The organism is Trinickia sp., assembly GCF_057351765.1.
Genome location: NZ_JBMRBK010000059.1, coordinates 1 through 57,019 on the forward strand (window position 1 = coordinate 1; position 57,019 = coordinate 57,019).

Consider the following 57,019-nt stretch of genomic DNA (forward strand, 5'->3'; position numbering starts at 1 on the left):
ATTCCGGTCGTATCGATCCGCGATCTCGGCATCTTGCGAGAGGTGAGACGAGCGGCCGACGGCACGCTCGAAGTCGTCATCACGCCGACCTATTCGGGGTGCCCGGCCATGTCGCAGATCGCCGAGGACATTGGCCGCGCGCTCGATGCCGAAGGCCTTGCGCCCTATCGCATCGAAACGGTTCTGGCGCCGGCATGGACGACCGACTGGATCACGGAGGCGGCGCGCGAAAAACTGCGCGAATACGGCATCGCGCCGCCCACCGGGTCCGCGGCGGTAGATCCGGCCCACGGATCCGGTGCCGAGAGCGTCATCCGCTTCGCGCCGCGCGCGAACGAAGCCCCGCCGTGCCCGCGCTGCGGCTCCGCCCAAACGCAACGGCTCGCGCAATTCAGCTCGACAGCATGCAAGGCGCTCTATCGTTGCCTCGATTGCCGCGAACCATTCGACTACTTCAAACCTTACTGAACATGGCGACTCCGCAATTTCATTCGCTGCGCATCCGCGAGGTGCGGCCCGAAACCGCCGATGCGGTCTCCGTTTCCTTCGAGGTGCCGCCCGAACTGCGCGATGCCTACCGGTTCACGCAAGGCCAGTTCGTTACGCTCAAAGCTCATGTCGATGGCGTCGAGATGCGGCGCTCCTATTCGATCTGCGTCGGCGTCACCGACTACGAGCGCGACGGCGAACTGCGCATCGGCGTCAAACGCGTGCGGGGCGGGCGGTTCTCGAATTTCGCATTCGAGACGCTGCAACCGGGCCATACGATCGATGTAATGACGCCCGATGGACGTTTCTTCACGCATTTGAACGCGGAGCACGGCAAGCAATACGTCGCGTTCGCGGGCGGCTCGGGCATCACGCCCGTGCTCGCGATCGTCAAGACGACGCTCGAGATGGAACCGCGCAGCAGGTTCACGCTCATCTATGGCAACCGCGATGTCGACTCGATCATGTTCGCGGAGTTGCTCGAGGATCTCAAGAACCGGTACATGAGCCGTTTCGCGCTTTACCACGTGCTGTCGGACGACATTCAGGAGGTCGAACTATTCAATGGCGTGCTCGACGAAGCAAAGTGCAAGGCATTTCTCGAAGAGCTGATACCTGCGTCCTCCATCGACGAAGCGTTCATTTGCGGGCCCGCTCCGATGATGGATGCGGCCGAGCGGGCGCTCGCGGCCGCCGGTGTCGAGCCAGCCCGCATCCATGTCGAACGGTTCGGTACGCCGCTGCCGCAGGCTGGGGCGCCCGCGGTCGAGATCACGGAGCAAACGCGCGCCGCCGACCTCGAAATCGTGCTCGACGGCAAACGTCGCAAGCTCCGCCTGCCTTACGAAGGGCCGAGCCTGCTCGACGTCGGCCTGCATGCGGGGCTCGCGCTGCCTTACGCCTGCAAAGGCGGGGTGTGCTGCACGTGCCGGGCGAAGGTGATCGAGGGCGAAGTGAAGATGGATAAGAACTACACGCTCGAAGAGCCTGAAATCCGCGACGGTTTCGTACTCACTTGCCAGTGTCACCCTGTCAGCGAGCGGGTTGTAGTGAGCTACGACGAACGCTGAGCCGGGCGTTGCGGCGTTTGACTTAAACTAGCGGCCCGAGCGGGCGACCCGCCGCGCGACGCAGCTCGACAAGCCGCGTCGCGCGGCGTTTCGCGTTTTACGCCGCAAGCTTGCTACCTTCATCGTCACGAGTTCATGGCCCGTACCCGAGCACCCGATCACGAAGCCCAGCGCGACCAGATCCTCGAACTGGCAGCCGCCAAATTCGCGCAAACGAGTTACCCCAGCACGTCGATGGCCGATCTTGCAGCCGCCAGCGGCACGTCGAAAGCCCGCCTCTATCACTATTACGAGAGCAAGGAAGCGATCCTGTTCGACCTCCTCGACCGGTACACGCTGCGGCTCATGCTCATCATCGCGGAGGTCGAAGGCTCGAGTCAGCGTCGCGGGCTGTCCGAGCGCCAGACCTTCGCCGAACTGATCCGGGCCTTTCTGGCCGAGTACGAAACCTCGCACAGTCGCCATATCGCATTGCTCAACGACGTGAAATATCTTGTCGACACCCAGCGCGAAGTGATCCTCGATCGGCAGCGCGACGTCGTCGCCGCCTTCGCGCGCCAGTTGTCGCGCGCCTACCCCGAACGGGTCACGAAGGAAAACCAGACGTCCGTCACGATGATGGTCTTCGGCATGATCAATTGGACCTTCACCTGGCTCAAACCCGGCGGCCGTTTGCGCTATGAGGACTTCGCCGCGCAAGTCGTGGACATGCTGGAACACGGTCTCGCGGCACCTGGCGATGCCGCCTGACTTCACTCGACGCTGCATCGCAGCATTTCAATGACCCGAGAGCGGCCCTCTCTCGGCGTTGTACCCGAAAAGCAACAAACTTAGCTTATTCTTTAAAATCAATACGTTGCACGCAGTCATCTTCGCCTGTTAGAGCCACCCCTCGGCAGAAATACGGGTTTTCCCCAGTGTCAAACATGCGTTTCAAGTAGAATTCGCACTGCGGCGCAGCAATGCGCCTGCCAGATATTGGGAGAAGCCTATGAATACGCCCCGCCTCCGCGCTGCCTCGCAGGACCGCAACGATTGGCGCTCGCAAGACAACGGTCATGAACTCGTTCTCGTCCGGGAACTGACGGCCGGCGACCGCGAGCGCCTGCTCGCTCACTTTCTGGCGCTGCAGTCCGACGATCGCCTCCTGCGCTTTGGTCAGGCCGCATCCGATCAGGTCGTTGAAAACTACGTCCGCACGATCGATTTCGAGCGGGACACCGTCTTTGGCGTGTTCGACAGCGCACTCGACGTGGTCGGCGTGGGCCACTTGGCCTACCTTCCCGCCGAGGGCGAAAAACGTACGGCCGAATTCGGCGTTTCCGTGCTCGAGCGCTCGCGCGGCAAAGGTATCGGCACACGGCTTTTCGAGCGCGCGACCATGCGTTGCCGCAACACGCACGTCACCACGCTGTATATGTACTGTCTGTCGCGCAACACGACGATGATGCATATCGCGAAGAAAGCGGGAATGCGCATCGAGTACGCTTACGGCAGCGCGGACGCCTATCTGACGCTGCCGCCGGCGGATCAGACCAGCATCCTCTCCGAAATGCTCCACGAACAAGCTGCCGCGTTCGACTTCGCGATCAAACGCCAGACGCAGCGCACGACCGAAATCATCGAAGCTCTGCTCCCTACGGACGCGCTCGCGTAACGGCGCCACCGAGCACTTCAGACGATCGGCAATGCCGTCGTTTCCTTGAAGCTTTCCAGCGCAAAGCTCGTTTTGACATCGACGACGGACGGGTGGTGCAGCAACTGCTCCTGCACGAAGCGCGAAAAATGCACCATGTCCTGCACCTGCACGCGTAACAGGTAGTCCATCTCGCCCGTCATCGCATGGCAGGCGACGACTTCGGGCCAAGCCTGGACCGCGGCGCGAAAGAGTTCCGCGTGCGTCGTCCCCGCCCGTCCTGTCGCGCCCCCGCGTTTTTCCAGACGCACATTCACGTAGGCGAGCAATCCGAGGCCGAGCTTTTGCGCATCGAGCAGCGCGACATAGCCGCGAATCACGCCGGCCTCCTCGAGGCGCCGGATCCGGCGCAAGCACGGGCTCGGCGAGAGATTCACGCGGTCCGCGATGTCCTGATTCGATGCCCGCCCATTTTCCTGAAGAATGGCGAGAATGCGCCGGTCGACCGCATCGAGTTCGATTTGGGCCATTTTCATCGTCCTGAAACGCCATCGTTGGCAGTAAGTTGCGCAATCGTAGTCAGCCGGAGCGCAACTCGCAACATTTTGTCGCCCGTCGAGCTATACACTTGCGTTTATCCGTAGGCGTTGCGGCGCGTGTCCAGGTGGGCGCGGACCGCCCATAGGAGACACGCATGCAGTTCCAAACATGGGAGAACCCCGTCGGCACCGACGGTTTCGAATTCATCGAATACACGGCCCCCGATCCCAAAGCGCTCGGCAAACTGTTCGAGCGCCTCGGCTTCACGGCCATCGCGCGGCACCGTCACAAAGACGTGACGCTTTACCGGCAAGGCGGCATCAACTTCATCGTCAACGCGGAGCCCGACTCGTTCGCTCAGCGTTTCGCGCGCCTGCATGGGCCGTCGATCTGCGCCATCGCTTTTCGGGTCAAGGATGCGGCCAAGGCGTACCGGCATGCGCTCGAACTGGGCGCCTGGGGTTTCGATAACAAGACGGGGCCGATGGAGTTGAACATCCCCGCCATCAAGGGCGTCGGCGATTCGTTGATCTATTTCGTCGACCGCTGGCGCGGCAAGCACGGTGCGGCCGCCGGCAGCGTCGGCGATATCGATATCTACGACGTCGACTTCGAGCCGATTTCCGGCGCGAATCCGAACCCGGTCGGCCACGGCCTCACCTATATCGACCATCTCACGCATAACGTGCATCGCGGCCGCATGCGCGAATGGGCCGCTTTTTACGAGCGGCTCTTCAACTTCCGCGAGGTCCGCTACTTCGACATCGAAGGCAAGGTGACAGGCGTCAAATCGAAAGCCATGACATCGCCGTGCGGCAAGATCCGTATTCCGATCAACGAGGAAGGTTCGGAAACGGCCGGGCAAATCCAGGAGTACCTCGACGCCTATCACGGCGAAGGCATTCAGCACATCGCGCTAGGCACGAACGATATCTATCGTACGGTCGACGGCCTGCGCGAGCGGGGCATCCAATTGCTCGATACGGTCGATACCTACTACGAGCTCGTCGAGAAGCGCGTGCCCGGACATGGCGAGCCGCTCGACGAACTGCGCCGCCGCAAGATACTGATCGACGGCGCGAAGGGCGATCTGCTGCTGCAGATCTTCACCGAGAACCAGATCGGCCCGATCTTCTTCGAGATCATTCAGCGCAAGGGCAATCAAGGGTTCGGCGAGGGCAATTTCAAGGCGTTGTTCGAATCGATCGAACTCGATCAGATCCGGCGGGGCGTCGTGGACGACAAGGGCTGATCCGGGGTCACTGGGCGCCCAACAACGAAAAAGGCGGAACGCCCGCAGTAGTGCAAGCGTTCCGCCCTTCCGTGCTCGTCTATTGGAGCGCGTCGAGCCGAGGCGATCTCAGCGACGCGCGGCGAATACTTCCTCGTCGGGGGACGCTTCCCCCGCGGCATATTGATCCGCACCCGCGCCGGCCATGCGTACGCTGTGCGACACGGCGGCTGCCAGGCTCCCCGGCGTTTCGGCGCTCGTGGGGCGAACCGGAAGGTTCATGGCGAAAAATGCGGCGGAAACCATCAGAAAGCTCTGAACGTTTCGTTTGTTCATCTGTACTCCTTTTTCTCTTTCGCGCCCGATGCAGCCAGGCGCGAGTCGTTTACGGCACTCGCGTATTTCAGCGAGAACGCAATTAGACCAGGGGCGCCGCCGCGGTTCCATCTTCCATACAGTGCGTTACGTCGGTTACAGACGGATACGGCGTCCCCGTTATGAGATGTCTTTAACCCGTGCTCCGGGGGTTACTGCTGCGTATCGGCGATTTTTGACGTCCTGCGGCGGGTTTCTCCCAGTGCTACCATCTGCAAAAAACCGTCAATATGGCGGCCCCGGCCGACGCGTCCACAAGATGCCGACGCCCACGAAGTTTTGGCGATCCCAAACAGGTTGGAGGAGTCCACATAATGAATGCCCCGCTAGACGCAGGCCAGCGAGCCTCGCTCGAAGCCGCGTTGTCTTCCGTCACGCTCGACGACAAATACACCCTAGAACACGGCCGCGCCTATATGAGCGGCATCCAGGCGCTCGTCAGGCTGCCGATGCTGCAGCAAGCGCGCGATCAGATGGCCGGGCTCAATACAGCGGGATTCATATCCGGCTACCGAGGCTCCCCGCTCGGCGGACTCGACCTCGCGCTTTGGAAAGCCAAGAAGCATCTCGCGAGCCACCGCGTCGTCTTTCAGCCCGGCGTCAACGAAGATCTGGCCGCCACAGCCGTATGGGGTACGCAGCAGGTCAATCTGTACCCGAGCGCCAAATACGATGGCGTCTTCTCCATGTGGTACGGCAAAGGCCCCGGCGTCGATCGCTCGGCCGATGTGCTCAAGCATGGCAATTCGGCGGGTTCTGCGCAACACGGCGGCGTGCTCGTGCTGGCAGGAGACGATCACGCCTGCAAATCCTCGACGCTCGCGCACCAATCCGAACATGTCTTCAAGGCATGCGGGTTGCCGGTGCTGTTTCCGTCGAACGTCCAGGAGTACCTCGATTTCGGCTTGCACGGCTGGGCGATGAGCCGTTACTCCGGCTTGTGGGTCGCGATGAAATGCGTGACCGATGTCGTCGAGTCGTCGGCCTCGGTCGATATCGATCCGCAGCGCACGCAGATCGTCTTGCCGGGCGACTTCGTGCTGCCCGAAGGCGGCCTGAACATTCGCTGGCCCGATCCGCCTCTCGTGCAGGAAGCCCGGCTGCTCGATTACAAGTGGTACGCGGCGCTGGCCTACGTGCGTGCGAACAAGCTCGATCGCATCGAAATCGATTCGCCGCAAGCGCGCTTCGGCATCATCACCGGCGGGAAAGCTTATCTCGACACGCGCCAGGCTCTCGTCGATCTCGGACTCGATGACGAAACCTGCTCGCGCATCGGCATTCGGCTCTACAAGGTGGGCTGCGTCTGGCCGCTCGAAGCGCAAGGCGCACATGCGTTCGCGCGAGGATTGCAGGAGATCCTCGTCGTCGAGGAGAAGCGGCAGATTCTCGAGTATGCAATCAAGGAAGAGCTTTACAACTGGCCCGACGGCCAGCGTCCGCGCGTGTTCGGCAAGTTCGACGAGAAAGACGGCGCGGGCGGCGAATGGTCGGTGCCGATGGGCAACTGGCTGCTGCCGGCGCATTACGAACTCTCGCCCGCATTGATTGCGAAGGCGATTGCCACGCGGTTGGAGAAATTCGATCTGCCCGCCGAGGTGCGCGCGCGTATCGGCGCGCGCCTGGCCGTCATCGACGCCAAGGAAAAAGCACTCGCCAAGCCGCGCGTGGCGATCGAGCGCAAGCCCTGGTTCTGCTCGGGCTGTCCGCACAACACGTCGACGAACGTGCCGGAAGGCTCGCGCGCGATGGCCGGCATCGGCTGCCATTACATGACGGTCTGGATGGACCGCAACACGAGCACGTTCAGCCAGATGGGCGGCGAAGGTGTGGCCTGGACCGGGCAAGCGCCGTTCACGAACGACAACCACGTGTTCGCGAATCTGGGCGATGGCACCTACTTTCATTCAGGACTGCTCGCCATTCGCGCCGCCATCGCGGCCAAAGTCAACATCACCTACAAGATTCTCTACAACGACGCCGTCGCAATGACGGGCGGGCAACCCGTCGACGGGGTGCTGACGGTGCCGCAGATCACGCACCAGCTCGCTGCCGAAGGCGCGGCCAAGATCGTCATCGTCACCGACGAGCCGCAAAAATACGACGGCACGACGCTGCTGGCGCCCGGTGTGACGATCCATCATCGCGATACGCTCGACGCTGTGCAACGCGAGCTGCGGGAGATCCCCGGCACGACGATCCTCATCTACGACCAGACCTGTGCGACCGAAAAGCGGCGCCGCCGCAAGAAAGGGCAGTTTCCCGATCCGGCGCGGCGCGTCGTCATCAACGAGGCGGTCTGCGAAGGGTGCGGCGATTGCTCGGTCCAATCGAACTGCCTGTCGGTCGAACCGCTCGAAACGGAGTTCGGCACGAAGCGGCAAATCAATCAGTCGAGCTGCAACAAGGACTTCTCGTGTCTGAAGGGCTTCTGCCCGAGCTTCGTGACCGTGGAAGGCGGGCAGCTACGCAAGCCCAAGCCGCTCGGCGCCGATGCGGGTGAACTGCCCGAGGTGCCCGAACCCGTACTGCCCGAAATCGGGCGTCCCTATGGCGTACTGGTCACGGGTGTAGGCGGAACCGGCGTGGTGACGATCGGCGCGCTCATCGGTATGGCCGCGCATCTCGAACAAAAGGGCGTCACGGTACTCGATGTGACCGGGCTCGCGCAAAAAGGCGGCGCGGTCATGAGCCATGTGCAGATCGCCAATGCGCCCGCGGATATTCATGCCACGCGGATCGCAATGGGCGAAGCCGAACTCGTCATCGGCTGCGATGCGATCGTGACGGCCAGCGACGAATGCACGTCGCGGATGCAGTATGGGCAAACGCGCGTCGTCGTGAACAGCTCGAAGACGCCGACGGCCGATTTCATCAAGAACCCGGACTGGACCTTCCCGGGATCGAGCACCGAGAACGACGTGCGTGCGGCGGCGGGCGACGCCGTCGATTTCGTCGATGCGAACCGTTTCGCCGTCGCGCTGCTTGGCGACGCGATCTACACGAACCCGTTCGTGCTCGGCTATGCGTGGCAGCGCGGCTGGCTGCCACTCTCGCACCGCTCGCTCGTGCGCGCGATCGAGCTCAACGGCGTGCAGGTGGAGAAAAACATCGCGGCGTTCGAGTGGGGCCGCCGTGCGGCCCACGACCCGGCCAGCGTGCAGCAAGGCGCCAACCCGACAGCCGCGCGCGAGACGGCGGGCGCCACCGTGATCTCGCTGCATACGAAAAAGGCCCTCGATGCCCTCATCGCCAAGCGCATCGAGCACCTCACCGCTTATCAAAACGCTGCGTATGCCGAACGTTACCGCTCGCTCGTCGATGTGGTGCGCGCGGCGGAGCGCAACATCGAAGGCGATACCGCCAACGAGCCGCTGACCGAAGCCGTAGCGCGCAACCTTCACAAGCTGATGGCGTACAAGGACGAGTACGAGGTCGCGCGGCTGCAGACGGACCCCGCGTTTATCGCCAAATTGCAGGCCCAGTTCGAAGGCGATTGGAAGCTGAATTTCCACTTGGCCCCGCCGCTTCTCGCGAAGAAGGATGCCAATGGCCGTCTGATCAAGAAGCAATACGGCCCGTGGATGTTGTCGGCGTTCAAGGTGGTGGCCAAGCTGAAGTTCCTGCGCGGCTCGACGCTCGATCCGTTCGGCAAGACCGAAGAGCGCCGCACGGAGCGCGCGCTGATCGGCGAGTACGAGGGGCTCGTGCGCGAGTTGATCGCCGGACTCAACGCCGATAACCGCGCACTCGCGATCGAGCTTGCGAATCTGCCTGACGGGATTCGTGGCTACGGTCACGTGAAGGAGAACAACCTGCGGGCGGTACGCGCGAAGTGGAACGATCTCGCGGCGCGCTGGCGTAAGGGGGAGGTGGCGCGGCACGCGGCCTAGCCAAGCACCGCAGCGATTAAAAAAGGCGGCTTCCCTTGCGGGTAGCCGCCTTTTTCATGCGCGCTCTCTCGAGCGCCGGCGTTACTGCACGCGCGCGTTGGCTGCCGCGACCGCCGTCATGTTGATGATCCGGCGCACCGTCGCCGCGGGCGTCAGGATATGGACAGGCTTGGCCGCACCGAGCAGGAACGGGCCGACCGTCACGCCTTCTCCGCCCACCATCTTCAGCAGGTTATAGGTGATGTTGGCCGCCTCGACGTTCGGCATGATGAGCAGGTTCGCCTCGCCGGTCAGCGTCGTACCCGGGAACGATTGTTTGCGGATTGCTTCGGACAGTGCCGCGTCGCCGTGCATTTCGCCGTCCACCTCGAGCTCCGGCGCGCGCGCCGCGATCAACTTGCGCGCCGCCGCCATGCGCTGCGACGATGCCGAGGGCGTGCTGCCGAAGTTCGAGTTCGACAGCAATGCGATCTTCGGCGCGATGCCGAAACGCTCGATCTCGCGGGCGGCAAGGACGGCCATGTCGGCCAGTTGCTCGGCGCTCGGTACCTCGTTGACGTAGGTATCGCAGATGAACAGATTGCGGCCCGGCAGCATCAGCAGGTTCATCGCGGCATAGTGCTCGGCTTGCGCCGCGCGGCCCAACACCTGATCGATGAACTTCAGATGGCTGTGATAGGTGTCGATGAGGCCGCAGATCATGCCGTCGGCGTAACCGAGGTGCACGAGAATCGCACCGATCAGCGTGTTGAACTTGCGCATCGCGGCCTTCGCGACGTCCGGCGTCACGCCTTCGCGCGCGCCGATCTCGTGGTAGGCCTGCCAGCACTGCTGATAGCGCGGATCGTCTTCCGGATTGACGATGTCGAAATCGACTCCGCCCTTGAGCTTCGAGCCCATCTTCTTCAGGCGCATTTCAATGACGGCGGGGCGCCCGATGATGATCGGCTTTGCAATGCCTTCCGTCAGCACGAACTGCGCGGCGCGCAGCACGCGCTCGTCCTCGCCTTCCGCGAACACGATGCGTGCGGCCTTTTGCTTGGCCGCCGCGAACACGGGACGCATGACCATCCCGGTTCGGTAGACCGTGGCGCCGAGCTGCTCCCGGTACGCATCCATGTCCTGGATCGGGCGCGTGGCGACCCCCGAATCCATCGCAGCCTGCGCAACCGCCGGCGCGATCTTGATGATCAGGCGCGGATCGAACGGCTTCGGAATCAAATACTCGGGCCCGAATTCGAGCGAATGACCCTCGTAGGCCTTGGCGACTTCATCGCCCTGGTCCGTCTCCTCGGCCAGCTCCGCGATGGCGCGTACACAGGCGAGCTTCATCTCCTCGGTGATCGTCGTCGCGCCGACATCGAGCGCGCCGCGGAAGATGAACGGAAAGCAGAGAACGTTGTTGACCTGGTTCGGATAGTCCGAGCGGCCCGTGGCGATGATGACGTCGGGGCGCGCGGCCTTCGCGTCCTCGGGGCGAATTTCGGGCTCGGGGTTCGCCAGCGCGAGGATCAGCGGCTTCGCGCCCATCTTCTTGACCATGTCGGGCTTGAGCACGCCGGCGCTCGAGCAGCCGAGGAAGACGTCGGCCGATTCGATCGCGTCGTCGAGCGTGCGTGCCTCGGTCTTGGCCGCATAGCGCTCCTTCGAGGGATCGAGGTTGCCGCGGCCCTGATAGATGACACCCTTCGAATCGACGACGAGGATGTTTTCCCGCGTGAGCCCCAGGTTGACGAGCAGGTCGAGACAGGCAATGGCCGCGGCGCCCGCGCCCGAGCAGACGAGCTTCACGCGCGACAGCTCCTTGCCGACGACCTTCAGACCGTTCAGGATGGCCGCGGACGCAATGATGGCGGTGCCGTGCTGGTCGTCATGAAAGACCGGAATCTTCATGCGCTCGCGCAGCTTCTTCTCGATATAGAAGCACTCGGGCGCCTTGATGTCTTCGAGGTTGATGCCGCCGAGCGTCGGCTCGAGCATCGCAATGGCCTCGACGAGCTTGTCCGGGTCCGACTCGGCGAGTTCGATGTCGAAGACATCGATGCCCGCGAATTTCTTGAAGAGACACCCCTTGCCTTCCATCACCGGCTTCGCCGCGAGCGGGCCGATGTTGCCGAGTCCGAGCACGGCCGTGCCGTTGGTCACGACACCGACGAGATTGCCGCGCGAGGTGTACTTTTGCGCGTCGAGCGGATCCGCGTGAATCGCTTCGCACGCGGCAGCGACACCGGGCGAGTAGGCGAGCGAGAGATCGAGCTGGTTCGACAGCGGCTTGGTCGGCGTCACCGAAATCTTGCCGGGCCGGGGATTCTGATGATACGAGAGGGCGCTTTGCTTCAGTTGTTCGTCCATGATTGACCTGCAAGACGTAATGAATATGGCCCGCGCGCGCCGAAGGGCTCCCGCCGGAAGACGAGGGCCCGCACGCCGTCGGCCGGCACGGTGAGGGCCCGCGGCGTCCTGGCTGCACGCCGCCCGCGCGCCGGCAGCGTTTGCGGGGGTGCTAGTGTACACCTCCCCGGCGGGCCGGCCGGCACCCGCCCCAACTCGGGTAAAATACGCCCCCTGTGCGCGCACGAGCGCGCCGCCGGCTCTTTCGGGCTGCTTCCCGGGCCATTGCGCCCGCCGCGGCCCCTCTCCCCAAGGACTCGCCCATGACAGGCTTCGATCGCCAAACGATCTCCGATACGACCGCCAAGATGCTGCTCGAAGTGCAGGCGGTGCACTTCAATGCCGAAAAACCGTTCATTTTCACGTCCGGCTGGGCCAGCCCGGTGTATATCGACTGCCGCAAGCTGATCTCGTATCCGCGGGTGCGCCGCGGCTTGATGGAGATGGCGGAAGCGACGATTTTGCGCGACGTCGGCTACGAGCAGATCGACGCTGTCGCGGGCGGCGAAACCGCCGGCATCCCGTTCGCGGCGTGGATCGCCGACCGCATGATGCTGCCGATGCAGTACGTGCGCAAAAAGCCCAAGGGGTTCGGGCGCAATGCGCAGATCGAAGGGCTGCTCGAGGAAGGATCGCGCGTGCTGCTCGTCGAAGATCTCACGACGGACAGCCGCAGCAAGATCAACTTCATCAACGCGCTGCGCACGGCCGGCGCACGCGTGAACCACTGCTTCGTCCTCTTTCACTACAACATCTTCAAGGAAAGCGTGTCGGTGCTCAAAGACATCGACGTGGACCTGCACGCGCTCGCCACGTGGTGGGACGTGTTGCGTGTGGCGAAGGCGTCGGGCTACTTCGAAGCGAAAACGCTCGATGAAGTCGAGAAGTTCCTGCACGCGCCGGCCGAATGGTCCGCCGCGCACGGTGGCGCAACGGCCGCACCGCAGTAAGCCGAAGCAAACCGCCGTTCGGTGCACTGAGCGCGGCGAACCCGGTTGACAAACGCCCGTCTTCGCGACGGGCGTTTGTTATTGCGCCGACGATAAATGGCTCAGCCCGGCCGACTGCGCGTACTGGAAGAGCTCCGAATCCCGCGCGAGGCCGAGCTTGCGCAGTGCCGCTGTCTTCTGTGTGCTGACTGTCTTGATGCTGCGGTTGAGCCGCTCAGCGATCTCTTTCATAGTCATGCCGCCCGCGAACAGACGCACGACCTCGAGTTCGCGCGGCGAGAGCGGGGCCTGCTCGCCACGCCCGCCCCCGGCGTTCATCGCCTCGAGCGCCGCGCGCACGGTCGGGCCCGCGTAAGGAAGGCCGCGCGCCACATGGCGAACCGCCAAGCCGATGTGAGACAGATCGTCAGCCTTGCTCACGATGGCGACGACACCGAGTTCGCCGAGCCGCCGAATCAGCGCGGCGTTCTCGAGCATCGTCAGGACGACGACCGGCAGCGCGGGAAAATGCCGCCGCAAATAGCCGATGAGCGGCAGCCCGTCGCCATGGCGGCCGCCCGGCATCGCCAGATCGGTGACGAGCGCGTCGCACGCGACTTGCGCCAACGTCTTGACGAGATCGGTGGACTGGCGCACCTCGGCCACGACGTCGATATCGGGGAAGCGCGCGAGCGCATGCCGCGCACCGAGCAAAATGACCGGATGGTCGTCGGCCATGACGACGCGGATGCGCGCCCCGGGTGCGGGCGCGCTCGTATGCGCCGACGGGGACGGTTCGATAAGCTCGTTCTCGTTCATGAATCCGGATGTCGTGGAGGGGATCGCCGGTGCCGGGCAGACTCCGCGCCAAAGCCGCCGCGCGGCGTGTTGCCCGCGCGACAGCCCGCTCCGGCAGAGAGCCCAAATGTTAGACTCGATTCCGGCCCGGAAGACCGGTTCGGGCCATTAATCACCGCTACGGACGCGCGGTCTCGCGACTCCCGGGGGAGAAACGGCTCATGCTCAAGCCATGCTCGGTCATTGCATCGGTGTGGTTTCGGTTTCGGTTTCGGTTTCGATTTCGGTTTCTGCTCCGCGCGCGGGGACAGGCCGCGGCGCTCGCCTGGGCGGCGCTCGGTCTCGCAGGGTGCGGCATCCCCGCCGCATGGGCCGAGAGCACTTTCACGGTGACGAGCAAGGATCTGCCGCCCGGCGAGCCGCTCGGCAACGCGTTCGTCTACGACAAGAACGGCTGCCACGGGTTGAACCGCTCGCCGCAGTTGCAGTGGAGCGGCGAGCCGCCGGGCACCCGGAGCTTCGCGGTCACGATGGTGGACATCGACGCACCGGGGCCGGGCTGGTGGCACTGGGCCGTTGCCGGTATTCCCGCGAGCGTTCACGCGCTGCCCACGCAGGCGAGCGGCTCGGACCGGCTCAAGCAAATGGGTGCGATCGAGGCGCGCAACGACTATGACGATGCTTCCGGCTACGGCGGCCCCTGCCCGCCCCCTGGCAAACCGCACCGCTATGTCGTCACCGTCTATGCGCTGAACACGGTCGATTTGCGGCTCGCCGCCGGCCGGCCCGCGCTGATGTTCGAGCATGAGATCGGTACGGCGACGCTCGCAAAGGCCCGCATCACGGTAACGTACGGCCGCTGAGCCCAGCATTCGCGCCGACCGCCTCGAAATTGCCCGGCTTTCGCGCCAAGGCCGTAAAATCACGGTTTGGGCGCGCGGCAGCGCCGTCTATGTCAATCCGGTGAAACCAGCGAGATCGAAATGAGCACCAAAGTTTTTGTCGATGGGCAGGAAGGCACGACTGGCCTGAAGATTTACGAGTACCTGTCGCGACGTGCCGATATCGAAATCCTGCGGATCGACGAGGCCAAGCGCAAGGACATCGACGAACGTCGCCGGCTCATCAACGCATCCGATGTCACATTCCTCTGCTTGCCCGATGTCGCCTCGCGCGAATCGGTCGGCCTCGTCGATAACGACAAGACGGTGGTCATCGACGCCAGTACGGCGTTTCGCACACATGCCGATTGGGCGTACGGGCTGCCCGAACTCACGCGTACGCAGCGAGAGCGGATTCGTCGCGCCAAGCGCGTTGCCGTGCCGGGTTGCCATGCTTCGGCGTTCGTGCTTGCAATGCGCCCGCTCGTCGAGGCAGGCGTCGTCACACCCGCGTTCACGGCGCATGCGTATTCGATCACCGGGTACAGCGGCGGCGGCAAGAAGATGATCGCCGAGTACGAGGCCAGCCCGCCCGTTGCGAAGCTCGCGAGCCCGCGTCCGTATGCCCTCGCGCTCGGTCACAAGCACCTGCCCGAAATGACCGTGCACGGCGGGCTCCAGGCGACGCCTGTTTTCACGCCGATCGTCGGCAATTTCTATAAGGGCCTCGCCGTCACGACGTCGTTCTCGGCGGCCGAACTCGGCAAACGCGTCACGCCGCGCGACGTGCAAGCGCTCTATGCCGAGTACTACGCCGGCGAAGCGTTCGTGCGCGTCGCGCCGTTCGACGCCGAGGACAACCTCGATGCCGGCTTTTTCGACGTACAAGCCTCCAACGAGACGAACCGAGTCGACCTCTTCGTGTTCGGCAACGAGGAACGCTTCGTGACCGTGGCGCGGCTCGACAATCTCGGCAAAGGCGCTTCAGGCGCGGCGATCCAATGTATGAATCTCTGTATCGGTGCAGCCGAAGATTCGGGTCTCGCCCGCTGATTTGCTAGCGCAATTGCTTTTCAGATTGCTTCCGGTAAAGCCGGCCTCCAATGGCCGGCTTTATTTTTTGCGCGCCACCGCAATTGGAAAGATTGGAAAGGTCAACGTCAGACTAGCCGGCAAGGCGTAACTTTCGTAACCAAAGTTTGCAAATCTCCACCAAGCCGAATTAAACCGAAGCCGCCGCGCCTCGGGAATCTCCGTATTTTCATCGTCATTGTTCCGAGCCTTGCGGCATCCGCGCGCCGCCTCGCTCCGGCCTGCGTCACGTCATGCGCCACTTCATGCGCCGTGCCAATGTTGCGCGATCGATCCAGCGCTTGAAACGCTTTTTCGTTTCAATTCGCCCGAACGAGGCCGCCCCGTATTAGTTGACGGCCGGCGCGGCCGTTTGAATTAGCTTTTTTAGACGCCTTTATCAATTGACAGAAAAAAAATGCACGGCGACATTACGCCGCATAACGAGATCAGGGAGACAAAGGCATGCAAACTGCCATTTCAAGGGGCTTGCTGTCGGTACTCGTCAGCATTCCCCTCGTTTCAGCTTGCTCGGGCGGCTCGAGCAGCTCCGCATCCGCCTCGGGCGCGTCCCAGTGCTCCGGTGCCAGTTGCGGCATTCAGGGCGCACCAACGTCGGCCGCGATCCAGCCGCTTTGCCCAACCGAAGCGAGCATCGCTCAGAACACCTATCTTGGCGGCGCCGGCAGCGGTGAGATCGTCAGCCTGAAGATCGATCCGACTTCGATGAGCTATACGCTCGAGTGGCTCGAATCCCCGATTCCGCTGACGGCAGGGCAAGTCACGCCGACACGCGCCGGCGCGACGATCACGGGTGCCGTCACCCATCGCACGGATTTGCCGAGCGCGGAGCAAAACCGCTGCGCGTTCGTCCTGCAACCGGGCAACGGGACCGCGAGCGACGGTTCCGCTTATGCGACGACCGGCAGTTTCAACGCGAGCAACCCACCGACGATCTTCGTGGGCTACGGCGTGGCAGGCGGCGGCATCCCGGGCGCGGAGGTGCAGTACCCGGGCATCTTGGGCCTCTTCTCGGTGCCCGACCGCAAGTTCGACTTCTATCCGTTCATCGGTTTTGCCGATGTCGATACGAACCTGGCCGACCTCAAAGGCACCTACAACGGGCTCGTCTATCACCTGCAGCCTTCGGACAACTACCGCGCCGTGGGCACGAATACCACGGAGACGTTCGACGCGAGCGGCAATTGCACGTCGAGCGCGGGCAGCTGCACGACGACGGGCGGCACCTGGGCGGCCGCCAGCGCGGGCAGCTACTTCACGAGCGGCAACCCGCCGCGCATCGTCGGCGGCGCGACGCTCGGCAGCGGCGCGCACGCCAACATGGTGCTCGCCAGGTTCAACGGCGCGCTCGTGCCCATCATTGTGCGAACGGGTTACGCGAACCCCGGCACGTTGACCGTCGACGACGAGTCCGGCATCGCGATGCTGGCTGCGGCCGGCAACATCGCATCGGGCACGCTCGACGGCGGCTTCGTCGGCGCCGATTCGAACTTCAAGTACACGGCCACGTTGATCCAGGGCACATCGGGCAAGTTCGTCGATCCCCCCACGAGCACGGCCGAAAGCACGTTCACGCTCGACTATCCGTCCTCGAATCAGGGGCTCCTCAGTGTGCAGGACAGCGCCGGCAACGCGGGCTTCGCGATCGCCACGGGCTTCTCGCCGAGCTCCACGGTGGGCGGCCTGTTCGCGATTCTGCTGCAGGGCACGGAAAACGGCGGCATCGCTGCGTCGTCGTCGATCGTGGGACAGACGACGAGCTCGACGCCCTATTTCGGCATCGGCGCGTTCGCGGGCGCGCACTGAGCGCAACGCGCGGCGCTTCGAGCGGTCATTCGAATCGGCCAACGTCTACGAGGAGGCAAGCAACCCGTATCAGTCAGCACGACGAACGAAGAGGCGCGCCGACAGGGAGCCGGCCGCCCGATAACGATAAACGAAGTACAAGGAGGAACGGTTATGAGCTGGAAAGCCCTTTTGGCGCTGGCGGCAGCGCTCGTCCTGGCCGGATGCGGTGGCGGCGGAGGCGGCGGTTCGCCCGCCCCGGTCGTCGACCGGCTTTGCCCCGCATCGCTCGACTACAACACCGTCTTCACGGGCGGCGGCGGCGATGGCGAACTCGTGCAAATGCGCATCGATACGACCAAGATGACCTGGCAGGTCAACTATGTCGAGTCGCCCGTTCCACAAACCACCGGCACCGCCACGCCGACGCGTGCGGGTACTCAACAGTCGGGCACGCTGACACAGGAAACGTTGCTGCCGACGGCCAAGCAGAACCAGTGCGCGTTCTATCTGAACGGCGCGAGCCTCGATCCCAATCGGCCCGCGCGCATCTTCGTGGGCGAAGGCGTACTCGGCGGCACGATCCCGGGCAAGGAGCTGCAATACAACGGGATGGCCGGCGTCGGCGCGATTGCCGATACGACGTTCCCCTACTACCCGTTCATCGGTTTTTCCTCGCTCGAGACCAATCTCGCCAATGTGGCAGGGACCTATAACCAGCTCGGCTTTCATGAGGTGCCTTCGCAGAACTTCCTGCAGGTGGCGGTCGACACGAAGATCACGCTCAACGCGAACGGCACCTGGACCGAATGCGACAACACCGGCGTCAATGCCGGCAAGTGCCAGCAGCCCGGTACGAACTGGGTACTGTCGTCCGACGGCAGCGGGGCATTCGAAACCGACAACTTCCAGGGGCAGGCCAAGCCCACGCTCGCCAGTTCCCCGCAAGGCAAAGGCTTCATGATCGTGGGCAAGCTGCGCGGCCAGCTCGTACCGATCCTCATTCGCACCGGCTACGCCAATCCGAATCTGCTCGTCGCGGACGACGAATCGGGCATTTCGATCCTCGCGCCGCAATCGAAGATTGCCGTGAATGCGGAGGACGGGCAGTACATCGGCGTCGACAGCCAGTTCGACTACCGCGCGACGGCACTGATCGGCACACAGGCCACGATGCTCGATCCGTATCACCCATCGCAGGCATCGCTCGCCACGGCATTGAACCTCGACTTCGCACAGAGCGTCCCCGGCGTCGTGACGTCGACCAAAGTGGGCGCGTCCTCGGCGAGCGGCAAGCTGATCTTCACGGGCGGCGTGTTCGGTTATCTCGACCAATCGAATGCATCGTCGCCCTACTTCACGATCAACGCATTCGTGCAGTTGCCGACGCAGTAGCGCACCGCGGTAAGGAATCTGGCACCCGCCGCGCCCGAAGCCGCCGACGAGCGGCCGGCGCGGCACATAACAAACGCTGCACAGGGAGAGTCAACGATGAAAAAGATCCACGCCGCGGCCTGGGCCGCTTCCGCGCTCTGCGTTTCGGGCGCCGCTTACGGCCAGCACGCCGGCGAGAACGTCGTCTCACTCGGCTGGTTCCACATCATGCCGCAGGACTCCAGCACGCCGCTCACGACCTCTGTGTCGCCCCAGCCGATCGATACTCCGCTGCGTCTTCCGAGTTCGTTCACGTCGTCGGGCAGCGGCTTGTCCACGAACAACGCCGATACGGCCGGTCTCGTCATCAGCCATTTCTTCACCGATCACATCGCGCTGACGACGGTGGCAGGCGTGCCGCCGACGTTCAAGATGTACGGCCACGGCAAGGTGGTGCCGCCCGGCCCGTCCGCTGCGCTGGGCACGGTCAATCTCGACGATCCCTCCAACGAGCCGATCGTCAAAAGCGTGCGCCAGTGGAGCCCGGCCGTCCTGCTTCAGTATTACTTCGCCTCCGCGACGGCACGCTTCAGACCGTTCGTCGGCGTCGGCGTCTCATACAACTGGTTCTCCGATATTCAGCTCAATCCGAACTTCGTGACGTCGACGCAGAACAATCTGGGCGCCGTATTGGCTGCCGGCGCGAACAAGCCCGGCGTGACGAAAGTCGAAGCCAAGGCTTCGTCTTCGTGGGCACCCGTCTTCAATGTGGGCGGCGCGTACAGCTTTTCGAAGCACTGGGGGGTGACCGCATCGCTGACTTACATCCCGCTGAAGACCAAATCGTCCGTCATCGTCAAGGCTGCGGACGGTTCGGTGCTCGGCGTAACGCAGGGCGACTTGAAGGCGAATCCGCTCATCACGTACGTGGCGCTGTCCTACAAGTTTTGATCGAGGGCGGGCGCTAGTCCGAGCCATTCTCAGAGCCGATGTTCATGGCCAATGTCAATCGGCGATTTCTGCACTACCGCCTGGCGGGATGGCCCGATTTCAGTGTTTCACGGCCGCTGCCCAGGCAGGGGTCAAGGGCCGGGGCCGGCAGCGAGACAGGCGTTTGCCCGCTACAGGCAAAAAAAAGCCCGCCAAGTTGGCGGGCTGAATCCATATCAGAGGAGACATGGAGGAGACAGTTCCAACTCTAGCAAACCGCTTGGTGCGTCGCAACACGATGCCGTAATCGAAATGGGTTTCGTTGCGCATATACAACATTCATACAAGTGTCATCGAAAGCAGAAAGTTCAACTGATCCGCGCCGACGGGTTTCACCCAGTGCACGTCGTATCCGGCCGCCATTGCCATCTCGCGGTATTGAGGCTGCCCCCATCCGGTCAACGCAATCAGCAAAAGCGGCCGCTTACCGGCGATTTCGCGCAAGCTGCGCGCGATTGCCAGATCTTCGCGCTGCGGCGTGCCGATATCGACGAACGCTGCGTCGGGCAACTGTTCGCGGGCGATCGAAAGCGCCTCGGCCGCGTCGCGCGCCGGCTGCGCTTCGTATCCCATGCTTTCGATCAAGTAAGCGAGGCCCGAGAGCGCATCGGCATCGCGATCCACGATCAGGACGCGCTTGCGCTCGGCCTCGGGCGGCACGTCGACAAGCTCACGCTGCGGCAGCTCGCGCGTGCCCGGCAGTTGGCCCGGGGCTGACCCGGTCGACCGAGAGTCCGATTTCATTGTCTCGTCATCCTTGGCTCCCCGGTAGGGGACCCGATAGCGACGTCTTCTGATTCGTCGGCGCAATTGCCGCGGGAGGGGGATGTACGACGCGCCCCACCCCGAGATCCGTATTCATCTTCAGCGCCCAGTTAAAAATAGAGCTTTTTTCGGCGCGCGGACAAAGTTTTTTTCCGCCATTCGTTAGACGCGCCACGTTGGCGTCGTTTCATACGCAACCGACGATGCCGATCGGCATCGCACCCTTGTTTCGTGCGGCTCACCGTCGAAGCACGTCGAAGCGTCGAACGTTCTCGCGCTCGCCCGTCTCGCCAGTCGGTCCTCTCCGGTGCGCCGCGCCGCTCTCGCCCGGCCCATACCGCCCTAAAGTTGCGCGCCATGCTTCCGTAGACGCAGCAGCACCTCATGTGCACCCGCTCCGTTCTTTGCGTCTTGTATGAAGGAAGTGTCGTGAATTCACGCTTTTTTGCGCGCGCCGCGCGCATGCTCGTGCTTCTGCCTTGTCTCTCGAATGCGCCCGCGCACGCAGCGTTGGGCGGCCAAGCCGAAACGGTCGATGGCGACACTACCGCCATGCATGCCATTGGACACGCAAGCCGCGTGCAAGGTCTCTATATTGTTCACACCATTACGCTACCTTCCGGCACGGTCGTGCGCGAATATGTCGCTTCGTCGGGCCGGGTGTTCGGCGTCGCATGGGAGGGACCCACGTTGCCCGACCTGAGGGCGACGCTCGGCGATGCGTTCGATCGCTACGTCAGCGCGAGCGCGGCAGGACGCAAAGCCGCGCTCGCCGTCGCGGCGAGCGATCTCGTCATCTATTCCGGCGGACATCTGCGGGCCTTCTCCGGACAGGCGTATCTGCCGCAGGCCTTGCCGTCCGGTGTCGACGCAAGCGTCGTTCGATAACGGGAGGCTCGCCATGCACCGAACTTTCCGGTCGATCACGCTCGCATTGGCTGCGCTCATCGCACTCGCCGTGACGGCGTGCGGGGGCGGGGGCGGCTCGAGCGGCGGTACAGCGTCGGCCGCCGCGTCCAACAACAATGTATCGACTACGCCGAACGGGAATACCAACGCGACGGCCCATGCCGCCAACGTTGCGCCGATCACCGTCGACAATGGCATCTCGGGCGTGCCCAACATGCCGTTCGTCAGCGTGACGGTCTGCGCGCCCGGCACGTCGAACTGCCAGACGATCGATCATGTGCTCGTCGACACCGGCTCATGGGGGCTGCGCCTGTTCGCCTCGCAACTGACGAGCGCGGCCGCACTGCCGCAGCAAACCGATGCAAGCGGCAATGCGCTCGCCGAATGCATGCAGTTCTTCGACGGCTACACGTGGGGCCCGGTGCGTCTCGCCGACGTCAAGATCTCCGGCGAAACGGCGAGCGCGCTGCCGGTGCAGCTCATCGATCCGAACTACGCCGCCGTGCCGGCGAGCTGCTCGAACACCGGTACGGCGCGTAATACACCGGGCGCACTGGCGGCAAACGGCATCCTCGGGATCGGCGTGTTCAAGCACGACTGCGGCGCCGCGTGCGCACAGCAAGCAATTGCCGGCACCTATTACGCCTGCTCGGGCACATCGTGCACGTCGATTGCCGTGGAGGAGCGCCTGCAGGTTGCCAATCCGGTCCCCTACTTTGCCACTGACAACAACGGCGTCATCGTCAGTCTTCCCGCGATCGCGCCGAGCGGCGCGACCAGCGTCGACGGTCAATTGATCTTCGGCATCGGCACCGCAGCGAACAATGGCCTGGGCTCCGCGACGGTGCTGACCGTCGACGCGATGCGCGGCGTGTTCGCCACGTCGGAGAACGGCACGACGTACGCGAGCAGCTTCATCGATAGCGGCTCGACGGGGCTCTTTTTCGCGACCAACCAGATGTCCGCGTGCGCGAGCCCGAACAGCGACTATTACTGCCCTGCCTCCACCACGCAGTTCTTAGCGATCAACCGCGGCGCGAACGGCGTGACGAGTGCGGTCACGTTCAGTGTCGGCAATGCGAGCAACATCGCCCAGAACCGTGCGGGCGCGGCCGCGCTGCCCTTGCTCGCGGGTCCCGCTTTCGTGGGCTCTACCGTGTTCGACTGGGGGTTGCCGTTCTTTTACGGCCGCAATGTCTATGCGGCCATCGAACAGCAAAGCACACCCGGCGGCGTCGGGCCGTACTTCGCTTACTGAGGCTGCGACGATTCGGCGCGCCCCCGCGAGCCGGAACGCGGGCGCCGTGCGGATTTCGTTTCGGGCTCTGCAGGCGACGCCGGGAGCGGCTTCGCGCCCCGGAGCTGCGGTGCCACTGCCATCACGTCGATCAATGCATCGCGCAGCAGCGAAACCGCCCGCATGAGCCGTCCCGGCAAACTGCCGTGCAACAGCCAGACGTTCAGGGTGCCTTCGAAGTCCTCGACATCGAGCGGCTGCAATTGCTCGCAATACGGACTGGCGGCCAGCACGCCCGGCGTCACGACGCCGAGCCCCACGCCGCGCGCAACGAGCGAGAGTTGCAAATCCGAGCCGAATGCTTCGACTGCGACCTCGAACGGCAGACCCAACGCGCGCAGCGCCCGGCTCAGCGTCGAGCGCATGCCGCAGCCGTCCTGATTCAGCACCCATGGATGATGCGACAACTCCTCGAGCGTGGCGCGCGGTCGGCTGCCGCGGCCCGGCCGCGAACGGGCCACCTCGAACGAGCGTGGCGCGACGATGAGCGTGGGCTGCACGGCCAGCAGCGTCGCATTCAACGTGTCGGGCATCGCAAATGCGCCCGGCATCATGACAACCGCCGCATCGACCTCCGCGCGCTGCACGCGCTCGACGAGCGCCGGCGACCAGGCCGCCGTCACCCGCAGCGTGAGCTTCGCAAATGCGCTGCGCAGCCGATCGATCGGCGCCTCGAGCGCCAGCTCCGAGAGAAAGGGCGGCACACCGATCCGCAGTTCGCCGGCCGGCTCGCTATCAGGCGCGGCGACCGCGAGCAGATCGTCGACCGAGCGCAGCACCGCACGCGCCAGCGAATAGACTTCGCGGCCAGCGCCGGTCGGCTTGAGGGGTTTGCTGAACCGGTCGAGCAGCGGCACCCCCAGCGTGGTCTCGAGGTTCTGAATCCGGCGCGTGAGCCCGGGCTGCGTCAGATGCAGTTGGGCGGCGGCACGGACCATCGATCCGTTATCGACCACCGCCACGAAAGCTTGCAGATCGCGTGTGTTCAAAACAACTCCGCATAATCAATATCGACATATTTCAATTGTCGCATAACACCGGGCATCCTACGATGGGCACTCGATCGTCATTTCGAGGATTAGCCAGCATGGATGGGCCCACCGATCTCACCGATCTTTACGACGCTTGCGCGCTGCGGCCCACGCCCGCCGCAAGCGAACCGCCGCAGGCGCTGAGCGCACCGCTGACTCTGCTGTTCGCTTTCGCGGTCGGCGTCATCGTCATGAACCTCTTCGCGGCTCAACCGTTGATCGCGCCGATCGCTCAGTCGCTCGGGCTGCCGCCCGGTCTCACCGGTGCGATCTCGATGCTGCCGCAACTCGGATACGCGCTCGGGCTCGTTCTACTCGTCCCGCTGACCGATCTTCTCGAGAACCGCCGCCTGATCGTGCGCACGCTCGCGGTCTGTGCGGCGCTGCTCGCCGTGGCGATGTTCGCGCATTCGGGGACTGTCTTTCTCCCCGCGATCTTTCTGGCGGGCGCAACGTCATGCGTCATTCAAATGCTGGTGCCGATGGCGGCTTCCATGGCGCACGAAACGCATCGCGGCCGAGCCGTCGGCAACGTCATGAGCGGACTCATGCTCGGCATACTGCTCTCGCGGCCGCTGGCCAGCGTGGGCGCGGCGATGATCGGTTGGCGCGCGTTCTACGGCGTCGCCGCCGCCGCTGACGCGGTGTTGGCGCTGGTCCTCACATCGCTGTTGCCAAAGCGCACCCCCACCGCCGTTGCGCACTACGGCGCGCTGCTGCGCTCGCTGCTGACGCTGCTTTTGACCGAACGGGTCTTGCGGCGGCGCTCGCTTTCGGCCGCGCTGGGAATGGGGGCGTTCAGCGCGTTCTGGACCGGTATCGGTCTCAGGCTCACGCATGCGCCGTTCGGACTGAACCTCTACGAGATCGGGGTGTTCGCCCTCGCTGGCGCTGCCGGCGTGGTGGCGACACCGCTTGCCGGTTACGCCGGGGACAGGCGCGCCGGGCGTCTGGCGCTACGCATCGGTCACTCGAGCATGCTCGCGGCGTGGATCGCGAGCGGCATTGCAGGTGCGGGATGGTTCGGGTTCGCGGCCGATGCGCACCGTGCCTTGGCGTTGGGCCTGTTGGTGGCGGGCGCGGCGACGCTCGATGCCGGCGTCGTGACGGATCAGACGTTGGGCCGCCGCGCGATCAATCTCATGAACGCGGCCGCGCGCGGCAGACTCAACGGGCTGTTCGTCGGCATCTTCTTCGTCGGAGGCGCGCTTGGCGCATCGCTCGCAGGTATGGCCTGGGCGTGGGCGGGCTGGAGCGGAGTCTGCATCGTGGGCCTTGCGTTTGCCGCCGCTGCGTTCACACTCGGTCTCTTGCCCCAGCGGGGCGAGACCGAATGAATGCGGCATCGAACCGCGCCGATGTCAGTGCCTGACGAGTGCCATCATGGCGCCGAAGCCGACGAAAACACCGCCCGTCAGCCGGTTGAACACCTTGGTGACGCGCTCGCTGCGCAGCGTCGCGCCAATGCGCAAACCGAAGGCCGCATAGACGAGGTACCAGCTGACCTCGATGACGGCGAACGTCGCGACGAGCACGCCGAACTGCGGCAGCGTGGGCTTGCTCGCGTCGATGAACTGCGGCAGCAGCGCCGCGGCAAAGAGGATCGCCTTCGGGTTGCTGCTCGCCACGAGAAAGCCGTTGCGATAGAGCGCGGGAAGCGAGCGCACCGGTGGTGCCGTCTGACGCGACTCGCGCGCGTCAGCGGCCGGTGCCTGAGGCGCGCTGCGCCATGCCTTCACGCCGAGATAGACGAGATAGCCCGCACCGATCAGGCGCAACGCATCGAACATCGCCGGCCACGCTTGCAGGAAAACACCGAGGCCCGCCGCCGAGACGGCGAGCATGAGCACGAGCGCCGACAGGCATCCGGCCATCGTGGCGCTGGCGCGGCGCAGGCCATGCTGGGCGCTCGAGGTCATGACGAGCAACATGTTCGGCCCGGGAATGGCTGACACCACGAACACCGTGGCCACGAAAAGCCACCAGGTATGAAGACTCATGACGGCAGAGCTCCTTGAAGGGGATGGCGGATGAACAAGCCGATACACCGAAACGCGATTATCTGCCGCATGAAGCGCGCACACCCGGCACGGTCGCACCGAATCCCACCGTGACGGTTGGCGCGGCTCACGTCGCGGCCGGGGAGGTGCGATACTGCTGCGATGTCGCCTGTTACCGCCACGTTCCGGTTTTACGAGGAACTGAACGATTTTCTCGCGCCTTCCCAGCGCCGGCGCGAATTCAGCTGCGCCTGCGCGCGCGCCGCCACGGCCAAGCACATGATCGAAGCATTGGGCGTCCCCCACACGGAGGTCGAACTGATTCTCGTCAACGGAGAATCGGTTGCATTCGACCATACGCTTCAAGATGGCGACCGGGTAGCGGTCTATCCGAAATTCGAGGCGTTCGATATCACGCCGCTGCTGCGTCTGCGACCCGAGCCGCTGCGGACCATCCGTTTCGTCGCCGACGCTCATCTGGGCGGGCTCGCGCAGCTGCTGCGCCTCGCGGGGTTCGACACGCTTTACGACAACCATTTCGCCGACGACGAGATCGAGACGCTCGCACTGGCCGAGGCACGCATCGTCCTGTCGCGCGACCGCGAGCTTCTGAAGCGTCGCACCATCACGCATGGCTGCTACGTCCGCGCGCTCAAACCCGAGGCGCAGTTGCGCGAACTTTACCGCCGCCTGGACCTTGCCCGGAGCACGCGCGCTTTTCGGCTTTGTCTGACGTGCAACGCCCCGCTGCGGCCCATCGACAAGGAAGCCGTTCGCGAGCGGGTACCCGACGGCGTGTTCGAGCGGCAGACGCGGTTCGCGACCTGCGACGTATGCCGGCGCGTCTTCTGGGAGGGTTCGCATTGGAAGCGCATGCGTACGCTCGTCGATTCGGTCATGACCGAAGGAAGTGGCGACGCCGCCGACGGTCCGGTAGTCGATGGTCGATAGTCGATAGTCGATAGTCAGCACAACTAACGAACGGCTGTTGCCCCACCGCAACGGCCTCCCGCGAAAACCGTCTCTCGCAGCGGTACCGGTGCGCGAAAACACCCATTCCCGGCACGGTTCGTGTTGACTCATCTCAAAATGAGCCACTAAAATGCAACTAATCTCACAAGTGGGGCATATGCCTTGGACAGTTGCAGTAGTCGACCTTCGAACGGTTTTTCTGCCTGAGCGGCACGACGCCACGCGCTGATTCCTTCCATTAGCCGCCGTCTCGCCTCCCAGGCAGACGGTGCGCATCGCAGTATTCCGTAGCAGTTTTTCTCCGCGCATCGATTCGAATGGCCTTTTCGCGCCGTCGGGTTGCGCGCGCTCGCTTTCGCGCGAACGCATGCCACCGACGGGCCGGACCGGGCGTGTCCGCAGGCGTCCAAGCGCTATGCCCTTTTTGCTTTTTCAAGCAGGACCCGGCATGACCGCGGAGAAAACAATCATGTCCACACCCGCACAAGTCGCTACTACGCGCAGCGCCGCCCTCGATGACGCCCACGTCGGCGACATCCGGGGCGCTTTTGGCACGATCGCGCACCACGATACGGCGCCGCGCCGCAACTGGGCCGCGCGCATTCGGACGCTGCTCGCCATCCTCGGCCCCGGCCTCATCGTGATGGTCGGCGACAACGATGCGGGCGCCTTCGGCATCTACACCCAGGCCGGACAAAACTACGGCACGGCGCTGTTATGGACTCTCGCCCTGCTCGTCCCGGTGCTCTACGTCAATCAGGAGATGGTGCTGCGCCTCGGCGCCGTGACCGGCGTAGGCCACGCACGGCTCATCTTCGAGCGGTTCGGCAAGTTCTGGGGCGCCTTCAGCGTCATCGACCTGTTTCTGCTCAATGCGCTCACGATCGTCACCGAGTTCATCGGCATCACGTTCGCGCTCGATTTTCTCGGCATTTCGAAGTTCGTCGGCGTCGGCATTGCCGCGCTGTTGACGATGGTCGCGGTCGGCACCGGCGATTTTCGGCGCTTCGAGCGGTTCGCCATCGTCCTTTGTGTGGGGAGTCTGCTGCTCGTGCCGGTGCTGGTATCCATCCATCCGCCGATCCACGTGATCGCACGCGATTTCGCGGTGCCGCGCTGGCCCGCTCACGCGCGGCTCGCCGATGTGATGCTGCTCGTGATCGGCATCGTCGGCACCACGGTCGCGCCGTGGCAGCTGTTCTTTCAGCAGAGCTACGTGATCGACAAGCGCATTACGCCCCGCTTCATGAAGTATGAAAAGGTCGATCTCTGGATCGGAATCGCGCTCGTCGTGATCGGCGCGGTGGCGATGATGGCGTTCACCGCGGCGCTCTTCTCGGGCCGCCCCGAAGCCGGCCAATTCACCGATGCGCGCGGCGTCATCGACGGGCTGCACCAATACGTGGGCCGCATGCCGGCGACGATTTTCGCGGTCGCCCTGCTCGATGCCTCGATCATCGGCGCGGCCGCCGTCTCGCTTTCGACCGCCTACGCGATCGGCGACGTATTCGGCATTCGCCATTCGCTGCACCGGAGCGTGGCCGACGCCAAGGGCTTTTATCTCGTCTATTTCGGCATCGTCGTGCTGGCCGCCGCACTCGTGCTGATGCCCGGCAGCCCGCTCGGCCTGTTGACCGAGGCCGTTCAAACGCTGGCCGGTGTCCTGCTGCCGAGCGCCACCGTGTTCCTGCTGCTGCTTTGCAACGACCGTGCGGTACTGGGCCCCTGGGTCAACTCGGGGCGGCTGAACTTTTTCACCGGCACCGTCGTCGCGGCACTCGTCGTGCTGTCGATCATATTGACAGCGGCCACCGTCTATCCGGATCTCTCCGGCGAGACCATCGTTGCCATGTTGATTGCGGGCGCGTCGGCCTCGGCTCTCGGCTACGCCGTCATTCGCTTCATGCAGCGCCGCGAGAATATGGGCCAGCAGCATGCCAAGGACGACGGCGATGCCGTGGTCGCGCGCGAGCAATGGCGGATGCCGCCGCTCGACACGCTCCCTGCGCCGCGGCTCAGCTTCTCGACGCGTGTCTGGATGGGCGCCCTGCGCGGTTATCTCGCGATTGCGGTCGGTCTCGTCATCGTCAAAGTCGTGCAAATGGCGCTGCACTGACTGCACTGACGAGTGAGAAAGAACCTGCCGCACGGGCAGGTTCTTTCGCGTCAGGACGTCGATTCGTCTTTGGCGTCGTATCGACCGAGCGATGCCGCCGAATTCAAGCGTGCACGTTTGGACAGCGCTCGTTGAGCCTCGGACACGTTCGCGGCCTGCCCGCGCCAGATTTTCAGCGGCGGCTCCTGCAATGCGCGGCCATACGAAAAGCTGAGCGGCCAGGGGCGACGGCCCGTGCGGTTGATGGCGTCGAGATGGGCGGTCGCCTCCTCGGGCGATTGGCCGCCCGAGAGGAAGAAAATGCCCGCGACGGCCGGCGGCACCGTGCGGCCGAGCACGGTCACGGTTTGCGAGGCCGCCTCGGCCACGCTCGCCGGGCTCGGGTGCTCCTTGCCGGCCACGACCATACTCGGCTTGAGCAGCATGTGCTCGAGCACCACCGCGTGTCGGTGCAGCGCATGAAACACCTCGTGGAAAACCGCCTCGGACACCTGGGCGCAGCGCTCGATAGAATGCGCTCCGTCCATCAGCACTTCCGGTTCGACGATGGGCACCACGCCTGCTTCCTGGCAAATCGCGGCGTACCGTGCCAGCGCATCGGCATTCGCGGCGATCGCAAGCCGGCTCGGCAGGCAATCCGAAACGTTATAGACGGCTCGCCATTTCGCGAAACGCGCGCCCTGCGCCTTGTATCGTTCGAGCCGTTCGCCGAGCCCGTCGAGGCCCTGCGTGATTTCGTCGCCGCTCGCATGGGCCAGCGGGATTTTTCCCTTGTCCACCTTGATGCCGGGCACGATGCCCTGGCGCGCCGCCAGTTGCGGCAGCGGTTCGCCATCGTCGGCGCATTGGCCGAGCGTTTCCTCGTAAAGGATGACACCGCTCACGTATTCGCCGAGCCCCGGTGTAGCCAGCAAGAGGGTCCTCCAGGCACGACGGTTCTCTTCAGTGGATTCGACATTGATGCTCTTGAAGCGCTTCGCTATCGTCGGTCCGCTTTCGTCAGCGGCGAGAAGACCTTTTCCGGACTGCGTGAGCGCCTCGACGGTGCGCTGCAATTCGCTGCTTTGTGTGTTCATCTCCGATTCCTCCGCGAAAGCCGAGACCCCCGAGTTTGCTCGGCCGCCGCGTATTGCACCAGTCCGCATGCAGCAGCAAATGCGGTGCCCACCGCATAGCTCAGGCATCGGACGAACGCCTGACGTGCGCCCCCTCCGTTCCCTGCGCGGCGATTGCACCGACCCTTTCTCTGAATCGACCGAGGGCCTCAGTCGCCGCCGCGATACCGTCGGCCTCGATCAGATCGCGCAGCTCGTCGCAACACGCTGCCTCCTCGCGCTCGCCGAGCGTCAGGAGCGCACCCTTGACGCGATGCAGCATCTGCAGCACCCGGCGCGCGTCGGCCGCACGCGTCGCTTGCACGAGCCGCTGCTCGTCCTCGATCCAGGTCGTCGCAAATACGGCGAGCAGTGCGTCGGACGGCATGCTGCGCAGCTCGTCTGACGCGGGCCGATGGTCGAGCACGGCATCGAGCGCGAGCCGCAGCGTTTCGAGCGCCAGCGGTTTGGGCAACAACCGGGCGAAACCCGAGCGCTTCGCCTCGTCGGGATCGCGCGGCGCCGCCGTGTGGGCGATCACCGGCATCGTCAGTCCCTTGCCGCGCAGCGCTGCCAGCAGGCTGCGCCCATCCATGAGCGGCATGCATAGATCGGCGAGGACGAGATCGTAGGGCTGGCGCAGGCATTCGGCGAGCGCCTGGCGACCGTCGCAGGTCAGCTCGACATGCCGGTAGCCGAGTGCCTCGAGTTGATGAGCCAGCAGCGTCCGGCTGACCGGGTCGTCCTCCGCAACCAGAATGCGCGTCGCGCGATGCGCCTCACGAGGGAGCCTCGCCGGCCGGCAGACTCCGTCCGAGCCGGGCAGAGGCTCGCGGTGCCCGCACTGTTCGAGGGCCAACGCCAGCATCGCCGCGGAGAGCGCCGTCACGTGGAGCGCATCGTCACCGCGCTGCGGATGGAGCGGGCCTCGCTCGGAAACCACGATCGCATCGAGATAGGCGGAACAACGGCTGCGCCATGCCCTGGGGACGACGTTTTCGTGCGAGCCGAAAACGATGATCGAGCGCCCGCGTCCTGACGTCGGCTCGCACACGCGAGTGTCTGGCACGACGGCCACGACCGGGCCGCAAAGCGCGCGCAAGCGGGCAACGAGCGCGTCTTGCCAGGCTGCATCGTTGCAGGCGACGACGATCTCGTCGAATACGAATCGATCGACGGGATTTGACGGCTCGTGTAAAGGCGCGGTTGCGGCACGCTTCAACTGCAAATAAACGCTGAATGTGGCACCGCGCCCCTCTTCGCTTTCCAGCACGATTCGCCCGCCCATCAAGTCGACGAGCCGCCTGCACAGCGACAGTCCGAGCCCCGTCCCACCGAAACGCCGGGCGATCGACCCATCGGCCTGAATGAACGGCTCGAAGATGCGCTCGCGTTGGTGAGCTGCGATACCCATCCCCGAATCGGCGACCGAAATCAGCACTTCCTGTGCATCGGCCGTCGCGCAGCCCATCGTTGCGCAAAGCGTGACGGCCCCGCGGTCGGTGAATTTGCAGGCGTTGCCGAGCAGGTTCGTCACGACCTGCATGATCCGCTGCGCATCGCCGTGCCAATGTCCATCGATGGCGGGATCGAGCAGACATGAAAAGCGCAGGCCCTTGTTCGTTGCGGACGGTGCAAGCGTCTGCGCGCACCGCTCCAGCACCTGAACGAGATCGAACGGCTCCATGTGCAGTTGGAGCTCGTGCGCTTCGGCCTTCGATAAATCCAGCACGTCGTCGACCAGTGCGAGCAGTCCCTCGAACGCATGGCGCACCGATGTGAGGCGCGCCGCCTGCGCGGGTGCGAGTTCCTCCATCGAAAGCAGCTCGAGATTGCCCAGTGCGCCATAAAGCGGCGTACGAATCTCGTGGCTGATGGTGGCGATGAGCATCGATTTGGCCCGGCTCGCCTGGTCCGCCGCATTGCGCGCGCGGCGCAAGAGCCGCACTGTCTCCTTTTGCCGGCTGATGTCCGTCAAGCTGCAGAGCAGCACTTCCCGCTCGCGATAGCGCGCCCGCGACAGCGCAACGGAGAGCTCGCGCGAGCGGCCGTCGGTGCCCGCCACGGACACTTCGACCGTGCGCGCCGTTCCGCCCGGCACCGCGGCGTGACCGGAGCGCGCGCCCCTGCGCCTCGCGCGCCGTCCCGGCGCACGCTTGCCGAGCAGGCTCTGAAAAAATCGAGTCTCGTCGGGCAAAGCGGCAAGCAGCCCGCGAGCAATGTCGTTTTGCATGACGATGCGCCGCGTCGCCGGTTCGAAGACGGTCAAGCCCACAGGTGCGGTCGCCAACACCGTGCGACCGAATGCTTCGCTTTCGAAAACACTGCGGGCGCGGGCGCGCAGCGGTGCGAGCACGAGCCTGTCGATCGTCAGCACGAACCCCCACTGCACCGCGAGTAGCAACGCAGCCAGCGCGATCGTCCAGACCACCGGCTCCCTCATGTTCGCGACGATGGTATGCCAGTCGAACGCCGACACCGCGACCCAGCCTGGTCCCGGGATGCGCTGAATCATGAAGAAGTCCGCGCCGCGACGCACGAGCCGCACACGCTCGTCGGCCGAATCGAGTACCGAAGGTTTCGCCGCCAACGCATCGGCCCAATGACCGCGGCGCGGGTTCGACTCGTCGATGCCCAACAGATGGCGGCGATCGCGCGACACCATGAAGAAATCGGGATCGTGCACGGCCGGCTGAAAGAGGCGCGGAATCTGCGTGGCCGGAACGGTCACGACGAGCACGGCGATGCGCTCGTCGCCCCGATAGATGGGCGCCGCATAATGCTTGACGAGCTTGCCGTACATGTCGGACTCATAAAGCGCGACCCAGAACACGCGCTCGTGCCGCAGGGTAGTGTCCTCGTGCTTGTGGAGTTCCGCGTCGACGCGTGCCACGTAGCGATCGATGAGCGGCGTCACGCCCGCGTGGCCAGCCTGCTTGCGCGCGCGATCCTCGAGGGATGGCCATACGGCGAGAAAGCGCCGGTCCTCCGTGTAGAGAAAACCGCCGATGTCGTCGGCCGCACCTTGCAGGCGCAGCAGCGAACTGGGCGAAACCTCGCGCACGAGCCGCAACAGCGCGGCCAGCCGGTTTCGATCGGCGGGTGCCGTCAGCGTCGAGAGAATCGAAAACGGCGCCGCGCCGATGTCTTCCTCGGTGTCGACGAGCCCGCCGCCGGCATCGAGCAATTCGCGATAGCGCTCGGCGGGCACCGGATCGCGCGCATGCACGTGAGCCAACGCTTCGTAGGTCTCGACCATGTGCCGCAGGCGCGCCTGATTGCGCTCGACCGACGCGTTGACGAAATCGCGCTGAGCGAGAAACGCCGCGCGCCAGTCGTCGAGGCAGCGCTCGAAGCGATGCGCGATGCCGGTGGCGGCTGCGGCGACAATCGAGACGGTCAGTACGAGGCCGCCGCCGAACAGGAGCGCGCGGTCGTAACGGCCTGGCAGCCCGGCCTGGCAGCGCAACGAACGGCTGACTCGTTTGCGCAGGGCCGTCAGGCTGCGCCGCAACCGGAGCGTTTTCATAGGCGGCATCGGTACGGACACGTCTGCGTGTGCCGCATTCGCTGGCTATAGGGGCGACCACGCTAGCGAAAGATCGAGGCGAGAACGCCGATTGCGGGAAATATCGGACAAAGGCCGATCTGCACGATCGAGAGATCACATGTATCTCTCCGCGAGCGGGCATACCGCTCAATACGTTCATCGGCGCGCCGCTGGGCATTCGGCTCGTGACCGATGCTCACGAAGGTGAATCGGACGGCTCGCTCGCCACCTATCGGCTCGTCGTCCAGGATGCGCTGACCGTGCTCGAGCAGCGCATCAACACGCGGATTTTTCGCCAGGCAAGCGTTCCCGACATCACCCCTGCGCACCGCTGAAGACCGCGGGTCGCTTCTCCCTGAACGCTTCGATACCTTCCCGAAAATCGGCGCTTTGATACGCGCGGCGGCGAATCTCGCTGATGCGCCCGAGCGCGCTCGCGGGCAGCGCACGCATATCGGACAACACGCGCAATTGCTCTTTGACCGCAGCGATCGCAAGCGGCGCCTTCCCGGCGATATGCATCGCCAACTCGCGCGTCTGCGCTTCGATCCGGCCGGAAGGCACCAGTTGGTCGATGAGGCCCAACCGCAATGCGTCCTGCGCCTCCACGGGCTGCGCCGTAAAGAACATCGTCTTGATCGCGCTGATACCGAGCCGATCGGTGAAGTGCAAGAGTCCAGCGGTGTTGTAGGGCAAGCCGATATTGGCCGGCGTCATCGCGAAGCGTGCGCTTTCATCGGCGACAACGATGTCGCAACTGACCACGGTTTCGACCGCACCACCCCAAACAGAACCCTGGACCTGCGCGATCACCGGAAACGGTGCGTGCCGCAGCGCTGCAATGGCCGCTTCCAGCGCGCTGCCGTGCGCCAACGGATCGGTACCGTCGAGCGGCAATTCCCCGATGTCGTGACCTGCCGACCAGGTTCCGTGCTGAAGCGTCGTTTTCAAAATCATGACGCGCATCCGCTCGCGCTCGCACAGCTGACACGCGGCCGTGATCGCCTCGAGCACCCAGTGGCTCAAGGCATTACGTTTGGTCGGGTTGCTCAGCGTGACCGTGGCGACATACCCTTCCCGTTTGATTTGAACCGAAGCATCGGCGGGTCCGGCAAGGGTTTCGATCTGTTCGGTCATGTTCAACTCACCTTTGGGCTCATTTCATCGGCGCGACGGCATCGTCGACGAATTCCGCAACGATCCGCGCCCGGTCGGCATCGAGCTCCGGCGCGGCCCGATACGCGCGTGGGTCCGCGATGCCCGAGACCTTGATGGGGTTGCCTGCTACCTGGAATACGCCCGCCTTGGCGTCCTTGACTTCGACGACCATGTTCCGTTCGTTCAATTGCTCGTCGTCGACGATGTCGGCGACCGAATTGATGGGACCGCAGGGCACGCCCGCCTCTTGCAACAATGCGATCCACTCACGCGCGCTGCGGCCGGCCAGCGTGAGTTCCAATTGCTCGGTCAGTGCATCGATGTTTTCGCGCCGCAGCGCATTCGTGCGGTACCGGCTGTCATCGCGCAGATCCGGCCGTCCCAATGCATTGCACAGCTTGTCGAACAGACCGTCATTCGCGGCGCCGATCACGAAATACGTATCGGCCGCGTGAAATGCGCTGAACGGCGCAACGGACGGGTGACGCGCACCCTGCGCCCGCGGTACCTCGCCCGTGGCGGCATAACCGGTGAGCGCGTCTTCGAGAATCGCAACCTGGCAGTCCAGCATCGCCACATCGAGATAGCGGCCAACGCCCGTGCGCTCTCGTTCATAAAGCGCCGCGTTGATGCCGATCGCCAGATAGAGACCCGCGGTAATGTCGCCGACGGATACCCCGACACGCGTCGGCGCACCGCCCGGTTGCCCGGTCACGCTCATCAAACCGCTCATCGCTTGAACGACGATGTCGTAGGCCGGCCTGTCCTGATAGGGGCCGGTCTGGCCGAAGCCGGACACGCTGCCGTAGATCAACCAGGGGTAGCGTTCGCGCAGCGTCTCATGGTCCAGGCCATAGCGACGCATCACGCCCGGACGGAAATTCTCGACCAACACATCGGCCTGCCCGAGCAGAGCGTGCAGGATATCGCGATCGCCCGAGCGCTTGATGTCGAGCGCGATACTCTCTTTGCCGCAGTTCAAAGCCGTGAAATAGGTCGATTTCCCGTTCAGAAAAGGACCGAAAGCGCGAGAGTCGTCTCCGGCGCCCGGGCGTTCGATCTTGATCACACGGGCGCCGAGTTGCCGAAGAATCATCGTGGCGTAGGGACCGGACAGCACGCGCGTCATATCGACAACGGTAATACCGGACAACAGGCCTTTTTGTTCGATGGGCGTCGTTTCCGATTGCATGATCAGTTTCCTCGAAAGGGAAATCGATGTCGTTACCCCTTTGAAACGATCCATCGGCTCGGCGCGACATCTGCTGATCCAGTCTACTGCTGGCCGCCTGTGGGCCAGGCTAGCGAAACTGCTAGGCCCTGGGCCGCCCGCTCATACGCGTACGGAACGGCCCCGTCCTCGCCTAAACGGCAGATGCCGCGCGATGTTGAACGCAACGAGATTGCCCACCACCACGAGCAGCAGGCCGACGACGGCGGGAGCCGACCATCGGTACCCCTCGAACACCGTCGATACGGCCAGCGCGACGAACGGGAACAGCACCGTGCAGTAGGCGGCCCGGTCGGGGCCGATGCGGCCGACCAACGTCAGGTAGGTCGTGAACCCGATCACCGATCCGGGCACCGCGAGATAAGCGAGCGAGCCGAAATACCGCGCGGTCATCTCGGGCTGGAAGGAGAACCCCGCGGCAAGACTGCCGAGCGTCAACAGCGTCGCGCCGATCAGCATCGCCCAGCTGTTGGTGACCGTCGGGTGGAGGCCCATCGCCTGCATGCGGCTCGAAAACAGATTGCCGGCCGAGAACGACATCGTGCCGGCGAGCGTAATCGCAAGTCCCAGCCACATCGCCCGATCGCCGGTGTGACCCGCCATCTGCGGCGCAAAGAGACAGAGGATGCCCACGAGTCCCAACACGGCGCCGACGATGGCACTTGGCTGCAACGGCCGCCCCATGAAAATTCGGCCGTTGATCGCATTCAGGAGCGGCGCCGTCGAAAACACGACCGCGACGAGGCCGCTCGGCACGATCTGCTCAGCGTAGTAGAAGCACAGAAAGTTGACACAGAAAAGCGCCACACCCTGACCGGCGAGCAACGGCCAGGCCTCGCGCGGCGCCTTCACGGACCGGCGCAAAAGCCGCATCAGCACGAACATGACCAACGCGGCGAGCCAGAAACGAAAGGCGATCGACACCGGCGGCGCCACGACGCCGACCTGCCACTTGATGGCAATCCAGGTCGTGCCCCAAATCAATACCGTAATGAAATAAAGCGACAGATTCATGGTCTACCATCGATCGAGGAAATAGCGAACAGCCAAAGGCCGGCTCCAGCCCCGGCTCAGCGAGGAGCGCGACACGCGCATACGGCACCCACTATCGCGCGTCGGTTTCGACGCGCGTTGTCCAGGCTTGCGGTTTTTTCGAGACGGCGGGCGACGCGTGCGGCGCGGCCCGTCTATACTCGTTGTTCCGCTCGATACCCCTTTTTTGCGCACTTTTCGACCTTCATCGTGGACGCCAGCCCGTTCCTGACTGCGCCAGCCGCCGACGAAACGCCGTTCGGCATGCATTCGGTCGGCCGCACGCTCGCCGAAGCCGATGCGACGCTGGAGCGCTTCGCGTGGCTCGGCGACCGGCTTGCGGCCGCCGTCTGGCGGCGCGTCACGGTCGAGGAGGAAACGACGTACGACAAGCCCGGCCATCACACACTATCGTGCTACCTCGACGGCGGCTACCGCACCGAGCGCCAAAAGTTGCCGGGGCAGTACGGCGCGCCGCAACGACTGTGCGCGCTGCCGGGCGACCACGAATCGCGCTGGTGGGTCCGCGGCCAGATGCATTTCATGCATCTGTACTTCCTGCCGGAGCATTTCACGCGCCGTGCGGTTCAGGAACTCGATCGCGAGCCGCGCGAGCTGACGCTCGCGGACCGGACGTATTTCGAAGATGCCCGCATCGCCGCGCTCTGCCGCGGACTTGCGGCCGCACCGTGGGACGGCCCGGACGACCGGCTGCGCGCGAATGAAACGGCGCACGAGATCCTGAGCCTCCTGTTGCGCGCACAGGCGGTACGCCGCGACGACGCCACGATCAAGGGTGGGCTCGCGCCGGCCATGCGGCGGCGCCTCGTCGATTACATCGACGCGAATCTTTCTCGCACGCCTACGCTCGGCGAACTCGCTGAATTGGCGTGCCTCTCCGAATTTCATTTCTCACGCATGTTCCGGGCCTCGTTCGGGATGCCGCCTTCCGCCTGGATCGCTTTGCAGCGCCTCGATCGCGCACGCACGCTCTTGCGCACGACGACGCTCCCCGTCGATCGGATCGCCGCCGACTGCGGCTATGCCGATGCGAGCCATTTCGGCCATCGCTTTCGTGCCGCCGTGGGCGCCGCACCGCTCGCCTACCGGCGCGCGTTGAACGCCGATCGTGCGACGGCGAACCTCGACATCGATTGATCGCCATAGGCCTATCGCATCGATAGCGCTGAGGCCTCACAGGCCCCTGCGCGGTTTCAGCCATGCCCAATCGATGCAATCGGAACGTTCAATTGTTCTTTTCTGGCGGTACCCGTCACCATGCTTCGTATGGGCAGGCAGGAGCCTGCATACGTCGGCAGCAAAAGCATGAGGTGAACGATGACAACCGCGCAAATGCAGCTCGGCATGACCCAGCGCACGACTCGAGCGATGAGCGCCGCCCTCGCGGGCCGCATGTCGAGCCCGCGCTCGGCGCTGCTCTTTGCCGGCCCGGCCGTCGTCGCTTCGATCGCCTACATCGATCCGGGCAACTTCGCGGCGAATATCGAAGCGGGCTCGCGATACGGCTACGCGCTGCTGTGGGTCGTCGTGATCGCCAACCTCGTCGCGATGCTGTTCCAGGCGCTCTCGGCGAAGCTCGGGATCGTCACCGGCCGCAACCTCGCCGAAATGAGCCGCGAGCACTTTTCCAAACCGGTGGTCTATGCGATGTGGGCTGTCAGCGAAATCGCTGCGATGGCAACCGATCTCGCCGAATTTCTCGGCGGCGCCATCGGTATTTCGCTGCTGTTTCACTTGCCGCTCATGGCCGGAATGGTCATCACGGGCATCGTCACCTATGCGATTCTCGGCGCCGAAAAAAGAGGCTTCCGCCCGCTCGAGCTCATCATCGGCGGGCTCGTCGCCGCCGTGGCGCTCGCTTATGTCGTCGAACTGTCCATTGTCGACGTGGCATGGGCCGATGCCGCACGCGGCGCGCTCGTCCCGACGTTGAGCGGCAACGGTGCAGTAGGCGTGGCTGTCGCAATGCTGGGCGCCACGATCATGCCGCATGCCATTTATCTGCATTCGGGGCTCACGCAACAACGCGCGCCGGCACATAACGATGCGCAACGCAGCAAGCTTTTGCGGTTCTCGAATCGCGAGGTGGTGATCGCGCTCTCGATCGCAGGCCTCGTCAACATGGCGATGATCGTCATGGCCGCGGCCGCATTCCACAACGGGCACACCGATATCGTCGAGATCGGGGCGGCCTATCGCAGCCTCGCGCCGCTGTTCGGCGCGGGCGCCGCGGCCGTCTTTCTGATTGCGTTGATCGCCTCGGGCGTATCGAGCTCCGTGGTCGGCACGATGGCCGGGCAGATGGTCATGCAAGGCTTCGTCGGGTTTCGGATACCCGTCGGCGTGCGGCGGCTCGCGACGATGGCGCCGGCTTTCGTCGTCGTGGCGCTCGGCGTCAATGCGACCGACGCGCTCGTCTATAGTCAGATGGCGCTGAGCTTCGCGCTGCCCGTGCCGATGATTGCGCTCGTCGTTTTCACTAGCCGCCGGGAGATCATGGGACGTTTCGTCAACAGCCGGCTCGTGAGCGCGGGGGCAATCGTCGCAACGGTCGCCATCGTCGCACTGAACGTGGGGCTCGTGCTCCAAACCGGCTTGAAAGCGATTTGAAGAGGTTTAAAGCGATCGACAGTCGAGCGATGTCGATTCCGGCCGCCGTCGTTCGTCGTGTAGGATCGGGGACGCCGTCCCCTTTCTACCGGAGATTGCCATGTCGACCCATACCGTTCGCCTTCACCGTGTTCTGCGCGCCACGCCCGAGCGCGTCTACCGGGCGTTCCTCGACGCGGCCGCCATGAGCAAGTGGCTGCCCCCGCACGGATTCACTTGTAGCGTCCATGAGATGGACGCCAAGGTGGGCGGCAGCTATCGGATGTCGTTCACGAACTTCACGACGGGCGGCGGCCATTCATTCGGCGGGGAATATCTGGAACTCGTGCCGAACGAGCTCATTCGCTATACCGCCAAATTCGACGACCCCAATTTGCCCGGAACGATGCAGACGACGGTGTCGCTGCGGCAGGTGAGCTGTGGAACGGAATTGAACGTCGTCCAGGAAGGCATCCCTTCGGTCATTCCCAACGAGGGCTGCTATCTCGGGTGGCAGGAGTCGCTCTCGCTGTTGACGTTGCTCGTCGAGCCGGAAATCCGGCAGTAGCGCTCGAAGATTCGTGGCCTTGTCCGTCAGCTATCCGGCCCCCCGTTCGGGCTCCCGTTCGACCCTCCACGCCAGCGGCGGGGACAGCACTTTTGACCAAGACGGAACCACGGTGCCGCCGACTATACTGACTCGATCGTCAATCTTCGATATCGACAGACAGGTCACCGTCATGCCCCATTATCTTTGCCACGAGCAGCCCGATCTGCTCGAGTTCGATACCGTCATCGTCGACGCGCGCCCGGGTGCTGTCGTGCTCGCGCAATCCGCGCTGCATCCGGGCGGTGGCGGGCAGGTCTCGGATGCCGCAACGCTCGTCCATCAGCACGGCACGGTGCGCATAACGAGCGTCTCGCTCGAACGCGGCCGCTATTGGCACATTCTCGATGCGCCGCTCGAGCTCGCGGGTAACGTTCATGTGTCGATCGATGCGCAGCGGCGTTCGACCCTCGCACAACTGCACACCGCGACGCATATCCTCAATGCACTCGTCTACCAGGAGTTTGCCGGTGCGCTCGTCACGGGCGCGCAGATCAATGCCGATGGCGTGGCGCGGATGGACTTCGATCTGCCCGAGGCCGATAACGATCTGCTTCGAGCGCTCGAGCACCCGATCAACGAAATCATTCGCCAGGGGCTCGATGTGCGAACGCGATACGTGCCGACACGCGAAGCGCAGGCCACCCCGGGACTCATCCGTAGCCTGTCCGTCGCCCCGCCGCCTACGGACGACGGCATGATTCGCATCGTCGAAATCGGCGAGCTCGATCGGCAAGCGTGCGGCGGCACGCATCTATCCAATACCGCGCAATCGCGCCCGATTCGCCTCACCAAGATCGAGAACAAGGGGCGGCGGAACAGGCGCGTGCGGATCGAGCTCGCGTAAGCGGCGGGTCCTTCAGCGGAGCAACGACGATGGCAACCGGAAATCGCGCAGCGCGCGAAGATCTGACGTACCGGCGCGACGGCGCACTCGAAGGCGCGGCGTTGGCGACGGCGCGTTATGGCGCGCATGAATTCGGCCGGCACGTGCACGACGAACTCGTCATCGTCATGACCGAATTCGGTGGCGGCCAGTGCAACACGCGTGCCGGCAGCGACGTGTCGGGCCCAGGGACGGTCTGGGTCTTCGCGCCCGGCGAATATCATTGCGGCGAAGTCTGGGACGAAAAAGCCTGGCACTACCGCGCAATCTATCTCGACATGCAAGGGCTCGCCGCGCTCAGCGCGGTTTTCAACGAAGAGTCGCGCGACGACCGCTTACTGCATATTCCGCCCGGCCTCTATCGCGACGAGCAGCTCTGCTCGCTGCTCCTGAAAGCGCACACCAGTCTCGACGAGAACGCCAGCACGCCATTGATGGAACGGCAGGCGCATTGGTGGGCCGCGATGGGCATGCTGTTCGGGCGATACGGTCAACCCAAGCCGAGCGAAAGCCACGGCGGACGCGAGGGTCACAGAATGGCGAAGGTGAAGGACTACCTCGCCGCGCAATTCCAGCGCGATATTCCAATCGACGAGTTGGCCCGGCTCGTCGGCCTGAGCCGCTATCACCTGATGCGCGCGTTTTGCAAAGAGTATGGGTTGCCGCCTCACGCTTATGTCAATCAACTGCGGCTGATCGCGGCAAAGCAATGGCTCGCGGCCGGCCGCAGCGCGGCCGACGCGGCCGTGAGCGCGGGGTTTTACGATCAAAGCCACCTCAATCGCGTATTCAAGAAGGCTTACGGGATCACACCGGGCGCCTATGCGGCACTGAGACCGGCGCTTTGAGCGCGATTCAGATACGTTTTCAAACGGCTTCGAATACGGCGGTCATCACACCAAGCCGATCCTGCATCAGGTTCTTTCCCAGATTGGTGGTGAACTCCAGAAAGTCCGGCCCCATCACCACGCCGAGATTCGGCGAAGGCGGTGCACCCGACGCGCGCAATTGCGTGATCCAGGCCTTGGCGGCATCGCTATCGTCCCGCGATGTGACGGTGCGAAAGCCCGCCGATTCGATGGCTTCGCGTGTGGCATCCGCCGTCATCAGAAAGCTGGTGGCCGACGTTCTCGCCCATGGAACCGGGTAATGCGGGTCGCCGTTTTTCAGCACGACATCGTAGGTTGCAAACTTGCCGCCCGGTTTCAGCACGCGCCGGATATTGTCATAGAGCCGCGGCCGATCCGCGATGTTCATCGCCACATGCTGCAGCAGCGCGACCTCGAATTGGCCGCGATCGAACGGCAGATCGAGCGCGCTGCCCGTTTCGAACGATACCGACGCGGTTTGTCTCGTGCGCTCGGTCAAGTAGCGCGCTGCATCGACGAACGGTTCGCTGAGGTCGATGCCGACCACTTTGCAGCCATGGGTTGCAGCCAGAAAGCGTGCAGGGCCGCCGATGCCCGAACCGATATCGAGAACCCGCATGTCGGCGCGAATACCGATCAACTCGCCAAGTTCGGCGGTCGCGGCAAGACCCCGCGTATGGAATTGATCGAGCGAAGCGAGCCGCTGGGGCGCGAGTAGTTCATCGTCCGGCCCCAGTGCCATGAGCGTGGCCGTCAGCCGCGCCTTCAGACCCGTCGCGCGATAGTGGTCGCGCACATCATTGAGTACGTCAGTCATTGCGAGCTCCTCGTTGGATGGTGAGGTGTACCGTACGCTCGCAATGCTGTTCGATAAAGCGCCTGAATCTATATAGATAGTGAAGCGTGACTACCCAATCGCATCATGTATCGGACGTCAGGCACCGCGCTTCGCTTCAGCCGTCGCGGAAGATAAAGCTGTATGCGCTCAGCGCCGGCACGCCGCCCAGATGCGCATAAAGCACCTTCGAGCCAGGCTCGAATTCGCCGCGACGCACTTTATCGATCATGCCGTGCATCGACTTGCCTTCATAGACCGGGTCCGTCAGCACGCCTTCGAACCGCGCGCACAGACGAATCGCCTCGAGCGTGCCCTCGTTCGGCAAACCGTATTCAGGGCCGCCATAACGCGTGTCGAGAATCACGTCCTTCTCCGTGATGTCGCGTCCGAGATCGACGAGTTCGGCCGTATGGCGCGCGATGCGCGTGATTTGCGCATGGGTCTTTTCGGGCGTGGCCGAGGCGTCGATACCGATGACGCGGTCCGCGCGACCGTCCGCCGCAAAACCCACGACCATCCCCGCCTGAGTGCTACCCGTCACCGAGCAGACGACGATGTAGTCGAACTTGAAGCCGAGTTCCGCTTCCTGCTGCCGCACTTCCTCGGCAAAGCCGACGAACCCCAGGCCGCCGAACGGATGCTCGGAGCAACCGGCCGGAATCGGATACGGCTTGCCGCCGGCCTTGCTCACGCTCTCGAGCGCCTCCTCCCAACTCGGACGGATGCCGATGTCGAAGCCATCCGCGACGAGCCGCACGTCCGCGCCCATGATGCGCGACATCTGGATGTTGCCCACGCGGTCATAAACGGCGTCGGAATAGTTCACCCAGTTTTCCTGCACGAGGACGCACTTCATACCCAGATGCGCGGCAACGGCAGCCACCTGACGTGTCTGGTTCGACTGAATACCGCCGATCGATACGAGCGTGTCGCAACCTTGCTCGAGCGCGTCGGGGATCAAGTACTCGAGCTTGCGCGTCTTGTTGCCGCCGAACGCCAGGCCGCTGTTGCAGTCTTCCCGCTTGGCATACAGCTCCACCTTGCCGCCCAGATGTTCGCTCAAGCGCTTGAGCGGTTGAATCGGCGTCGGCCCGAATGTCAGCAGGTAACGAGGGAAGCGTTTGAGGTTCATCGAATGTCTCCGGAAAGGGTGCGACAAGGTATTCGTCGGAAGGTGACCGCCTGGCGGCGCATCGCATAGGGAAAATGATAGGGGGATGGCCGCGAAATGAGCTTGCGAAATAAATGGCGATGACCTACGTTAGGAGGCCTCTATTCGCTCTATGCGAACTTTAACTTCGCAAAAACCTCATCTGACGAAATGAAATTAAGCCCTGAATCCGGTCCCGCGTTGGACGCTCAGCCCGCATTGGATCGGATCGATCGCGCCATCCTCAAGCATCTTCAGCAAGACGCGTCGATCTCGAACGTGAGCCTCGCGGCGAAAGTCAAACTGAGCGCACCCGCTTGCCTGCGGCGCGTCGAACGTTTGAAGGAAATGGGCCTGATACGCGGGATCGTCGCACTGCTCGATCCGAAAGCGCTCGGCATGGGGATGCTCGTCGTCATCGGCTTCGTGCTGGATCGCTCGACGCCCGAAGCATTCACCGCGTTCGAGAAAGCGGCACAGAAGGTATCGGGGTGCGTGGAATGCCACGTCGTGACGGGCGAATTCGATTACTTCATGCTCGTACGCACGCGCGACAACGAGAGCTTCAACCGGTTGCACGCCGAGCAATTGCTCTATCTGCCGGGCGTGCGGCAGGTACGCAGCTTCATGGTGCTGAAGGAGATTCTGTCGACGCATGCGTTGCCGCTGTAACGCATGCGTCGGACCATCGATTTCAACGAGCCGCGTCAGCGGCTATGCGGCGCCCCGGGTCGCTCAGGCACTCAGCGCTGCCACGGTGCGAGGCTCGCCGTAGACGCTTTCCCATACCGCTCGCGCGCGGTATGGACGACGCCGGGATCGAGCTCGCCCTCGTCCGCCAGGGCCTTCAATGCGGCCACCACAATGCTGGCCCGGTCGACTTCGAAGAACGCCCGAAGTTCTTGCCGTGTATCGCTGCGGCCAAAGCCATCGGTGCCCAGCGTGACGTATCGGCGCGGCACGTACGCGCGGATCGATTCGGGTACCGCGCGAACATAATCGGTCGCGGCAATCACCGGCCCGCGCGATCCCTCGAGCGCCGAGCTCACGTATGGCGCGGCCGGGGCATCGCCAAGCCTTGCGCGCCGCTCGGCCGCGATTCCATCGCGCTGCAACTCGACGAAGCTCGTCACGCTCCAGACGCCCGCATCGATATCCCACTCTTCTTTCAACATGCGTTGCGCCGCGATGACTTCGGAGAGGATTGCCCCCGAGCCGAGCAGTTGCACGCGTGCCGTTTGCCGCAACACGGGCGAGAGCGGATAGAGGCCTCGGAGGATGCCGTCGCGCAGTGCCTCTCGATCGCCCTCCGGTAACGACGGCTGCGCGTAGTTCTCGTTCGTCACCGTCACGTAATAGAACACGTCGCGCTGTTGCTCGACCATCTCGCGCATCCCCGCATCGACGATCGTTGCCACTTCGTAAGCGAACGCCGGATCGTAGGCACGGCAGTTCGGAATCGTCGATGCCGCGAGGTGACTCGTGCCGTCCTGATGCTGCAAGCCTTCGCCACCCAGCGTCGTACGGCCCGATGTCGCGCCGATGAGAAAGCCGCGGGCGCGCTGATCGGCCGCTGCCCATATCAGGTCGCCGATGCGCTGAAAACCGAACATCGAGTAGTAGATGTAAAACGGCAGCATCGGCAGGTCATGCACGCTGTAGGCCGTCGCGGCGGCGATCCATGACGAGATGGCGCCCGCTTCGGAAATCCCTTCCTCGAGAATCTGTCCGCGCGTGTCTTCGCGGTAGTACAGCATCGAGCCGAGATCCTCCGGCTCGTAACGCTGCCCGAGCGGCGAGTAGATCCCCACCTGCCGGAACATGTTGGCCATGCCGAACGTACGCGCTTCGTCAGCGACGATCGGCACCACGCGCGAACCGATTTCCCCGTCCTTGAGCAACGCGGTCAGCATGCGCACGAGCGCCATCGTCGTCGACATCTCGCGGCCGCCCGCCTCGAGCGCGAATGCTCCCCAGGTCGGCATCGAAGGGACGGTCAGCCCCTTCGATGCCGCTTTCCGCCTTCTGGGCAGAAAGCCTCCAAGGGCAGCCCGGCGCGCATGCAGGTATTGCATTTCCGGGCTGTCTTCCGCTGGCTTGTAAAAGGTCAGCCGCTCGACGTCCTCGTCCGACAGCGGCAGTTCAAAGCGATCGCGAAACGTCTTCAGATCGTCGACGTCGAGCTTCTTTTGTTGATGCGTCGTCATGCGGCCCTGCCCCGCCGTGCCCATTCCGAAGCCTTTCATCGTCTTGGCGAGAATCACGGTCGGCTGCCCCCGGTGCGCAAGGGCGCGCGCATAGGCCGCGTGCAGCTTGCGCGCGTCGTGACCGCCGCGCCGCAGGCGGTCGATCTCGGCATCGGAGAGCTCGGCAGCGAGTGCGGTCAGCGCCGGGTTCCGACTGAAAAAACGCGCGCGGTTGTAGGCGCCGTCGTTGGCGGAGAACGTCTGGAACTGCCCGTCGACGGTCTCGGCGAATGCTCGGGCCAGCGCGCCGGCATGGTCGCGCGAGAAGAGCGGGTCCCAATCCGAGCCCCACAGCACTTTGATGACGTTCCAGCCCGCGCCGGCAAAGAGCGCCTCAAGTTCGTCGATGATGCGGCCGTTGCCGCGCACCGGGCCGTCGAGCCGCTGAAGGTTGCAGTTGATGACGAACACGAGGTTGTCGAGCCCTTCGCGCGCGGCCAGTGAAAGCGCACCGATCGACTCGGGCTCGTCCATCTCGCCATCGCCGAAGAAGCCCCAGACCGTTCGGCCTTCCGTGCGCGCGAGCCCGCGGTTGTGCAGGTAGCGCATGAAGCGCGCCTGGTAGATCGAGTTGATCGGCCCGATGCCCATCGAGCCCGTCGGAAACTGCCAGAACTCGGGCATCAGCCACGGATGCGGATACGAGCAGAGCCCGGGGCCCGCGATTTCCCGGCGGTAGTGCCGCAGGTGGTCCTCGCTCAGGAAGCCCTCGAGATAGGCACGTGCATAGACGCCCGGTGACGAATGCGGCTGAAAGTAGACGAGGTCGCCACCCGAGCCCTCCCCGCCTTCGGGCTGCGCCGCGCGAAAGAAGTGATTGAAACCGACTTCGAACAGATCCGATGCCGACGCATAGCTGGCGATATGTCCGCCCAGTTCGCCATAGGCGCGATTCGCGCGCACGACCATCGCCAGTGCGTTCCAGCGCAGCGCGGCCGAGAGCCGGGCTTCGATCTCGAGATCGCCCGGGTAAGGAGGCTGGTCGGCAACCGGGATCGTATTCACGTAGGGCGTGACGCGTGACGGTGCCCGTGTGAGGCCCTTCGTGTATGCGTGGTCGGTCAGACGGTCGAGCAGGAATTGCGCGCGGTCCTTGCCCACGTGAGCGACGATGGCGTCGAGTGCTTCGAGCCATTCGGCCGTTTCCTGGGGATCGTCGTCCAACTGCGCCGCACTCGCCCGTTTCGTTTCCTCGATACCGCTCGATAAGTCCGTCATAGCAGGTCTGCCTCCGGCGCGCCGGCTGGGGAGGCGCGCATCGATGGGGAATCATCGTACCCGGCATCGCGCAGAATTTGCGTTTGTTCTAACTGTGAATTCCTCTTCGGATAGTGTAAATATTCTGTTTTATCGATCGATTCCGGAATGTTTCGACTATGACCACGAATACGAGGCGTCTCGACCGCATCGACATCGGCATCCTCAACCAACTGCAACAGAACGCGCGGATCACGAATGCCGAGTTGGCGCGCTCGGTCAATCTGTCGCCGACGCCGTGCTTCAATCGCGTCCGTGCGCTCGAAAAGCTGGGACTGTTCAAGCAACAGGTGACGCTGCTCGATCCCGAGCCGCTTGGCCTGAGCATCAATGTGTTCATTCAGGTCAGCCTCGAAAAGCAGGTCGAACATGCGCTGCGGCGGTTCGAGCAGGCGATCTCCGAGCAGCCCGAGGTCATGGAGTGTTATCTGATGTCGGGGGACGCCGACTATCTATTGCGCGTGGTGATGCCCGATATGCGCGCGTTGGAGCGCTTCATCATCGAGCGGTTGACGACCATTCCCGGTGTGTCGAACATCCGGTCGAGCTTTGCGCTCAAGCAGGTGCGCTATAAAACCGCGCTGCCGTTGCCGGCGGCGGGGCTGACGCTGGTCGAGCCGTAAGCCTGCAGCGGATGGCGCGCGTCTCTAGCCAAAGCTCACGTGATAGACGGGCGGCAGGTGCGCGGAGACTTCGTGCCAGGTCTCGCCCGCGTCGTCGGAAGTCCATAGGCCGCCCGTCGTCGAACCCATCGCGAGCCTCGTGCCCCGGGTGTCGATCGCCAGCCCGTGCCGATAGACCAGATCGTAAGCGGGCGCCGGTGGCAGGCCTTCGGAGAAGCGCTCGAACGTGCGGCCTCCATCGCGTGTGCGCGTGACGACGAAGGCGCCATCCACAGGAATACGGCAGGCATCCTTCACTGCCGGGACGAACCACGCCGTGTCGGGGTCTTGCGGGTGCACCGCCACGGCGAAACCGAAACTCGACGGTTGCGCTTCGATGCGCGTCCAGCGCTCGCCGCCATCGGTCGAGCGAAAAATTCCGCAGTGATGCTGCGTCCAGAGGACATTCGGTGCGGCGTTGCACTGAACGACGCGGTGCGGGTCTTGAACATTCGGTTCGCCGCGCCGCTCGGGCGGCATATAGTCGGCCTCCATCCCCTGTGCCGTGACACGCCACGTCGCACCGCCGTCGGCCGTTTGCCAGACGCCTCCCGATGAAACGCCCACCGTCACGTGGCGGCTGTCGCGCGGGTCGATCAGCACCGAATGGATGCCCGCGTGGTCATAACCGCCCCCCATCCACTCGCGACGCTCCGGGCGGTCCCAGAGCGCATGGTTCAATGTCCAGCTTGCGCCGCCATCGTCCGAGCGAAACAGCCCGCCCGGGATCGTGCCGGCCCAGAGCGTGCCCGGCTCGTCGGGGCTACCCGGCTCCAGTGTCCAGATTTGTTCGAGCGACCAAAGCGGCTCCGGGACAGGCGGTACGGCTTCGCTGACCGCGGACGAGGCAGCACTACCCGCCTCGGCGAGCGCATCGTCCCCACCAGCCATTTGCGCGGCTTGCGCCGATGCGGATGCCTCGGCGCCTTCGGGCTGCGGCGGATAAACCGGTGTGTTGCAGGGCTGCCATTCGCGCTCGCCGGCGGGCAGACGATGCAGCTTCACACCGAAATGGCCGAGATTGAGCGCGGCGTAAAGCGTCCCGTCGCGCGGATCGGCCAGCGCCGAGCTTACCGGTTCGCCCACGAAATGATGCTCGGCTTGCTTCCATCGGCCGGGGCGGGCGCCGTCCGTTTCGAAAACGAACAGCCCTTTGCGGGTCCCGACGATCAAGCGATCTCGATTCACGATGTCTGTCTCCGTTTTTATCCGCCTGCCTCAGCCGCCCGATAGCGCCTGCACGACATAGATGCGGCTCTCGGCGCCGACCGCATCCGAGAGGTGCCGGCGGTCGCGCACCGGCCTGCCGTCGACGTATACGGCCAGATGCCGGCGCAGTCCGCCCTGGTCGTCGAGAATATACCCGCGCAGCCGCGGTTCGTCGGCGAAGACGGCAGCCAGCGCTTCGTCGACCGTGCCGGCCGCAACGTCGCGCTCGGGCAGCGGAATATGGCGCTGAATCGAGGCGGCGAAGAACAGGTGTGCCATGGGGGTGGCGCGCTTCTTTAGGTGGGGTGCTTAAGTGTAGTACCGAGCAGGCCCGGGGTGCGCTCAGTCACACATTGGCGTCGAACGACTCCGTTGGGTCCTCAGCGGTTGCGCCGCCCTTTACGCCATTACGGTTGCTGCGAACGCAGGTCTTCTCCACAGGCCGCAGCGCCTCACCATTGAAATGCGTAGCGATACCGAGCCGGCGGAGGCCTATTTTTACGTAATCGGCCTGGAGTTCAATGCCAATGGAGCGACGTCCGAGCCGTTTGGCGACGACGCACGTCGTGAACGTGCCGCCGAACGGATCGAGCACAGTGTCTCCCGGGTTCGTGCTGGCTTTGACGATGCGCTCGAGAAGCGCTTCGGGCTTCTGGCTCGGATGCGCTTCGTACTCCGGCATGCGGTACCGCACGCGCGGCATGTACCAGGTATTGCCCGGAACTTTCGTCGTCTTGTACGGCGTGGGGACATCCTTTCGATAGTCGATCAGCTTGCGCACGGCGCCTGTGTGCGCTTCGACTTCGATATCGGCCACGTTGAAGGTGTAGTTTTTGGGGTCCTTGACGCAAAAGAGGATCGGTTCGTACAGCGAGCCGAAGTGCTTCTTCGCTTGCACGCCCGAGCTGTCGTAATGCCAGACGATTCTCGACAGGATCGTAATGCGCTCGCGCAGCCACAGGTCGAGATAGGGCATCGCCTGCGTGCTCGTCATGACATAGAGGCTGCCGGTGGGCTTCAGCTTGCGGATGCAGGCATCGAGCCACTCGTAGCACCACTGAGCATAGGCCTTGTCGGAAGGCCAGGCGTCTCTGAACTCGCCGAATTGCTTGCCGATGTTGTACGGCGGGTCCGCAAAGATCAGATCGATCGACTCGTCGGCAATGCTGCCCAAAGCGTCGAGGCAATCGCCATGAAAGACGGTTGCATCGTCACCCTCGAATGTCTCGATCGATCCCATACGGCTATCAACCTCGTTGAAAGGCTGGTTTGACAAGTTGACGCGCATCTTAACAAGGAGACCGGGCCGCTCACCCCCGATGCATCGGACTCCCCGGCGCTCGCCCCGGGCACCCTGGGGAAACAGCGGACTCAAGTTTACGCGCTTTGTTCCGTAAACAAGCTAACTGCCTTAGGCAGCATGTAGCGAGGGTGAGAAGGTCAAGCAAGCCGGCGACATCTAGCCTGTGAAATTTCCGGCGGGAGGCAAACTCCATGACATTGAAACGGGCTCGATTCGCATCGATGTCTCTGATATGCGCCGCGGCAATCGCCTGCTGCGCGTCCGATGCGCACGCGCAGGACGACCCTTCAATGTTTGCCCTGAGCGGTTTCGGCACTTTCGCAGCCACCCATTCGAGCCTGTCCGCCGCGGACTTCGCGTCCAACCAGTTTCAGGCCTCCGGCGCCGGCGCCAGCCGCAATGTCGATTTCGAAGACGATTCGAAACTCGGCCTGCAGTTGCAAGCCCATTTGACGAAAAAAATCTCCGCACTGGTGCAAGTCGTTGCACGCGAAGACTATGCGTCGAGGTTTCGGCCCACGCTGGTCTGGGCCAACATCAATTACGCGTTCACCCCTGATTTCAATGTCCGCGTGGGCCGCGTCGAGATGCCGAATTTTCTGGCTGCGGACTACAGCGAAGTCGGATACGCCCTGCCGTGGGTCAGAGTGCCGCGCGCGCTGTACAACCTCGAGCCCGTGACGAGCAGCGACGGAATCGACGCATCGTACCGCATGCACTTCGGCAGCGTGACCGATACGATTCGCGTCATCGCCGGCACCACCACTTTTCACACGCCGGGGCCGTTCCGCGCCCGAGGGACAGGCGTGCTGGGGCTCTTCGATACGATCGAGCGCGGCCCCCTTACCTGGCGCGTTGCCTATATGCACGCGCATTTGCAGTTGCCCTTTGGGCCACTATCGTCGACCACGGTCTACATGACAGGGGTGAGCCTCGATATGTCCCAATGGTTCGTGCAAGCCGAGATCGCCCGTCAAACCGCCACCGGCCTTTCGCCCGGATACATCGGCGGCTATGCGACGGCCGGCGTGCGCATTGCTCGAGTGACGCCCTATGTCACCTATGCGCAAGCGCATTCGCTCGACCATACGACAGCCGTCCCGAACATGAATTTCGGAGAGCGGGATCTGTCGGCGGGCGTGCGCTGGGATTTCGCCAAGAACTTCGACTTGAAAGTGCAGTACGACCACGTTTCGGCACCGGCGAATTCCACCGGGTGGTTCACGAATTTCGGGCCGGGATTCCATCTGGGGCCGAGCGCGAACGTCGTGACCGCGGCGGTCGATTTCGTATTCTGAGGCCCAGCCATGTACGCCTCGAGAATCCGACCGTTGCGAGCCCTGCTGCTCAATGCCTTCTTCGGCTTGTGCGGTTGGTTGTGCCTGACGCCGATATGCGAAGCTCACCTCGTCGTCATCGTTTCGCACAAAAGCCCGGTTACGACGCTGACGAAATCCCAAGTCGCCGATATCTATCTGGCACGGACGGCGCAATTGCCCGATGGCACCGAAGCCATTCCGCTCGATCAAGCGGACACCGGTGCCAACCGCAGCGAATTCTATGAGATCGTCACCGGAAAATCGCCGGCGCAATTGCGCGCCTACTGGTCGAAGCTGATCTTCACGGGCAGCGCGCAGCCCCCGCGCGTGTTCAACGACGTGGCCACGATCAAGCGGTTCATAGCCGATCATCCGAACGCACTGGGTTATATCGACGAGCAGGAGCTCGATCCCAGCGTGAAAGCCGTGCTCGTGTTGCGCTGACATCAGGCGAAGACATGAGCAAGAAAAACGCCTCCGTTCAAATCCGCCGCGACGGTGCGCCGCATTCCGCGCGCGCCGGCTCGCGCGTTGCCCGCATCGTGGCGTCCCTGCGCCGGCGGATAGCCGAAGATTATTTTCTGTTTCCGCTCTTCGCGCTCTTGCTGGTCGGCTCGGCTTGGGTCGGCGCGCTGCATCTGCTCGAGCACGAGCGCGAGGCCACGACGCAAACGGCGACGCAGCTCGCGCGCGGGTTGGCCGACGCATACGAGGCGCAGGTCGTTCGCAGCCTCGAAGCGATCGATCAGACTTTGAAGACCGTCGCTTATGCGTACACGATGTCCGGCCATGCCGCGCTTTCGCAGCTGCAAGATCGCGCCATGCTGCCGTCACCCATCGTCTTCCGCATGGCGATGACCGACGCGCGCGGCAATATCGTCGCCAGCACGCAGCGCGACACGAACACCAACGTGGCAGCGCAGCCGTATTTTCTGCACTGCAGAAGCGGTAACGCGGATCAGCTTTATGTCGGTCACACGCAACGCAACCCACGTTCCGGGGCCGCGGAGATCATCTTCAGCCGGCCACTGGAAGACGTATCCGGGCGTTTCGCCGGCATCGTCATGCTCGCCGTCGATCCATCGTATTTCACGAGCGGTTACGACTTCGCGCGAATCGGCGGCAATGGCGTGCTCGCATTGCTAGGCAAAGATGGCGCCATGCGCGTCATGCAGCACGGGGACGCGGTGGACTGGGGGCAAACCATTGCGCAGTCGGCGCTCAGTACGCGATCGAGCGCATCGCTCGGTGTTCAGCCTTGGGATGCCGGAACGAAACGTTTCACCGAAATCCGCGTGCTGCGCGGGTTCCCGCTCATCGCGGTAGTCGGTCTCTCGCAGTCCGAACAATTCGAGCGATACCAGCGTGATCGCAGCAATCAGTTGCGTGCCCTGACTGTGGTCAGCGTGCTCGTATTGATGCTGACCGCGGTTCTCAGCCTGAAGAGCCGGCAACTCGCCAAGAGCCGCAGCCGCACGCGGCGGCTGGAGCAGACATACCTCGTCGCGTCCGAAGCGAGTCTCGATGCGTTCTTCGTCTGGGACCTCGTTTCGCGCGGTTCGCATGATGGACCGCGCGCCCTTGGCACGCCCATGGAGCTCAGTTTCGTGCTGCGTGAGGTCAATCGACGCGGGCTCGAGCTCATCGGAAAAAGCCGTGAGCACGCTCTGGGCACCTCGCCCGAGACACTGTTCACAGGCGCGGACGCGCGACGCATTCGCGACGAATTCGCCGCCGTTTATCGTAGCGATACCTTCGAAGAGCACGAATGGATGCAAACACGCGAGAACGGCGCGCGTCTTTGGTTGCATCGCAGAGTGGTGCGTGTGGACGACGGCCTCGTTGCCATCGTGCGTGACGTCACATCGCGCAAACATGCGGAGGTGCGACGGGCCGAGCAGATTCGCGTGCTCGAGATGATCGCGACGAGCGCACCGCTGGAGGACGTCCTCGATTCGATCGTGCGGGTGCTTCAATCGCAGATTTCGCGCTGCGCGGGCGCCATTGTGCTGCGCGACGACGATGGCACCCATGTGCGGCTCGGCGCCGCACCGACCCTGCCGCCCGCTTTCGCCGCGCTCGTCGATGGCGAGCCGATCGGCCCCGACGCGAGCCCCGTCACCCTGCCCGTCTACTCTTGCGAGCCGGTGAATCGGAGCCTCAGCGAACCGCGCATCGCGCTTGCGCTCGCAGGCTCCGCCGTGGCCTTTACGCATTGCCGCGCGCTGCCGATCCTGGGCCATGATGGGCGCGCGGTCGGCTCGCTCGCGTTGTTCGTCAGCGGCGACGCGGAGCCGATCGACGGCAAATCGCAAGCGGCCGAGCTCGCCGTCCGTCTGGCCGGCATTGCGATCGAGCGTACCGCTTCGGAGAAACGCATCCGCCATATGGCGACGCACGATGCGCTCACCGGACTGCCGAATCGCACGCTGATGTCGGACCGGCTCGAACAAATGATGCTGCAAGCGCAGCGATATGAGCGCAGCGTGGCGGTGGTCTTCGTCGACCTCGACAACTTCAAGCTCATCAACGACAGCCTCGGGCATAGCGCAGGCGACGATCTACTCAGGGAAACCGCGGTGCGGATGGCGAACAGCGTGCGCTCGACGGATACCGTGGTGCGGCTCGGTGGGGACGAGTTCGTCCTCGTCATCGACTGCGATCGCAACGACGTGCGTGCCATCGAAACCACCGTCAAACGGCTGCGCGAGGCGATTCTGGAGCCCGTCGAGCTCGCGGGACAGTCCTATCACGTGACATGCAGCATGGGGGTAGCGATGTACCCGGCTGATGGGGACGCCGCCACAACGCTTTTGCAGAATGCCGATGCAGCGATGTATCGCGCGAAGGAGCTGGGCCGGAATAATTATCAGCTCTATGCGGCCGAGATGAATCACAACATTCGCGAGCGGCTGGTTCATCAGGCTCAATTGGGCGAAGCGCTGGCTCGTGGCGAGTTCCGGTTGACCTATCAGCCGCAAATCGATGCGAAAAGCGGCCGGATGTTCGGTGTGGAGGCTTTACTGAGGTGGGATCATCCGACCGATGGGACGATCCTTCCCGCGCAGTTCATTCCATTTGCGGAGGAATCCGGGCTGATCATTCCCATCGGGGATTGGGTGCTGCGCGAGGCGTGCCTGCAAAACAGGCGCTGGCAGGACCAGGGGCTGCCGCCGATCACGATGTCGGTGAATGTCTCGGCGCGGCAGTTCATGCAGGCCGGATGGGTGGAGGCTGTGTCCAGCGCACTTGCCGATACGGGGTTGGCGCCGGAGTATCTCGAGCTCGAGTTGACCGAGAGCCTGTTGATGCAGAACCTCGATCACTCGATCGAGACGATGGAGAAATTGGAACGGATGGGCGTGAAGCTCGCGATCGATGACTTCGGTACCGGCTATTCGAGCCTCAGTGCGCTCAAGCATCTTCCGGTGGCAAGGTTGAAGATCGATCAGTCGTTCGTGCGCGAGCTTCCCAACGACGCCAATGATAGGGCTATTGCTGCCGCGATTATCGCGTTGGGGCAGCGGTTGAAGATGCACGTCATCGCGGAAGGGGTGGAGACGCCGGAACAGGTGAGCTTCCTGCGCGAGACGGGTTGTCATGAGTTTCAAGGGTTTCATTTCAGTACGCCTGTCTCGCCTGGGGAGATTACGACGTGGCTTGCGCTGGGGTTGGATCAGGCGGATTGGGTTCGGGCTCGGTCGGGGTATCGGTCCGATGCGTCGCCTATGGCCGCGGATGATTGTGAGGCGGCTACGTAGGGGGGCAGCGCCGGCCCTTTGGGCGTTCTGACCACGAAGAGATAAAAGGTCTGAGTCCACGGGTAGCCGACCGTCTGTGACCTATCGAGGCAAGAGGTCTTGATCGGCCAATCGCACCTCGATCGCGTTCGCGATCTTCAGGTGTGCCGGATTGTCGGCAGAGAAGACTTCGTTCATAACGCTGACGATGATGGTGCCCTTCTGCTGGTCGCCTTCCATCACCGGCACGAGTTCGGCCGCTTCCGGTAGTTCTTGTGGCGTGATCGCCTGGGCAAGGTAAAGCATCCAGCCGGCTCCCGGTCGCTTGGGAAAGACCTTGTACTTGTGCTCATATATGAGCGGCCCAACTCTGATTTGCGTGCTGGTCGGCCAGATGTCGAGCAAGCCGAACATAAATCGCTGCATGCTCCTCGCGTCGTCGAGTGCCTCCACCTCATTGAATTGGATCCTGACTACGCAGGTTGGGTTGCCAACGTCCGACGACAACGACGTTGTGAACGCGCCGCCGCGGCCCTTTTCTTTACCGGTCCATACACCCGTTATTCGATAGTTCGTTACTGCTTCTTTCTTGTCCTGAGCGCGAAGCATTTCCACGACTGCTGGCGTTGGGCCGCTTACGTCAAAGGCCGGGTACTTGAGTGATTTCTTCGGCGTACCGGCGGCGGAAGAGTACCAATTTTCAATGGGTAACCCCATCGGATCGAGTAGTTTTGCAATCTCCCAGACGCGGTGCAGATGCTCCTCCGGCGAAGGAAGTGTGTCCTGCGGTAGTTGAAAAATTTGCGTTATGTACATGTTACGGGTGGAGTCGGGATTGGATCGGAAGGCTTTCGATCGGCTGCATGAAATACCAAGATCGGTGTGAAGCGTTTGCCTCCCGTTCGCCGATGCCGACTCGCGGCAACGGCAAATAGATCTCTTGCTCCGCCATTGTTATGGTTGGCAGTCGCCAGCGATGCTTCTCGGAGAAAGATCAGACGGAGGGAGGTACGCGAACGCAGCAGTTTGACCACTTGAGTGGGACCGCGGCGCGGCCCCTTTCTCCGTTCAAGCGACGGTGATAACCAGCCTCCCGACCTCGACGTCGATCTTCACGCGCTGTCCGGGATGGAAACCAGCATGCTCGATCCATCGGCCAGCAAGCTTCATCCATGGATAAAGCGGTCGGTCAGTGCGTAGATGCGGGGGTTATGCCACGACGGCGTAGCTCACAACTCTGCTCGGCCGTCAGGCAGCAACTCAACGAGCATGTTCGCAAGTTGCTTGAAAAAACTCAGGAGTCTGCCCGTTGTACTTCAAAACGGAAACGAGACCGTCGCTGAGGTGCTGGGTGCGCACACCCACAGGAATATTCTTGCACGCTCCGTCGTCAACATATTCCGTATGCGCGAGAACATGCGCCGGCACCTCGTATCGCCGAAGCGTCGAAATCGCCGGCTCGGGAAGCATTGCCAGGCCAACGGCGATGAACATCAAGCCGATTGGCGTGAAGAACGAAATCGCATCGGGCAATACCGGTTCCGGCTCTCCGGCATCACGACGACGTAATAGAACTCTGACAGGCGCAACGCCAGCCAACATGCGGCCGATCACGCGCGGCCATGCTGCAAATAGCACGAGCACGGCACATACAACCATCAATAGGCTCGCGAATTGCAGCATCCGGAAGATCG

Annotated in this window: 49 protein-coding genes (1 of these 49 cut by a window edge); 28 read left to right on the plus strand and 21 right to left on the minus strand. The window is 63.6% G+C overall.

Annotated elements, in window-relative coordinates:
* From paaD to ACO1XS_RS15735, 4 genes are all read left to right on the plus strand, one after another.
* Positions 1-468: 1,2-phenylacetyl-CoA epoxidase subunit PaaD (paaD, locus tag ACO1XS_RS15720; protein WP_486391126.1), on the plus strand; the 468-nt coding region annotated here is incomplete at its 5' end.
* A 2-nt stretch (positions 469-470) separates the two neighbouring features.
* The gene (gene paaE, locus ACO1XS_RS15725) at positions 471-1,559 is read left to right on the plus strand and encodes a 1,2-phenylacetyl-CoA epoxidase subunit PaaE (RefSeq protein WP_486391127.1); all 1,089 of its coding nucleotides are present in this window, start codon (positions 471-473) and stop codon (positions 1,557-1,559) included.
* A gap of 135 nt (positions 1,560-1,694) precedes the next feature.
* Positions 1,695-2,309, plus strand: coding sequence for a TetR/AcrR family transcriptional regulator (locus ACO1XS_RS15730; RefSeq protein WP_331571945.1), 615 nt, complete (start codon positions 1,695-1,697; stop codon positions 2,307-2,309).
* Positions 2,310-2,550: 241 nt separating this feature from the next.
* Positions 2,551-3,216, plus strand: coding sequence for a GNAT family N-acetyltransferase (locus ACO1XS_RS15735; protein WP_486391128.1), 666 nt, complete (start codon positions 2,551-2,553; stop codon positions 3,214-3,216).
* 17 nt (positions 3,217-3,233) lie between these two features.
* Here the strand turns inward: ACO1XS_RS15735 and ACO1XS_RS15740 are convergent, their stop codons facing one another.
* Entirely contained in the window at positions 3,234-3,725 is a 492-nt protein-coding gene (locus tag ACO1XS_RS15740) for an Lrp/AsnC family transcriptional regulator (RefSeq protein ID WP_331571941.1), read from the minus strand.
* A gap of 164 nt (positions 3,726-3,889) precedes the next feature.
* Here ACO1XS_RS15740 and hppD point away from each other — a divergent pair, with 164 nt between their 5' ends.
* Entirely contained in the window at positions 3,890-4,987 is a 1,098-nt protein-coding gene (hppD, locus tag ACO1XS_RS15745) for a 4-hydroxyphenylpyruvate dioxygenase (RefSeq protein WP_481579948.1), read from the plus strand.
* 108 nt (positions 4,988-5,095) lie between these two features.
* On the opposite strand, the gene ACO1XS_RS15750 is transcribed toward hppD, so the two are convergent.
* On the minus strand, positions 5,096-5,302 hold the full coding sequence (locus tag ACO1XS_RS15750) for a hypothetical protein (RefSeq protein ID WP_331571937.1): 207 nt from the start codon (positions 5,300-5,302) through the stop codon (positions 5,096-5,098).
* A 353-nt stretch (positions 5,303-5,655) separates the two neighbouring features.
* Between ACO1XS_RS15750 and ACO1XS_RS15755 the strand changes: the two genes are divergently transcribed.
* Positions 5,656-9,234, plus strand: a complete 3,579-nt coding sequence (locus ACO1XS_RS15755; RefSeq protein WP_486391129.1) for an indolepyruvate ferredoxin oxidoreductase family protein — start codon at positions 5,656-5,658, stop codon at positions 9,232-9,234.
* 81 nt (positions 9,235-9,315) lie between these two features.
* On the opposite strand, the gene ACO1XS_RS15760 is transcribed toward ACO1XS_RS15755, so the two are convergent.
* Entirely contained in the window at positions 9,316-11,586 is a 2,271-nt protein-coding gene (locus ACO1XS_RS15760; RefSeq protein WP_331571934.1) for an NADP-dependent malic enzyme, read from the minus strand.
* 302 nt (positions 11,587-11,888) lie between these two features.
* Between ACO1XS_RS15760 and ACO1XS_RS15765 the strand changes: the two genes are divergently transcribed.
* On the plus strand, positions 11,889-12,575 hold the full coding sequence (locus tag ACO1XS_RS15765; protein ID WP_173259619.1) for an orotate phosphoribosyltransferase: 687 nt from the start codon (positions 11,889-11,891) through the stop codon (positions 12,573-12,575).
* Between the two features lie 78 nt (positions 12,576-12,653).
* Here the strand turns inward: ACO1XS_RS15765 and ACO1XS_RS15770 are convergent, their stop codons facing one another.
* The gene (locus tag ACO1XS_RS15770; RefSeq protein ID WP_331571967.1) at positions 12,654-13,292 is read right to left on the minus strand and encodes a response regulator; all 639 of its coding nucleotides are present in this window, start codon (positions 13,290-13,292) and stop codon (positions 12,654-12,656) included.
* 281 nt (positions 13,293-13,573) lie between these two features.
* On the opposite strand from ACO1XS_RS15770, the gene ACO1XS_RS15775 reads away from it, so the two are divergent.
* From ACO1XS_RS15775 to ACO1XS_RS15795, 5 genes are all read left to right on the plus strand, one after another.
* A complete protein-coding gene (locus tag ACO1XS_RS15775) occupies positions 13,574-14,215 on the plus strand; it encodes a YbhB/YbcL family Raf kinase inhibitor-like protein (protein WP_486391130.1) in 642 nt (213 codons plus the stop codon).
* Positions 14,216-14,335: 120 nt separating this feature from the next.
* On the plus strand, positions 14,336-15,286 hold the full coding sequence (gene argC / locus ACO1XS_RS15780; RefSeq protein WP_331571932.1) for an N-acetyl-gamma-glutamyl-phosphate reductase: 951 nt from the start codon (positions 14,336-14,338) through the stop codon (positions 15,284-15,286).
* 483 nt (positions 15,287-15,769) lie between these two features.
* A complete protein-coding gene (locus ACO1XS_RS15785) occupies positions 15,770-17,131 on the plus strand; it encodes a DUF2957 domain-containing protein (RefSeq protein ID WP_486391131.1) in 1,362 nt (453 codons plus the stop codon).
* 153 nt (positions 17,132-17,284) lie between these two features.
* The gene (locus ACO1XS_RS15790) at positions 17,285-18,505 is read left to right on the plus strand and encodes a DUF2957 domain-containing protein (RefSeq protein WP_331571927.1); all 1,221 of its coding nucleotides are present in this window, start codon (positions 17,285-17,287) and stop codon (positions 18,503-18,505) included.
* A 96-nt stretch (positions 18,506-18,601) separates the two neighbouring features.
* Positions 18,602-19,435, plus strand: coding sequence for an OmpW/AlkL family protein (locus tag ACO1XS_RS15795; protein WP_331571925.1), 834 nt, complete (start codon positions 18,602-18,604; stop codon positions 19,433-19,435).
* Positions 19,436-19,753: 318 nt separating this feature from the next.
* Here the strand turns inward: ACO1XS_RS15795 and ACO1XS_RS15800 are convergent, their stop codons facing one another.
* Positions 19,754-20,218: a response regulator gene (locus ACO1XS_RS15800; RefSeq protein ID WP_331571923.1), complete on the minus strand. Its 465-nt coding sequence runs from the start codon at positions 20,216-20,218 to the stop codon at positions 19,754-19,756.
* Between the two features lie 450 nt (positions 20,219-20,668).
* Between ACO1XS_RS15800 and ACO1XS_RS15805 the strand changes: the two genes are divergently transcribed.
* On the plus strand, positions 20,669-21,127 hold the full coding sequence (locus ACO1XS_RS15805) for a DUF2844 domain-containing protein (protein ID WP_486391132.1): 459 nt from the start codon (positions 20,669-20,671) through the stop codon (positions 21,125-21,127).
* 13 nt (positions 21,128-21,140) lie between these two features.
* Entirely contained in the window at positions 21,141-22,406 is a 1,266-nt protein-coding gene (locus ACO1XS_RS15810; RefSeq protein WP_486391133.1) for a DUF3443 domain-containing protein, read from the plus strand.
* On the opposite strand, the gene ACO1XS_RS15815 is transcribed toward ACO1XS_RS15810, so the two are convergent.
* Positions 22,400-23,434: a LysR family transcriptional regulator gene (locus tag ACO1XS_RS15815; RefSeq protein WP_486391134.1), complete on the minus strand. Its 1,035-nt coding sequence runs from the start codon at positions 23,432-23,434 to the stop codon at positions 22,400-22,402. The genes ACO1XS_RS15810 and ACO1XS_RS15815 overlap by 7 nt on opposite strands.
* 98 nt (positions 23,435-23,532) lie before the next feature.
* Between ACO1XS_RS15815 and ACO1XS_RS15820 the strand changes: the two genes are divergently transcribed.
* Entirely contained in the window at positions 23,533-24,813 is a 1,281-nt protein-coding gene (locus tag ACO1XS_RS15820; RefSeq protein WP_486391135.1) for an MFS transporter, read from the plus strand.
* Between the two features lie 24 nt (positions 24,814-24,837).
* On the opposite strand, the gene ACO1XS_RS15825 is transcribed toward ACO1XS_RS15820, so the two are convergent.
* Positions 24,838-25,476, minus strand: coding sequence for a LysE family translocator (locus ACO1XS_RS15825; protein WP_331571917.1), 639 nt, complete (start codon positions 25,474-25,476; stop codon positions 24,838-24,840).
* A gap of 162 nt (positions 25,477-25,638) precedes the next feature.
* On the opposite strand from ACO1XS_RS15825, the gene ACO1XS_RS15830 reads away from it, so the two are divergent.
* Complete coding sequence (locus ACO1XS_RS15830) at positions 25,639-26,427, plus strand: Mut7-C RNAse domain-containing protein (protein ID WP_486391136.1); 789 nt, start codon at positions 25,639-25,641, stop codon at positions 26,425-26,427.
* A 490-nt stretch (positions 26,428-26,917) separates the two neighbouring features.
* Entirely contained in the window at positions 26,918-28,564 is a 1,647-nt protein-coding gene (locus ACO1XS_RS15835) for an NRAMP family divalent metal transporter (RefSeq protein ID WP_331571913.1), read from the plus strand.
* A 50-nt stretch (positions 28,565-28,614) separates the two neighbouring features.
* On the opposite strand, the gene ACO1XS_RS15840 is transcribed toward ACO1XS_RS15835, so the two are convergent.
* Positions 28,615-29,640, minus strand: a complete 1,026-nt coding sequence (locus ACO1XS_RS15840) for a class I fructose-bisphosphate aldolase (RefSeq protein WP_486391137.1) — start codon at positions 29,638-29,640, stop codon at positions 28,615-28,617.
* A gap of 100 nt (positions 29,641-29,740) precedes the next feature.
* Positions 29,741-33,187: a hybrid sensor histidine kinase/response regulator gene (locus ACO1XS_RS15845; RefSeq protein ID WP_486391138.1), complete on the minus strand. Its 3,447-nt coding sequence runs from the start codon at positions 33,185-33,187 to the stop codon at positions 29,741-29,743.
* Positions 33,188-33,216: 29 nt separating this feature from the next.
* On the opposite strand from ACO1XS_RS15845, the gene ACO1XS_RS15850 reads away from it, so the two are divergent.
* Positions 33,217-33,543: a contractile injection system protein, VgrG/Pvc8 family gene (locus tag ACO1XS_RS15850; RefSeq protein WP_486391139.1), complete on the plus strand. Its 327-nt coding sequence runs from the start codon at positions 33,217-33,219 to the stop codon at positions 33,541-33,543.
* Here ACO1XS_RS15850 and scpB read toward each other — a convergent pair.
* The 3 genes from scpB to ACO1XS_RS15865 all read right to left on the minus strand — a co-directional run bounded on the left by scpB (position 33,524) and on the right by ACO1XS_RS15865 (position 36,611).
* Positions 33,524-34,345, minus strand: coding sequence for a methylmalonyl-CoA decarboxylase (gene scpB, locus ACO1XS_RS15855; protein ID WP_486391140.1), 822 nt, complete (start codon positions 34,343-34,345; stop codon positions 33,524-33,526). The genes ACO1XS_RS15850 and scpB overlap by 20 nt on opposite strands.
* 19 nt (positions 34,346-34,364) lie before the next feature.
* The gene (locus ACO1XS_RS15860; protein ID WP_486391141.1) at positions 34,365-35,558 is read right to left on the minus strand and encodes a CaiB/BaiF CoA transferase family protein; all 1,194 of its coding nucleotides are present in this window, start codon (positions 35,556-35,558) and stop codon (positions 34,365-34,367) included.
* Positions 35,559-35,699: 141 nt separating this feature from the next.
* Positions 35,700-36,611 carry a DMT family transporter gene (locus ACO1XS_RS15865; RefSeq protein ID WP_486391142.1) on the minus strand — a complete coding sequence of 304 codons (912 nt, stop codon included), beginning with the start codon at positions 36,609-36,611 and terminating at the stop codon, positions 35,700-35,702.
* 282 nt (positions 36,612-36,893) lie between these two features.
* Between ACO1XS_RS15865 and ACO1XS_RS15870 the strand changes: the two genes are divergently transcribed.
* The 5 genes from ACO1XS_RS15870 to ACO1XS_RS15890 all read left to right on the plus strand — a co-directional run bounded on the left by ACO1XS_RS15870 (position 36,894) and on the right by ACO1XS_RS15890 (position 41,580).
* A complete protein-coding gene (locus ACO1XS_RS15870) occupies positions 36,894-37,787 on the plus strand; it encodes a helix-turn-helix domain-containing protein (RefSeq protein ID WP_486391158.1) in 894 nt (297 codons plus the stop codon).
* Positions 37,788-37,967: 180 nt separating this feature from the next.
* Positions 37,968-39,260: an Nramp family divalent metal transporter gene (locus ACO1XS_RS15875; protein ID WP_486391143.1), complete on the plus strand. Its 1,293-nt coding sequence runs from the start codon at positions 37,968-37,970 to the stop codon at positions 39,258-39,260.
* Between the two features lie 100 nt (positions 39,261-39,360).
* A complete protein-coding gene (locus ACO1XS_RS15880) occupies positions 39,361-39,807 on the plus strand; it encodes an SRPBCC family protein (protein ID WP_486391144.1) in 447 nt (148 codons plus the stop codon).
* Positions 39,808-39,979: 172 nt separating this feature from the next.
* On the plus strand, positions 39,980-40,693 hold the full coding sequence (locus ACO1XS_RS15885) for an alanyl-tRNA editing protein (protein WP_486391145.1): 714 nt from the start codon (positions 39,980-39,982) through the stop codon (positions 40,691-40,693).
* A 29-nt stretch (positions 40,694-40,722) separates the two neighbouring features.
* A complete protein-coding gene (locus tag ACO1XS_RS15890) occupies positions 40,723-41,580 on the plus strand; it encodes an AraC family transcriptional regulator (protein WP_486391146.1) in 858 nt (285 codons plus the stop codon).
* Positions 41,581-41,599: 19 nt separating this feature from the next.
* Here ACO1XS_RS15890 and ACO1XS_RS15895 read toward each other — a convergent pair whose 3' ends face one another.
* Complete coding sequence (locus ACO1XS_RS15895) at positions 41,600-42,418, minus strand: class I SAM-dependent methyltransferase (protein WP_486391147.1); 819 nt, start codon at positions 42,416-42,418, stop codon at positions 41,600-41,602.
* Positions 42,419-42,554: 136 nt separating this feature from the next.
* The gene (locus ACO1XS_RS15900) at positions 42,555-43,571 is read right to left on the minus strand and encodes a 1-aminocyclopropane-1-carboxylate deaminase (protein WP_486391148.1); all 1,017 of its coding nucleotides are present in this window, start codon (positions 43,569-43,571) and stop codon (positions 42,555-42,557) included.
* 189 nt (positions 43,572-43,760) lie between these two features.
* On the opposite strand from ACO1XS_RS15900, the gene ACO1XS_RS15905 reads away from it, so the two are divergent.
* Positions 43,761-44,261 carry an Lrp/AsnC family transcriptional regulator gene (locus ACO1XS_RS15905; RefSeq protein ID WP_486391149.1) on the plus strand — a complete coding sequence of 167 codons (501 nt, stop codon included), beginning with the start codon at positions 43,761-43,763 and terminating at the stop codon, positions 44,259-44,261.
* Between the two features lie 71 nt (positions 44,262-44,332).
* Here ACO1XS_RS15905 and mdeB read toward each other — a convergent pair whose 3' ends face one another.
* The gene (gene mdeB / locus ACO1XS_RS15910; RefSeq protein WP_486391150.1) at positions 44,333-47,053 is read right to left on the minus strand and encodes an alpha-ketoglutarate dehydrogenase; all 2,721 of its coding nucleotides are present in this window, start codon (positions 47,051-47,053) and stop codon (positions 44,333-44,335) included.
* Positions 47,054-47,211: 158 nt separating this feature from the next.
* Here mdeB and ACO1XS_RS15915 point away from each other — a divergent pair, with 158 nt between their 5' ends.
* Positions 47,212-47,715 carry an Lrp/AsnC family transcriptional regulator gene (locus tag ACO1XS_RS15915; protein WP_173259663.1) on the plus strand — a complete coding sequence of 168 codons (504 nt, stop codon included), beginning with the start codon at positions 47,212-47,214 and terminating at the stop codon, positions 47,713-47,715.
* A gap of 24 nt (positions 47,716-47,739) precedes the next feature.
* Here ACO1XS_RS15915 and ACO1XS_RS15920 read toward each other — a convergent pair whose 3' ends face one another.
* The 3 genes from ACO1XS_RS15920 to yhdJ all read right to left on the minus strand — a co-directional run bounded on the left by ACO1XS_RS15920 (position 47,740) and on the right by yhdJ (position 50,203).
* Positions 47,740-48,942, minus strand: a complete 1,203-nt coding sequence (locus ACO1XS_RS15920; protein ID WP_486391151.1) for a WD40/YVTN/BNR-like repeat-containing protein — start codon at positions 48,940-48,942, stop codon at positions 47,740-47,742.
* Positions 48,943-48,972: 30 nt separating this feature from the next.
* Positions 48,973-49,242, minus strand: a complete 270-nt coding sequence (locus ACO1XS_RS15925) for a MoaD/ThiS family protein (protein ID WP_481579922.1) — start codon at positions 49,240-49,242, stop codon at positions 48,973-48,975.
* 67 nt (positions 49,243-49,309) lie between these two features.
* Positions 49,310-50,203 (minus strand): adenine-specific DNA-methyltransferase, encoded by an 894-nt coding sequence (gene yhdJ / locus ACO1XS_RS15930; RefSeq protein ID WP_486391152.1) that lies wholly within the window; start codon positions 50,201-50,203, stop codon positions 49,310-49,312.
* 353 nt (positions 50,204-50,556) lie between these two features.
* Between yhdJ and ACO1XS_RS15935 the strand changes: the two genes are divergently transcribed.
* Genes ACO1XS_RS15935 through ACO1XS_RS15945 form a run of 3 tightly spaced genes read left to right on the plus strand, consistent with a single transcriptional unit; the run spans position 50,557 to position 55,346 of the window.
* Positions 50,557-51,564, plus strand: a complete 1,008-nt coding sequence (locus ACO1XS_RS15935) for a hypothetical protein (protein WP_486391153.1) — start codon at positions 50,557-50,559, stop codon at positions 51,562-51,564.
* Positions 51,565-51,573: 9 nt separating this feature from the next.
* Complete coding sequence (locus ACO1XS_RS15940; RefSeq protein WP_331566738.1) at positions 51,574-52,029, plus strand: type 2 periplasmic-binding domain-containing protein; 456 nt, start codon at positions 51,574-51,576, stop codon at positions 52,027-52,029.
* Between the two features lie 14 nt (positions 52,030-52,043).
* Positions 52,044-55,346 carry a bifunctional diguanylate cyclase/phosphodiesterase gene (locus tag ACO1XS_RS15945; protein WP_486391154.1) on the plus strand — a complete coding sequence of 1,101 codons (3,303 nt, stop codon included), beginning with the start codon at positions 52,044-52,046 and terminating at the stop codon, positions 55,344-55,346.
* A gap of 81 nt (positions 55,347-55,427) precedes the next feature.
* Here the strand turns inward: ACO1XS_RS15945 and ACO1XS_RS15950 are convergent, their stop codons facing one another.
* From ACO1XS_RS15950 to ACO1XS_RS15960, 3 genes are all read right to left on the minus strand, one after another.
* Positions 55,428-56,141 carry an Imm52 family immunity protein gene (locus tag ACO1XS_RS15950; protein ID WP_486391155.1) on the minus strand — a complete coding sequence of 238 codons (714 nt, stop codon included), beginning with the start codon at positions 56,139-56,141 and terminating at the stop codon, positions 55,428-55,430.
* A gap of 252 nt (positions 56,142-56,393) precedes the next feature.
* On the minus strand, positions 56,394-56,495 hold the full coding sequence (locus tag ACO1XS_RS15955) for a SymE family type I addiction module toxin (protein ID WP_486391156.1): 102 nt from the start codon (positions 56,493-56,495) through the stop codon (positions 56,394-56,396).
* A gap of 90 nt (positions 56,496-56,585) precedes the next feature.
* Positions 56,586-57,019, minus strand: partial view of a hypothetical protein gene (locus tag ACO1XS_RS15960; RefSeq protein ID WP_486391157.1) — the final stretch only. The gene runs 580 nt beyond the window's last position; only the last 434 of its 1,014 coding nucleotides appear in the window; its start codon lies off the right edge, out of view; it ends in the stop codon at positions 56,586-56,588.

What these genes read in the sequence shown, in the direction of transcription:
- paaE (WP_486391127.1), top strand. Translation starts at nt 471, where the DNA reads ATGGCGACTCCGCAATTTCATTCGCTGCGCATCCGCGAGGTGCGGCCC.
- ACO1XS_RS15730 (WP_331571945.1), top strand. Translation starts at nt 1,695, where the DNA reads ATGGCCCGTACCCGAGCACCCGATCACGAAGCCCAGCGCGACCAGATC.
- ACO1XS_RS15735 (WP_486391128.1), top strand. Translation starts at nt 2,551, where the DNA reads ATGAATACGCCCCGCCTCCGCGCTGCCTCGCAGGACCGCAACGATTGG.
- ACO1XS_RS15740 (WP_331571941.1), bottom strand. Translation starts at nt 3,725, where the DNA reads ATGGCCCAAATCGAACTCGATGCGGTCGACCGGCGCATTCTCGCCATT.
- hppD (WP_481579948.1), top strand. Translation starts at nt 3,890, where the DNA reads ATGCAGTTCCAAACATGGGAGAACCCCGTCGGCACCGACGGTTTCGAA.
- ACO1XS_RS15750 (WP_331571937.1), bottom strand. Translation starts at nt 5,302, where the DNA reads ATGAACAAACGAAACGTTCAGAGCTTTCTGATGGTTTCCGCCGCATTT.
- ACO1XS_RS15755 (WP_486391129.1), top strand. Translation starts at nt 5,656, where the DNA reads ATGAATGCCCCGCTAGACGCAGGCCAGCGAGCCTCGCTCGAAGCCGCG.
- ACO1XS_RS15760 (WP_331571934.1), bottom strand. Translation starts at nt 11,586, where the DNA reads ATGGACGAACAACTGAAGCAAAGCGCCCTCTCGTATCATCAGAATCCC.
- ACO1XS_RS15765 (WP_173259619.1), top strand. Translation starts at nt 11,889, where the DNA reads ATGACAGGCTTCGATCGCCAAACGATCTCCGATACGACCGCCAAGATG.
- ACO1XS_RS15770 (WP_331571967.1), bottom strand. Translation starts at nt 13,292, where the DNA reads ATGGCCGACGACCATCCGGTCATTTTGCTCGGTGCGCGGCATGCGCTC.
- ACO1XS_RS15775 (WP_486391130.1), top strand. Translation starts at nt 13,574, where the DNA reads ATGCTCAAGCCATGCTCGGTCATTGCATCGGTGTGGTTTCGGTTTCGG.
- argC (WP_331571932.1), top strand. Translation starts at nt 14,336, where the DNA reads ATGAGCACCAAAGTTTTTGTCGATGGGCAGGAAGGCACGACTGGCCTG.
- ACO1XS_RS15785 (WP_486391131.1), top strand. Translation starts at nt 15,770, where the DNA reads ATGCAAACTGCCATTTCAAGGGGCTTGCTGTCGGTACTCGTCAGCATT.
- ACO1XS_RS15790 (WP_331571927.1), top strand. Translation starts at nt 17,285, where the DNA reads ATGAGCTGGAAAGCCCTTTTGGCGCTGGCGGCAGCGCTCGTCCTGGCC.
- ACO1XS_RS15795 (WP_331571925.1), top strand. Translation starts at nt 18,602, where the DNA reads ATGAAAAAGATCCACGCCGCGGCCTGGGCCGCTTCCGCGCTCTGCGTT.
- ACO1XS_RS15800 (WP_331571923.1), bottom strand. Translation starts at nt 20,218, where the DNA reads ATGAAATCGGACTCTCGGTCGACCGGGTCAGCCCCGGGCCAACTGCCG.
- ACO1XS_RS15810 (WP_486391133.1), top strand. Translation starts at nt 21,141, where the DNA reads ATGCACCGAACTTTCCGGTCGATCACGCTCGCATTGGCTGCGCTCATC.
- ACO1XS_RS15820 (WP_486391135.1), top strand. Translation starts at nt 23,533, where the DNA reads ATGGATGGGCCCACCGATCTCACCGATCTTTACGACGCTTGCGCGCTG.
- ACO1XS_RS15825 (WP_331571917.1), bottom strand. Translation starts at nt 25,476, where the DNA reads ATGAGTCTTCATACCTGGTGGCTTTTCGTGGCCACGGTGTTCGTGGTG.
- ACO1XS_RS15830 (WP_486391136.1), top strand. Translation starts at nt 25,639, where the DNA reads ATGTCGCCTGTTACCGCCACGTTCCGGTTTTACGAGGAACTGAACGAT.
- ACO1XS_RS15835 (WP_331571913.1), top strand. Translation starts at nt 26,918, where the DNA reads ATGTCCACACCCGCACAAGTCGCTACTACGCGCAGCGCCGCCCTCGAT.
- ACO1XS_RS15840 (WP_486391137.1), bottom strand. Translation starts at nt 29,640, where the DNA reads ATGAACACACAAAGCAGCGAATTGCAGCGCACCGTCGAGGCGCTCACG.
- ACO1XS_RS15845 (WP_486391138.1), bottom strand. Translation starts at nt 33,187, where the DNA reads ATGAAAACGCTCCGGTTGCGGCGCAGCCTGACGGCCCTGCGCAAACGA.
- scpB (WP_486391140.1), bottom strand. Translation starts at nt 34,345, where the DNA reads ATGACCGAACAGATCGAAACCCTTGCCGGACCCGCCGATGCTTCGGTT.
- ACO1XS_RS15860 (WP_486391141.1), bottom strand. Translation starts at nt 35,558, where the DNA reads ATGCAATCGGAAACGACGCCCATCGAACAAAAAGGCCTGTTGTCCGGT.
- ACO1XS_RS15865 (WP_486391142.1), bottom strand. Translation starts at nt 36,611, where the DNA reads ATGAATCTGTCGCTTTATTTCATTACGGTATTGATTTGGGGCACGACC.
- ACO1XS_RS15870 (WP_486391158.1), top strand. Translation starts at nt 36,894, where the DNA reads ATGCATTCGGTCGGCCGCACGCTCGCCGAAGCCGATGCGACGCTGGAG.
- ACO1XS_RS15875 (WP_486391143.1), top strand. Translation starts at nt 37,968, where the DNA reads ATGACAACCGCGCAAATGCAGCTCGGCATGACCCAGCGCACGACTCGA.
- ACO1XS_RS15880 (WP_486391144.1), top strand. Translation starts at nt 39,361, where the DNA reads ATGTCGACCCATACCGTTCGCCTTCACCGTGTTCTGCGCGCCACGCCC.
- ACO1XS_RS15885 (WP_486391145.1), top strand. Translation starts at nt 39,980, where the DNA reads ATGCCCCATTATCTTTGCCACGAGCAGCCCGATCTGCTCGAGTTCGAT.
- ACO1XS_RS15890 (WP_486391146.1), top strand. Translation starts at nt 40,723, where the DNA reads ATGGCAACCGGAAATCGCGCAGCGCGCGAAGATCTGACGTACCGGCGC.
- ACO1XS_RS15895 (WP_486391147.1), bottom strand. Translation starts at nt 42,418, where the DNA reads ATGACTGACGTACTCAATGATGTGCGCGACCACTATCGCGCGACGGGT.
- ACO1XS_RS15900 (WP_486391148.1), bottom strand. Translation starts at nt 43,571, where the DNA reads ATGAACCTCAAACGCTTCCCTCGTTACCTGCTGACATTCGGGCCGACG.
- ACO1XS_RS15905 (WP_486391149.1), top strand. Translation starts at nt 43,761, where the DNA reads ATGAAATTAAGCCCTGAATCCGGTCCCGCGTTGGACGCTCAGCCCGCA.
- mdeB (WP_486391150.1), bottom strand. Translation starts at nt 47,053, where the DNA reads ATGACGGACTTATCGAGCGGTATCGAGGAAACGAAACGGGCGAGTGCG.
- ACO1XS_RS15915 (WP_173259663.1), top strand. Translation starts at nt 47,212, where the DNA reads ATGACCACGAATACGAGGCGTCTCGACCGCATCGACATCGGCATCCTC.
- ACO1XS_RS15925 (WP_481579922.1), bottom strand. Translation starts at nt 49,242, where the DNA reads ATGGCACACCTGTTCTTCGCCGCCTCGATTCAGCGCCATATTCCGCTG.
- yhdJ (WP_486391152.1), bottom strand. Translation starts at nt 50,203, where the DNA reads ATGGGATCGATCGAGACATTCGAGGGTGACGATGCAACCGTCTTTCAT.
- ACO1XS_RS15935 (WP_486391153.1), top strand. Translation starts at nt 50,557, where the DNA reads ATGTTTGCCCTGAGCGGTTTCGGCACTTTCGCAGCCACCCATTCGAGC.
- ACO1XS_RS15940 (WP_331566738.1), top strand. Translation starts at nt 51,574, where the DNA reads ATGTACGCCTCGAGAATCCGACCGTTGCGAGCCCTGCTGCTCAATGCC.
- ACO1XS_RS15945 (WP_486391154.1), top strand. Translation starts at nt 52,044, where the DNA reads ATGAGCAAGAAAAACGCCTCCGTTCAAATCCGCCGCGACGGTGCGCCG.
- ACO1XS_RS15950 (WP_486391155.1), bottom strand. Translation starts at nt 56,141, where the DNA reads ATGTACATAACGCAAATTTTTCAACTACCGCAGGACACACTTCCTTCG.
- ACO1XS_RS15955 (WP_486391156.1), bottom strand. Translation starts at nt 56,495, where the DNA reads ATGAAGCTTGCTGGCCGATGGATCGAGCATGCTGGTTTCCATCCCGGA.